General features: G+C 34.4%; 66 protein-coding genes and 1 tRNA gene. 39 read left to right on the top strand and 28 right to left on the bottom strand.

The features are described from left to right. The first annotated feature begins 22 nt into the window (after positions 1 to 22). Positions 23 to 226, top strand: a complete 204-nt coding sequence (locus ACX12B_RS06760; RefSeq protein WP_459353271.1) for a hypothetical protein — start codon at positions 23 to 25, stop codon at positions 224 to 226. Positions 227 to 278: 52 nt separating this feature from the next. Next, a complete protein-coding gene (locus ACX12B_RS06755; protein ID WP_459353270.1) occupies positions 279 to 2,051 on the top strand; it encodes a M3 family oligoendopeptidase in 1,773 nt (590 codons plus the stop codon). A 114-nt stretch (positions 2,052 to 2,165) separates the two neighbouring features. Here ACX12B_RS06755 and ACX12B_RS06750 read toward each other — a convergent pair whose 3' ends face one another. Continuing rightward, positions 2,166 to 2,738, bottom strand: coding sequence for a hypothetical protein (locus ACX12B_RS06750; RefSeq protein WP_459353269.1), 573 nt, complete (start codon positions 2,736 to 2,738; stop codon positions 2,166 to 2,168). 146 nt (positions 2,739 to 2,884) lie between these two features. Between ACX12B_RS06750 and ACX12B_RS06745 the strand changes: the two genes are divergently transcribed. After that, positions 2,885 to 4,030, top strand: coding sequence for a hypothetical protein (locus ACX12B_RS06745; protein ID WP_459353268.1), 1,146 nt, complete (start codon positions 2,885 to 2,887; stop codon positions 4,028 to 4,030). Here ACX12B_RS06745 and ACX12B_RS06740 read toward each other — a convergent pair whose 3' ends face one another. Both ACX12B_RS06740 and ACX12B_RS06735 read right to left on the bottom strand, forming a co-directional pair. Continuing rightward, positions 4,031 to 4,582, bottom strand: a complete 552-nt coding sequence (locus ACX12B_RS06740; RefSeq protein ID WP_459353267.1) for a pyruvoyl-dependent arginine decarboxylase — start codon at positions 4,580 to 4,582, stop codon at positions 4,031 to 4,033. A 94-nt stretch (positions 4,583 to 4,676) separates the two neighbouring features. Next, entirely contained in the window at positions 4,677 to 4,907 is a 231-nt protein-coding gene (locus ACX12B_RS06735) for a hypothetical protein (RefSeq protein WP_459353266.1), read from the bottom strand. Positions 4,908 to 5,024: 117 nt separating this feature from the next. Between ACX12B_RS06735 and ACX12B_RS06730 the strand changes: the two genes are divergently transcribed. From ACX12B_RS06730 to ACX12B_RS06700, 7 genes are all read left to right on the top strand, one after another. Continuing rightward, positions 5,025 to 5,099: transfer RNA gene (locus tag ACX12B_RS06730), tRNA-Thr, on the top strand. Between the two features lie 62 nt (positions 5,100 to 5,161). Continuing rightward, positions 5,162 to 5,959, top strand: a complete 798-nt coding sequence (locus tag ACX12B_RS06725; RefSeq protein ID WP_459353265.1) for a DsbA family protein — start codon at positions 5,162 to 5,164, stop codon at positions 5,957 to 5,959. A gap of 101 nt (positions 5,960 to 6,060) precedes the next feature. Beyond that, the gene (locus ACX12B_RS06720; RefSeq protein ID WP_459353264.1) at positions 6,061 to 7,380 is read left to right on the top strand and encodes a DEAD/DEAH box helicase; all 1,320 of its coding nucleotides are present in this window, start codon (positions 6,061 to 6,063) and stop codon (positions 7,378 to 7,380) included. A 48-nt stretch (positions 7,381 to 7,428) separates the two neighbouring features. Beyond that, the gene (locus tag ACX12B_RS06715) at positions 7,429 to 7,662 is read left to right on the top strand and encodes an Lrp/AsnC ligand binding domain-containing protein (protein WP_048070591.1); all 234 of its coding nucleotides are present in this window, start codon (positions 7,429 to 7,431) and stop codon (positions 7,660 to 7,662) included. Positions 7,663 to 7,695: 33 nt separating this feature from the next. Then, the gene (locus tag ACX12B_RS06710) at positions 7,696 to 7,986 is read left to right on the top strand and encodes a hypothetical protein (RefSeq protein ID WP_459353263.1); all 291 of its coding nucleotides are present in this window, start codon (positions 7,696 to 7,698) and stop codon (positions 7,984 to 7,986) included. Continuing rightward, positions 7,983 to 8,672 carry a hypothetical protein gene (locus ACX12B_RS06705; protein WP_459353262.1) on the top strand — a complete coding sequence of 230 codons (690 nt, stop codon included), beginning with the start codon at positions 7,983 to 7,985 and terminating at the stop codon, positions 8,670 to 8,672. Before ACX12B_RS06710 ends, ACX12B_RS06705 begins: the two co-directional genes overlap by 4 nt. A 52-nt stretch (positions 8,673 to 8,724) precedes the next feature. After that, entirely contained in the window at positions 8,725 to 9,483 is a 759-nt protein-coding gene (locus tag ACX12B_RS06700; RefSeq protein WP_459353261.1) for a DUF3426 domain-containing protein, read from the top strand. On the opposite strand, the gene ACX12B_RS06695 is transcribed toward ACX12B_RS06700, so the two are convergent. After that, the gene (locus ACX12B_RS06695) at positions 9,446 to 9,904 is read right to left on the bottom strand and encodes a hypothetical protein (protein WP_459353260.1); all 459 of its coding nucleotides are present in this window, start codon (positions 9,902 to 9,904) and stop codon (positions 9,446 to 9,448) included. The genes ACX12B_RS06700 and ACX12B_RS06695 overlap by 38 nt on opposite strands. A gap of 71 nt (positions 9,905 to 9,975) precedes the next feature. On the opposite strand from ACX12B_RS06695, the gene ACX12B_RS06690 reads away from it, so the two are divergent. Both ACX12B_RS06690 and ACX12B_RS06685 read left to right on the top strand, forming a co-directional pair. Next, the gene (locus ACX12B_RS06690) at positions 9,976 to 10,317 is read left to right on the top strand and encodes a hypothetical protein (RefSeq protein WP_459353259.1); all 342 of its coding nucleotides are present in this window, start codon (positions 9,976 to 9,978) and stop codon (positions 10,315 to 10,317) included. A 190-nt stretch (positions 10,318 to 10,507) separates the two neighbouring features. After that, positions 10,508 to 10,828 (top strand): hypothetical protein, encoded by a 321-nt coding sequence (locus ACX12B_RS06685; protein ID WP_459353258.1) that lies wholly within the window; start codon positions 10,508 to 10,510, stop codon positions 10,826 to 10,828. Here ACX12B_RS06685 and ACX12B_RS06680 read toward each other — a convergent pair. Both ACX12B_RS06680 and ACX12B_RS06675 read right to left on the bottom strand, forming a co-directional pair. Further along, the gene (locus ACX12B_RS06680; RefSeq protein ID WP_459353257.1) at positions 10,825 to 12,852 is read right to left on the bottom strand and encodes a thioredoxin domain-containing protein; all 2,028 of its coding nucleotides are present in this window, start codon (positions 12,850 to 12,852) and stop codon (positions 10,825 to 10,827) included. The two genes, ACX12B_RS06685 and ACX12B_RS06680, sit on opposite strands and share 4 nt — an antisense overlap. A gap of 38 nt (positions 12,853 to 12,890) precedes the next feature. Then, complete coding sequence (locus tag ACX12B_RS06675; RefSeq protein WP_459353256.1) at positions 12,891 to 13,124, bottom strand: hypothetical protein; 234 nt, start codon at positions 13,122 to 13,124, stop codon at positions 12,891 to 12,893. A gap of 79 nt (positions 13,125 to 13,203) precedes the next feature. On the opposite strand from ACX12B_RS06675, the gene ACX12B_RS06670 reads away from it, so the two are divergent. Genes ACX12B_RS06670 through ACX12B_RS06660 form a run of 3 tightly spaced genes read left to right on the top strand, consistent with a single transcriptional unit; the run spans position 13,204 to position 14,689 of the window. After that, positions 13,204 to 14,238: an alcohol dehydrogenase catalytic domain-containing protein gene (locus ACX12B_RS06670; protein WP_459353255.1), complete on the top strand. Its 1,035-nt coding sequence runs from the start codon at positions 13,204 to 13,206 to the stop codon at positions 14,236 to 14,238. Positions 14,239 to 14,270: 32 nt separating this feature from the next. Next, on the top strand, positions 14,271 to 14,423 hold the full coding sequence (locus tag ACX12B_RS06665; protein ID WP_459353254.1) for a hypothetical protein: 153 nt from the start codon (positions 14,271 to 14,273) through the stop codon (positions 14,421 to 14,423). Positions 14,424 to 14,455: 32 nt separating this feature from the next. Further along, on the top strand, positions 14,456 to 14,689 hold the full coding sequence (locus tag ACX12B_RS06660; RefSeq protein ID WP_459353253.1) for a hypothetical protein: 234 nt from the start codon (positions 14,456 to 14,458) through the stop codon (positions 14,687 to 14,689). On the opposite strand, the gene ACX12B_RS06655 is transcribed toward ACX12B_RS06660, so the two are convergent. Next, a complete protein-coding gene (locus tag ACX12B_RS06655; RefSeq protein WP_459353252.1) occupies positions 14,679 to 15,167 on the bottom strand; it encodes a hypothetical protein in 489 nt (162 codons plus the stop codon). The genes ACX12B_RS06660 and ACX12B_RS06655 overlap by 11 nt on opposite strands. A 120-nt stretch (positions 15,168 to 15,287) precedes the next feature. Between ACX12B_RS06655 and ACX12B_RS06650 the strand changes: the two genes are divergently transcribed. Then, a complete protein-coding gene (locus tag ACX12B_RS06650) occupies positions 15,288 to 15,536 on the top strand; it encodes a hypothetical protein (protein WP_459353251.1) in 249 nt (82 codons plus the stop codon). 3 nt (positions 15,537 to 15,539) lie between these two features. Here ACX12B_RS06650 and ACX12B_RS06645 read toward each other — a convergent pair whose 3' ends face one another. From ACX12B_RS06645 to pth2, 5 genes are all read right to left on the bottom strand, one after another. After that, the gene (locus ACX12B_RS06645) at positions 15,540 to 16,226 is read right to left on the bottom strand and encodes a hypothetical protein (RefSeq protein WP_459353250.1); all 687 of its coding nucleotides are present in this window, start codon (positions 16,224 to 16,226) and stop codon (positions 15,540 to 15,542) included. Positions 16,227 to 16,535: 309 nt separating this feature from the next. Further along, positions 16,536 to 16,766, bottom strand: coding sequence for an Lrp/AsnC ligand binding domain-containing protein (locus ACX12B_RS06640; protein WP_048069680.1), 231 nt, complete (start codon positions 16,764 to 16,766; stop codon positions 16,536 to 16,538). 65 nt (positions 16,767 to 16,831) lie between these two features. Next, complete coding sequence (gene truD / locus ACX12B_RS06635; protein ID WP_459353249.1) at positions 16,832 to 18,028, bottom strand: tRNA pseudouridine(13) synthase TruD; 1,197 nt, start codon at positions 18,026 to 18,028, stop codon at positions 16,832 to 16,834. Next, entirely contained in the window at positions 18,025 to 19,629 is a 1,605-nt protein-coding gene (locus ACX12B_RS06630; protein ID WP_459353248.1) for a Vgb family protein, read from the bottom strand. The genes truD and ACX12B_RS06630 overlap by 4 nt, the downstream gene beginning before the upstream one ends. Before the next feature lie 44 nt (positions 19,630 to 19,673). Further along, positions 19,674 to 20,027, bottom strand: coding sequence for a peptidyl-tRNA hydrolase Pth2 (gene pth2 / locus ACX12B_RS06625; protein WP_459353291.1), 354 nt, complete (start codon positions 20,025 to 20,027; stop codon positions 19,674 to 19,676). 66 nt (positions 20,028 to 20,093) lie between these two features. Between pth2 and ACX12B_RS06620 the strand changes: the two genes are divergently transcribed. From ACX12B_RS06620 to ACX12B_RS06600, 5 genes are read left to right on the top strand one after another with little or no spacing between them, the layout of a single operon-like run. Next, positions 20,094 to 21,230, top strand: a complete 1,137-nt coding sequence (locus ACX12B_RS06620; protein WP_459353247.1) for an NAD(P)/FAD-dependent oxidoreductase — start codon at positions 20,094 to 20,096, stop codon at positions 21,228 to 21,230. A gap of 54 nt (positions 21,231 to 21,284) precedes the next feature. Further along, positions 21,285 to 21,467, top strand: a complete 183-nt coding sequence (locus ACX12B_RS06615) for a zinc finger domain-containing protein (protein ID WP_459353246.1) — start codon at positions 21,285 to 21,287, stop codon at positions 21,465 to 21,467. 3 nt (positions 21,468 to 21,470) lie between these two features. Continuing rightward, a complete protein-coding gene (locus tag ACX12B_RS06610) occupies positions 21,471 to 21,752 on the top strand; it encodes an elongation factor 1-beta (protein WP_459353245.1) in 282 nt (93 codons plus the stop codon). 8 nt (positions 21,753 to 21,760) lie between these two features. Beyond that, positions 21,761 to 23,929, top strand: coding sequence for a CDC48 family AAA ATPase (locus ACX12B_RS06605; RefSeq protein ID WP_459353244.1), 2,169 nt, complete (start codon positions 21,761 to 21,763; stop codon positions 23,927 to 23,929). A gap of 2 nt (positions 23,930 to 23,931) precedes the next feature. Next, positions 23,932 to 24,228: a hypothetical protein gene (locus ACX12B_RS06600; RefSeq protein WP_459353243.1), complete on the top strand. Its 297-nt coding sequence runs from the start codon at positions 23,932 to 23,934 to the stop codon at positions 24,226 to 24,228. A gap of 3 nt (positions 24,229 to 24,231) precedes the next feature. On the opposite strand, the gene ACX12B_RS06595 is transcribed toward ACX12B_RS06600, so the two are convergent. Continuing rightward, positions 24,232 to 25,119: a heme o synthase gene (locus ACX12B_RS06595; RefSeq protein ID WP_459353242.1), complete on the bottom strand. Its 888-nt coding sequence runs from the start codon at positions 25,117 to 25,119 to the stop codon at positions 24,232 to 24,234. A 98-nt stretch (positions 25,120 to 25,217) separates the two neighbouring features. Between ACX12B_RS06595 and ACX12B_RS06590 the strand changes: the two genes are divergently transcribed. Next, a complete protein-coding gene (locus ACX12B_RS06590) occupies positions 25,218 to 26,309 on the top strand; it encodes a cupredoxin domain-containing protein (RefSeq protein ID WP_459353241.1) in 1,092 nt (363 codons plus the stop codon). A 2-nt stretch (positions 26,310 to 26,311) separates the two neighbouring features. Further along, a complete protein-coding gene (locus ACX12B_RS06585; RefSeq protein ID WP_459353240.1) occupies positions 26,312 to 26,704 on the top strand; it encodes a M67 family metallopeptidase in 393 nt (130 codons plus the stop codon). On the opposite strand, the gene ACX12B_RS06580 is transcribed toward ACX12B_RS06585, so the two are convergent. Further along, complete coding sequence (locus tag ACX12B_RS06580) at positions 26,701 to 27,084, bottom strand: cyclophilin-like fold protein (protein ID WP_459353239.1); 384 nt, start codon at positions 27,082 to 27,084, stop codon at positions 26,701 to 26,703. The two genes, ACX12B_RS06585 and ACX12B_RS06580, sit on opposite strands and share 4 nt — an antisense overlap. A 49-nt stretch (positions 27,085 to 27,133) precedes the next feature. On the opposite strand from ACX12B_RS06580, the gene ACX12B_RS06575 reads away from it, so the two are divergent. Beyond that, positions 27,134 to 27,391: a DUF2024 family protein gene (locus tag ACX12B_RS06575; protein ID WP_459353238.1), complete on the top strand. Its 258-nt coding sequence runs from the start codon at positions 27,134 to 27,136 to the stop codon at positions 27,389 to 27,391. 57 nt (positions 27,392 to 27,448) lie between these two features. Beyond that, positions 27,449 to 27,634, top strand: a complete 186-nt coding sequence (locus tag ACX12B_RS06570; RefSeq protein ID WP_459353237.1) for a hypothetical protein — start codon at positions 27,449 to 27,451, stop codon at positions 27,632 to 27,634. Here ACX12B_RS06570 and ACX12B_RS06565 read toward each other — a convergent pair. From ACX12B_RS06565 to ACX12B_RS06550, 4 genes are all read right to left on the bottom strand, one after another. Then, positions 27,631 to 29,670, bottom strand: a complete 2,040-nt coding sequence (locus ACX12B_RS06565; protein ID WP_459353236.1) for a sodium-translocating pyrophosphatase — start codon at positions 29,668 to 29,670, stop codon at positions 27,631 to 27,633. The two genes, ACX12B_RS06570 and ACX12B_RS06565, sit on opposite strands and share 4 nt — an antisense overlap. A gap of 35 nt (positions 29,671 to 29,705) precedes the next feature. Beyond that, positions 29,706 to 30,083, bottom strand: a complete 378-nt coding sequence (locus tag ACX12B_RS06560) for a hypothetical protein (RefSeq protein ID WP_459353235.1) — start codon at positions 30,081 to 30,083, stop codon at positions 29,706 to 29,708. 152 nt (positions 30,084 to 30,235) lie between these two features. Next, a complete protein-coding gene (locus tag ACX12B_RS06555; RefSeq protein ID WP_459353234.1) occupies positions 30,236 to 30,700 on the bottom strand; it encodes a GTP-dependent dephospho-CoA kinase family protein in 465 nt (154 codons plus the stop codon). 41 nt (positions 30,701 to 30,741) lie between these two features. Next, positions 30,742 to 31,854 (bottom strand): Mrp/NBP35 family ATP-binding protein, encoded by a 1,113-nt coding sequence (locus ACX12B_RS06550; protein WP_459353233.1) that lies wholly within the window; start codon positions 31,852 to 31,854, stop codon positions 30,742 to 30,744. Between the two features lie 148 nt (positions 31,855 to 32,002). On the opposite strand from ACX12B_RS06550, the gene ACX12B_RS06545 reads away from it, so the two are divergent. Genes ACX12B_RS06545 through nadC form a run of 3 tightly spaced genes read left to right on the top strand, consistent with a single transcriptional unit; the run spans position 32,003 to position 33,648 of the window. Further along, positions 32,003 to 32,599 carry a DNA-directed RNA polymerase gene (locus tag ACX12B_RS06545; protein ID WP_459353232.1) on the top strand — a complete coding sequence of 199 codons (597 nt, stop codon included), beginning with the start codon at positions 32,003 to 32,005 and terminating at the stop codon, positions 32,597 to 32,599. A 1-nt stretch (position 32,600) separates the two neighbouring features. Beyond that, positions 32,601 to 32,789 carry a transcription elongation factor subunit Spt4 gene (gene spt4 / locus ACX12B_RS06540; protein ID WP_012215619.1) on the top strand — a complete coding sequence of 63 codons (189 nt, stop codon included), beginning with the start codon at positions 32,601 to 32,603 and terminating at the stop codon, positions 32,787 to 32,789. A 40-nt stretch (positions 32,790 to 32,829) separates the two neighbouring features. Next, positions 32,830 to 33,648 (top strand): carboxylating nicotinate-nucleotide diphosphorylase, encoded by an 819-nt coding sequence (nadC, locus tag ACX12B_RS06535; protein WP_459353231.1) that lies wholly within the window; start codon positions 32,830 to 32,832, stop codon positions 33,646 to 33,648. Here nadC and ACX12B_RS06530 read toward each other — a convergent pair. The 3 genes from ACX12B_RS06530 to ACX12B_RS06520 all read right to left on the bottom strand — a co-directional run bounded on the left by ACX12B_RS06530 (position 33,645) and on the right by ACX12B_RS06520 (position 35,919). Continuing rightward, positions 33,645 to 34,046, bottom strand: a complete 402-nt coding sequence (locus ACX12B_RS06530) for a tetratricopeptide repeat protein (RefSeq protein ID WP_459353230.1) — start codon at positions 34,044 to 34,046, stop codon at positions 33,645 to 33,647. The two genes, nadC and ACX12B_RS06530, sit on opposite strands and share 4 nt — an antisense overlap. A 4-nt stretch (positions 34,047 to 34,050) precedes the next feature. Next, positions 34,051 to 35,007 (bottom strand): quinolinate synthase NadA, encoded by a 957-nt coding sequence (gene nadA, locus ACX12B_RS06525; RefSeq protein WP_459353229.1) that lies wholly within the window; start codon positions 35,005 to 35,007, stop codon positions 34,051 to 34,053. Between the two features lie 93 nt (positions 35,008 to 35,100). Beyond that, entirely contained in the window at positions 35,101 to 35,919 is an 819-nt protein-coding gene (locus ACX12B_RS06520) for an aspartate dehydrogenase (RefSeq protein WP_459353228.1), read from the bottom strand. Between the two features lie 221 nt (positions 35,920 to 36,140). Here ACX12B_RS06520 and ACX12B_RS06515 point away from each other — a divergent pair, with 221 nt between their 5' ends. The 5 genes from ACX12B_RS06515 (at position 36,141) to ACX12B_RS06495 (ending at position 42,718) form a co-directional block, all read left to right on the top strand. Then, positions 36,141 to 37,073 carry a hypothetical protein gene (locus ACX12B_RS06515; protein WP_459353227.1) on the top strand — a complete coding sequence of 311 codons (933 nt, stop codon included), beginning with the start codon at positions 36,141 to 36,143 and terminating at the stop codon, positions 37,071 to 37,073. A gap of 110 nt (positions 37,074 to 37,183) precedes the next feature. Then, a complete protein-coding gene (locus ACX12B_RS06510; protein WP_459353290.1) occupies positions 37,184 to 37,975 on the top strand; it encodes a DNA double-strand break repair nuclease NurA in 792 nt (263 codons plus the stop codon). Beyond that, positions 37,972 to 39,504, top strand: coding sequence for a helicase HerA domain-containing protein (locus ACX12B_RS06505; RefSeq protein WP_459353226.1), 1,533 nt, complete (start codon positions 37,972 to 37,974; stop codon positions 39,502 to 39,504). The genes ACX12B_RS06510 and ACX12B_RS06505 overlap by 4 nt, the downstream gene beginning before the upstream one ends. Continuing rightward, complete coding sequence (locus ACX12B_RS06500) at positions 39,504 to 40,646, top strand: metallophosphoesterase (RefSeq protein WP_459353225.1); 1,143 nt, start codon at positions 39,504 to 39,506, stop codon at positions 40,644 to 40,646. The genes ACX12B_RS06505 and ACX12B_RS06500 overlap by 1 nt, the downstream gene beginning before the upstream one ends. Beyond that, positions 40,643 to 42,718 carry an AAA family ATPase gene (locus ACX12B_RS06495; RefSeq protein WP_459353224.1) on the top strand — a complete coding sequence of 692 codons (2,076 nt, stop codon included), beginning with the start codon at positions 40,643 to 40,645 and terminating at the stop codon, positions 42,716 to 42,718. The genes ACX12B_RS06500 and ACX12B_RS06495 overlap by 4 nt, the downstream gene beginning before the upstream one ends. Before the next feature lie 14 nt (positions 42,719 to 42,732). Here the strand turns inward: ACX12B_RS06495 and ACX12B_RS06490 are convergent, their stop codons facing one another. Together ACX12B_RS06490 and ACX12B_RS06485 are read right to left on the bottom strand one after the other, a co-directional pair. Next, positions 42,733 to 43,728 (bottom strand): plastocyanin/azurin family copper-binding protein, encoded by a 996-nt coding sequence (locus ACX12B_RS06490; protein WP_459353223.1) that lies wholly within the window; start codon positions 43,726 to 43,728, stop codon positions 42,733 to 42,735. Position 43,729: 1 nt separating this feature from the next. Continuing rightward, complete coding sequence (locus ACX12B_RS06485) at positions 43,730 to 44,218, bottom strand: HEAT repeat domain-containing protein (RefSeq protein ID WP_459353222.1); 489 nt, start codon at positions 44,216 to 44,218, stop codon at positions 43,730 to 43,732. A 97-nt stretch (positions 44,219 to 44,315) separates the two neighbouring features. Here ACX12B_RS06485 and ACX12B_RS06480 point away from each other — a divergent pair, with 97 nt between their 5' ends. After that, positions 44,316 to 44,981, top strand: coding sequence for a TlpA family protein disulfide reductase (locus ACX12B_RS06480; protein ID WP_459353289.1), 666 nt, complete (start codon positions 44,316 to 44,318; stop codon positions 44,979 to 44,981). Positions 44,982 to 45,231: 250 nt separating this feature from the next. Here ACX12B_RS06480 and ACX12B_RS06475 read toward each other — a convergent pair whose 3' ends face one another. Beyond that, a complete protein-coding gene (locus ACX12B_RS06475; RefSeq protein WP_459353288.1) occupies positions 45,232 to 46,011 on the bottom strand; it encodes a CFI-box-CTERM domain-containing protein in 780 nt (259 codons plus the stop codon). A gap of 37 nt (positions 46,012 to 46,048) precedes the next feature. Continuing rightward, positions 46,049 to 46,504, bottom strand: a complete 456-nt coding sequence (locus ACX12B_RS06470) for a 50S ribosomal protein L15e (RefSeq protein WP_459353287.1) — start codon at positions 46,502 to 46,504, stop codon at positions 46,049 to 46,051. Between the two features lie 215 nt (positions 46,505 to 46,719). On the opposite strand from ACX12B_RS06470, the gene ACX12B_RS06465 reads away from it, so the two are divergent. Further along, a complete protein-coding gene (locus ACX12B_RS06465) occupies positions 46,720 to 47,379 on the top strand; it encodes a hypothetical protein (RefSeq protein ID WP_459353221.1) in 660 nt (219 codons plus the stop codon). Further along, positions 47,376 to 47,891: a thr operon leader peptide gene (locus ACX12B_RS06460; RefSeq protein WP_459353220.1), complete on the top strand. Its 516-nt coding sequence runs from the start codon at positions 47,376 to 47,378 to the stop codon at positions 47,889 to 47,891. The genes ACX12B_RS06465 and ACX12B_RS06460 overlap by 4 nt, the downstream gene beginning before the upstream one ends. On the opposite strand, the gene ACX12B_RS06455 is transcribed toward ACX12B_RS06460, so the two are convergent. From ACX12B_RS06455 to ACX12B_RS06445, 3 genes are all read right to left on the bottom strand, one after another. Continuing rightward, positions 47,888 to 48,874, bottom strand: a complete 987-nt coding sequence (locus tag ACX12B_RS06455; protein ID WP_459353219.1) for a hypothetical protein — start codon at positions 48,872 to 48,874, stop codon at positions 47,888 to 47,890. The genes ACX12B_RS06460 and ACX12B_RS06455 overlap by 4 nt on opposite strands. A gap of 116 nt (positions 48,875 to 48,990) precedes the next feature. Next, complete coding sequence (locus ACX12B_RS06450) at positions 48,991 to 49,923, bottom strand: D-2-hydroxyacid dehydrogenase (protein ID WP_459353218.1); 933 nt, start codon at positions 49,921 to 49,923, stop codon at positions 48,991 to 48,993. Between the two features lie 67 nt (positions 49,924 to 49,990). After that, complete coding sequence (locus ACX12B_RS06445) at positions 49,991 to 51,385, bottom strand: multicopper oxidase domain-containing protein (protein WP_459353286.1); 1,395 nt, start codon at positions 51,383 to 51,385, stop codon at positions 49,991 to 49,993. A 127-nt stretch (positions 51,386 to 51,512) separates the two neighbouring features. Between ACX12B_RS06445 and ACX12B_RS06440 the strand changes: the two genes are divergently transcribed. The 3 genes from ACX12B_RS06440 (at position 51,513) to ACX12B_RS06430 (ending at position 55,170) form a co-directional block, all read left to right on the top strand. Beyond that, a complete protein-coding gene (locus ACX12B_RS06440; RefSeq protein WP_459353217.1) occupies positions 51,513 to 52,874 on the top strand; it encodes an aspartate ammonia-lyase in 1,362 nt (453 codons plus the stop codon). A 3-nt stretch (positions 52,875 to 52,877) separates the two neighbouring features. Further along, positions 52,878 to 54,146 (top strand): tRNA (N(6)-L-threonylcarbamoyladenosine(37)-C(2))-methylthiotransferase, encoded by a 1,269-nt coding sequence (locus ACX12B_RS06435; RefSeq protein ID WP_459353216.1) that lies wholly within the window; start codon positions 52,878 to 52,880, stop codon positions 54,144 to 54,146. 73 nt (positions 54,147 to 54,219) lie between these two features. Next, complete coding sequence (locus ACX12B_RS06430; RefSeq protein ID WP_459353215.1) at positions 54,220 to 55,170, top strand: cell division protein FtsZ; 951 nt, start codon at positions 54,220 to 54,222, stop codon at positions 55,168 to 55,170. Positions 55,171 to 55,237: the final 67 nt, after the last annotated feature.

Raw genomic sequence — 55,237 nt, 5'->3', positions numbered from 1 at the left:
GATGTTAGAAAATTACAGATAATTGAATAAAGAAAAACTTCACTGGACTTTTTGGGCAGGTATAGGGTTTCTTATAGCAGGGGGAATTAGTTGGGGAATTTTGCTTGCAGGAGAAGGTCCACCAAGTTACATTGAAGAGACTAAAACGTATAGTTATGGCTGGATAATTTTTGGAATAGTGTTGATCATATATTCTACAATTAGAAAAATTCTAAAATCTAAATAAAATAAACCGTAGTGTATTCATTTTTTAATAGTTAGAAAATTACGATTAGTAGATGTCTCAATATCAATTAGGAATGTGGGATCTTTCAGAATTGGCAAAAAATCCAAAAAGTTCAGCATTTCAAAAACAAATTCAAGAATTAGAAAATCTAGCTAAGAAATTTGAGAAAATTAAATCAAAACTAGACCCAAAAATGTCATCAAAGAAATTCATGGAGATATTAGCACAAGTAGAAGAGATTTCTGAAAAGATGAGCAAGATTGGAGGATACGCATCTCTTTCATATTCTTCAGATACTCAATCAGATGAAGCAACATCATTAATGACTAGAATGTCAAAATTGGGTTCAGATATTTCAAACAAGATCTTATTTTTTGATTTATGGTGGAAAACTCAAGTTGATGAAAAAAATGCAAAAAGATTGATCAAAGATGCAGGAGAGCTTTCAGAATACTTAGCTCATAAAAGATTAATTGCAAAATATTCACTTAGTGAACCTGAAGAGCGAATTATCAACACATTAGATGTTACAGGAATTTCTGCACTTGTAAAATTGTATGACAAGATAACCAATGCATTTGAGTATCAAATGAAAATTGGAAATAAAACAAAAAAGATGACAAGAGAAGAATTGACAAATTATGTAAGAGATACAAATCCAAAAATTCGCGAAACAGCTTACAAAACAATTCTTGGAAAATATAATGAAAACAAAGGAGTGGTTGGAGAAATTTATCAAAATATTGCACTTAATTGGAAAGATGAAGGAATTGACATTCGAGGCTATAAGACACCAATTTCAATGAGAAATATTGGAAATGATGTAGATGATAAAACTATAGAATCATTGCTTTTAGTTTGTAAAAAAAACGCTCCAGTATTTCAGAAATTCTTTGTGCAAAAAGCAAAGATGCTCAAAATGAAAAAACTTAGAAGATATGATATCTATGCGCCAGCTGCTGCAAACATCAAAGAGAAAAATTATTCATACAACAAATCAGTAAAACTAGTTTTTGAGTCACTGGGTAGATTTAGCAGCACTTTAGAAGATTTTGCAAGAAAAGTATTCGATGAAAACCATATTGATTCATCAGTAAGACAAGGTAAAAGAGATGGAGCATTTTGCAGTACATTAACGCCCAAAATCACGCCATATGTTTTAGTCAATTTTACAGGAAAATCAAGAGATGTGTTCACATTAGCGCACGAACTAGGTCATGCGGTTCACAGTCAAGCAGCACAAAATAGATCAATTCTAGTCCAAGATGCACCATTACCGTTAGCTGAAACAGCATCCACATTTTCAGAATTGTTGCTTTATGACAATATTTCAGATAAAATTTCAGATGATGAAAAGAAAATAATGTTATCTGAAAAAATTGACGACTTGTATGCAACAATTCTAAGGCAATCATTTTTCACAATTTTTGAAATTGATGCCCACAAGCAAATTGGAGATGGAACAACCATAGATGAAATTTCAAAAACATATCTACAAAATTTAAAACAACAATTTGGAAAATCAGTTGATGTTACAGATGACTTTGCAATAGAATGGAGTTGCATTCCACACTTTTACCACACACCATTTTACTGCTATGCATATTCATTTGGAAATTTGCTTGCATTATCATTGTTCCAAAGATACAAAAAAGAAGGTCAAGATTTTGTTCCAGCATACATAGACATTCTTGCAGCAGGAGGTTCAAAAAAACCTGAAAGACTCCTTCAAGAACATGGATTAGATATAAGATCTACCAAGTTTTGGCAAGAGGGTTTTGATTATGTTAATGGGCAAGTAAAAGCACTCTCATCACTAAATTAGATTTTTAATAAATGGGGCTGACAGTCCAACGCAAGGACTGCCAGCTTGTTCCCCGAACGGTTTGAATTCGATGTCAAAACCACATCACAGATTATCTGATTTAAACGTTTGAAATTATTCCAAGTCTAATTTTTTAGGTTTGATTTTTCGTATTGTCCCACCCAATATTCCAATTGTGATTCCTAATTGGTATAGAAAATACAATAAAACCTCAAATGTGCTAGGAGTAAGATCTGTAAATCTACTGATTCCAGTTAATATCAACAATAAAGAGCTAAAGAAGAATACAAATAATTTTACAATTCCATGAAGATCTGTAAATTTCAAAATAACAAAAGTCATTACAGTTACAGAAATTGCCAATACGGTTAGGAATCCAGTATTCATTCCAAAAATTAGAAACAATACAGATGCAAGTTCTGCAGGACCACCAGTAGAAATATTAGATAGTTCAATTTTTTCAGGAGATGCGAATCTAGGTACACTAAGAATTGCATTTGCCAAAAATAAAACAAATAAGGTAATAGATACAGTCTTTAGATGATTTTGCAATCGTGGAAATCGGACAAGAATTGCACGTCCTAAAATGATTCCTTGAAATAATCCAACTCCAAATGCACCAATTACTGCAATAATAGAAAAAATTGGGTCTTGAAAGATATCAACAAGAAAGGGAATTAAGGCCAATATTAGTTATAATTTCAAAAATACAGAATATTAGTTAGAAGATGACTAATTTTCGTAAAAAAAATAAAAAAAATTCATCAAAAACAGATTTAAAAAATAAATCAAATAGAGTAAAGTTAATAATTTCATGACTAGAGAGACAACCAATGCAAAAGATACTTTGGATTTTATTATCAATTACAATTATCGGGATTTCAATAAATTTTGCATATTCACAAGAAATGGGTTTAGCAACATTTCAAGAAACTGCTCAAATAATAGTAGATAGAAGCATATCTCAAAATGTAACTGCCTCAATAACTCTACAAAGTACAAGCATTCAAGAGATCAGAATTCCAGCAGAATTAGAACAAAAGCTCAGAGAAGATGAAATGATTAAAGCAGTGATTGTTACAAATCAAGCACAATGTGTATTGGGCGTAGTTGATGAATCATGTATCATGATCAATGTGGTAAGAGATCCAACAGTAAAAGGAATCATAGCAATTCAAGATACAGCCAAGGAAGCTGCAATGCCATACATTGATGAGATAAACCAAGTCTTTGATACAGATGCAGAACTTCATTCAGTTTTTTTACATAGTGATGATTCATCCAATGAAGCACTTGAGACATCAGGAGTCATTTCAGGTAGAGGTATGATTTCAGTAGTATACACAATGTCACCAGAAGACACCAATACAATGTATGAAAAAATCTCAGCAATTTTAATTCCAAAAATAATTAGAGATGGTGGAGGATTTTATGAAATTGCAAAAAATCTTTCATTTGAAGAGAATGCAAAAATGACATTTTCAATAATACCCTTAGATTCAAAATCTTTGTTACAGTTGAAATTATCAGTAGATTACCCTAATGAGGCATCTACAATTTCTGAAGTTAGTCCACTAGATTTGTTAAAAGTGGATACAATTAACAGATCAGATTATTTTTCTTCAGGATTCTATCCACTTAATTCAATCATCCAAGTAGTGATATTATCACCTGATGATGAAACTATTTCTAACATTAAAGGAGACATTGTTCCAACACAAATAGTAGATAATGAAAAAATTCCAACAGACATATCAAAACAAGGATGGATTTTTGATCCTCAAGAAGGACAAAGAATTCAAGGTAAGTATATTTTTGGAGAAGAAACTTCAATTAACAAAGACAAGTTAAAGTTTTCATTAGGAGATGTTCCACTCACACAGCCAGAATCATCAGATGAATCACTGGTAGCAATAATAATAATTTCAATAGTTGCAATTGCAGCTGCATTATTCTATCTTAAAGGATATAGAAAATAATTACAGTAAAAGTACCGCTGCAGCAAAAACAGTAGTCCATTTTCCATCTTTGTCACCACGTGTTTGTTGAGTAATATTTTGAGTTTTGTAAATTTCTCCAGAAATTTGCCATTGTTGTCTTTTTTCATCCCAGTTCTTATCAACATCAAATGAAATTCCCAATGAGGAAGCCAACATTTGTGCTGCAATATCTTCAGCATAATCACCTGCCTGAGTCTCAGTTTGTCCAAAAGATTCGTATTCAGACAAATAACCATATCTTGTTTTATCCTTTGGTTGTGCAATCCCTACAGATGCAGAACACATTCTATGAGGCTCATTTGTTTGATTTTTTGAATAAATCGTAAATAGAATCTGCCCAGGTTTGATTTGTTGTAGTCCCTCTTTTCTTGAAATTAATTTTGCCTGTGGTGGAAAAATACTAGAAATCAAAACAAGATTTGTTCCAGCAATACCTGCATCTCTTAAAGCATATTCAAAGCTAGTTAATCTATCCTCGTGAACACCTTTTCCTCTTGTTAGAAATAATTTCTTGGCTACCAAATCCAGCATTTCTGAAATTTTAGAAAAAGAGTTATTATTTAACTTTAATCAAAGACCGAATTCCATTTTAAATGATAATCATGTTACGAGTTTTTTTGGAAAACTAATCTCGTTTCTTTTTCTTTTTTCTTTTATCAGGAGCTTTTGCTTCTTGTGTTAGAAGGATGAATGTGAAAAATGCACCCAATCCAACATTGACCACTCCCATGAATGTGATGAACATAGTTTGTTCTTTTCCAGCAATAGGAGACAAACCGATTATGATACCCAAAATACCAGTTGCAAAGAACATCATCATCAGAACTTTGACTCTAGTTGGTTCAATGTACCTCATAACAGGTATCAAAAAATTGGATTATTATAAACTGACGGTTGGAATAATTTCTAGAAAAATCCTGTAAAAAGAACACAGGTAACACTTTAAACCTTCAAAAATTTCATTTTACTTCGTGCCAATGTAGCTCAGCCTGGCTAGAGCATTCGCCTTGTAAGCGAAAGGTCATGGGTTCAGATCCCATCATTGGCTTTAAAATTCTATAAAATATTTGGCAATACGATTAAGTATGTTGAATTTTGGAACAATCTTACATGAGTTTTGAAGAGAATGAAACTAAACAAAATGATTTTTCTCAAGATATTGCAAGGCCAACAGGACTAATAATTGGTTTAATTGTTGCAGTAGGAGTTGCAGCATTTTTTGCAGGAATGTATTTTTCAAACATGAATTCAAATCAGATTTCACAAGAAGATCTAGATGACGCAATTGCAAAAATTGAACTTAAAATGTTACAAAATAGATTGCCTACAAATCAACACTCACCGCCAGTAAAAATTTCAGCAGACAATGACCCAATAATTGGAAACCCAGATGCACCAATCACAATAATAGAATTTTCTGATTTTCAATGTCCATTCTGTGCAAGATTCCATGTTCAGACACTTCCATTACTTTTAGAAGAATACATTGAGCAAGGCAAAGTGAAATTAGTCTTTAGAGACTTTCCAATACAAAGCATTCATCCAAATGCACTTCCTGCATCAGTAGCAGCAGAATGTGCAAATGAGCAAGGACAATTCAAAGCAATGCATGACATGTTGTTTGACAATCAAAATCAATGGAGTAATCAAGAAACAGTTGATGCATTATCTATGTTTAGTCAATATGCAACTCAAATACAACTAGATCAAGAAACATTTGATGCGTGTCTTACTAGTGGAAAATACATTGAGGAGATAAGAAACGATCTTGATGATGGTAGAAGTTATGACGTAACAGGAACTCCAGGATTTTTTATAGGAAATGATGAAATAGGTTACGTAGAACTAAAAGGTGCACAGCCATTTGAAAGTTTTAAAAAAGTTATTGATGCACAGTTAGAGGCATAAAAAATAACAAGCGTTTATTAGACCTAATCTGAAACCTTACGCATCGGAATAATGACGGTTAGCAGTGAGCTTTTCGTCATTGCTAAAGAGAAGAAAACAAAATGACAAAATTTCAAGAATTAGGATTAAAAGAAGACATACTAAAAGGAATAAAAGACCTTGGATTTGAGGAAGCATTTCCAATTCAAGAAGCAGTGATTCCAGTATTACTTACAGGAAGAGATGTTGTAGGACAAGCACATACAGGTTCTGGTAAGACTGCAGCATTTGCATTATCAATGCTACAAGAGATTCAACCAAAAAATGGCATTCAAGGTTTGATCATGGCACCAACAAGAGAGCTTGCAATGCAAATTACAGATGAAATAAAGAAATTTGGAAAATATACTGGAATTAGAGTAGCGACCGTTTACGGCGGACAAGGAATGGGGCTCCAGTTAGATGCTCTAGAAAGAGGTGTAGAGATAGTTGTAGCCACACCAGGTAGATTAATTGATCATCTCAAAAGAGGTTCAATAGAACTTAGAGATGTTACCCATATTGTTCTTGATGAGGCAGATACAATGTTAGATATGGGATTTGTTGACGATATTTCATTTATTTTAGATTTAGCACCAGAAGACAGAGTCATGTCATTGTTTTCAGCAACAATGCCAACAGAGATTCTCAGACTTTCAGAAGAATATTTGAATAATCCAAAACAATTTTTGCTTGATGCAGATGATCTTAGTGGAGAAGGAATTGATCAATCATATCTAGTCATCAAAGACAGAGACAAATTCAAGTATCTAATTGATTTTATCAAACCAGTAAAAGGTCAATCTATCGTATTTTGCTCTACAAAATATAGAACAAGAGATGTCGCAAAATTCCTACACCAAGAGAAATTTGATGCAGTTGCAATTGAAGGTGACATGTCACAACATAGAAGAGAACAATCAATGGGCAAATTCCGTAGTGGTAAAGCAGACATTCTTGTAGCAACAGATGTAGCATCAAGAGGTATTGATGTTCCAAGAGTAGAATTAGTGATTAATTATGATGTTCCAAATCAAGAAATGGCATACTTTCACAGAATTGGAAGAACTGCAAGAGCAGGTGCAAAAGGTAAAGCAGTTACATTTGTTTCATATTCATCAGTTGGAGATTGGAATCTTATCAAACGTCAAATTAAAGTTCCACTTAAAGATTTGAATGAAGAAATGGGAATAGAGATTTCAATTCCAGATCCTCTAAAAAGACAAATGCCATCAAGAAGATATGGTGGTCAATCAAGATCAAATTATTCCAGAGGAGGTCGCTCCGGAGGATATAGTCGAGGAGGCGGAGGACGCGACTCTAGAGATGATAGAGGAGGTAGAAGAAGATACAATGACAAAGGAGGCAACCGAAATAGTTACGGTGGCCGTAGTAGATGGTAACTGTAAAACTTAAAGACTCGAACCACGTAATTGATTCAAGGTAAAGTAATGCACAAAGGATTCATTTTATTAAACTGTGATCTTGGAGCTGAAGAATACATTGTAGATGAATTAAATCAGATGCAAGATGTAAAAAATGCATATCTAACTTTTGGAGCATATGATGTCATTGCAGAAATAGAGACAGAAAATCAAGAAGGGTTTGAAAAAGCAATTGCCGTGATTAGAAAATTATCCAGAGTAGTCAGCACAATGACACTAAATGTTATTCGTCCCGAATAATTGTTATATGAGAAAATTTAGACCTGAATCAAATTGCAAAAAATTGAGTATGAAGCACCAGTATGGGTATTAAATTACAATAACCCCAAACCACTTTTGGATCACGCCATACACATGTTAGAAAGATACGGTGTAAAACGTGAAGATATGGAGATTACCGAGACTCCAATTGCAAAAATAGGCGCAATTGTAGTTGAAATTTGGCCTTATGAGCTTGTAATAGGCAGAGTAAGATCAACAAGAAATGATTCTTTTATTAGCGGTACAGAATTTAAGATTGAATTAAAATTAGACGAAAATGGAAATTACATAGATTATCTTTGAAGAAAAAGAAGATTCAAAATATCATAATTGGAATAATTGCAATTAGTATTATTGGTGCAATTGTAGCATATAATTATTCAGTAGATCAGACTAAACAAAAAGGATTACAATTTGGAATAGAATTAGAACAGATTCAACAAGAAGTAAAAGATTTACAAGTTAAATTTTACTCAGAGAAAACAAAGTGGGAAGAAGGAGACATAACAAAAGAAGAATTGTTAGAGTTTTACAATGAACATCTAAATGAATTTAATGAAATAATTTCTAAATACGACAATCTTGATGCTCCAGAATTATTTGAGAGTTCTGTAGAATTGTTAAAGATTTCATCAGAGACACAACTATCAAGTGATTCAGAATATATCAAATGGATTGAAACTGGAGACGAATCAGCTAAAATAAGATCAGACACACAATTCCAAGAGTCAGTAGAATATGAGTTACAGGGATTGGTCGAATTTTATTCAGCAAAAACAGGTATCAAAAACTATGATGAAGATGCAAAGTTTGAAGCCCCACAAACAGGATTGACACAAAAAGTAATTCAAGTTGCAGAAAACATGGCAAGCAAATGTGATGAAGAATTCAAAAATGACTGGGGAGAATTTAATTCGGATGAGACGGAAGTCAAGTGGTTTAACTGTATAAATGAGGCTAAAAAATGGAAAATAGAACATCTCCCATAAAAAATAATCAAACCCACAAAAACTACTTTAAAGAACTAGTCAAAGAATAATTGTGGAGAAAATTTTCATTATTGGAATTATTTTTGCAAGTATGACACCGCTGGTATTTGCAGATGTCTATATCCAAAATGATCAACAATACATTGGAGATGATGGTTCAGTTCACATTGTAGGTGAGATTGTAAACAGTCTAGACATGCCTCTAAATCAAATTCATGTGCAAATTAATTTGTTTGATGGAAATCAACAATTGATTCAGACAAAAGAAACAGACTCCATGGTAAATACCATAATGCCAGGAATGAAAGGACCATTTAATCTTATTTTAACAAACAATGAAGCAAAAAATACAGAATCATATTCAATGGCATTAAACTATCAAGTTAGTCCTCCAAAAATGCAAGTTATAGACATTACAGAATCATCACTTTCAAGAGATAATCACAATAATTTGATGATTACAGGTACGATAGTAAATAATGGAGAGATAACAGCAAATACAATATCAGTTATTGCCACACTTTATGACAAACAAGGAAATGTTGCAGCAGTATCACAAGTTAATCCCGAACCAGATTATCTAAGAGCAGAAGGCAGTGCATTCTTTTTACTATCAGTTCCAGACAAAATTCAAACTGAGGAAATTGAAGAATACACATTGATTGCAGAATCTGAAGAATATGCAGCAGTACCGGAATTTCCAGTAGGCACAGTTATCTTACTCATACTTACATTATCAGCATATATTGGAATTACACGATATTCTGGAAGAATTATAACAAATCTTTTTTCTGCAACAAATCTAAAGTAGGAAAAAGTTCTTTGATCAATTCTTCTTTTTTTAAAGGAGTTGGTTGTGAAAATAAAATAGGAAAAGTTATTGTCAACATATCTTGGTCAGTATGAGATATTCGTACTGAATGAAATTTTGAATTTATTTCAGATAAAACAATATTCCATTTTTCCAAGTGTGTATTTACTCTAGCAACATTTTGATGAACATCTGAAATACTAGTATCTAAATCCCTATCAAATAATGCAAATTTTACTAAAGGAACCATCATCAGTCCCCCAAAAATCTTATCATGATTTTTTAGCATAGAAGAAATTATTTGTTCAGAATTTTCTTTAGGATAGACATCACCATAATCAGGATCAAAATATCCTGCAATCATTTTTTTTGAATCATATATGCGAAAATATTCTTCATCTAGTTCTAACTTCCACAACATCTAAAAATTAATCCATGAATAAATAAACGATTAACCAATGACAGTTAAATAAACAGAAGTTAAAGAAAAACATGGCAATCTCAAAAGAGAATAAAGATTTCATAGATAGTTTAATTGATTATTACATTAGTGAATCAGAAGCATATACCCAGATTGCAGAAAATTTTGTCCCAGAAGTCGAGTCAGTTCCAGATACAGCATTTGGAATCATCACCGGGTGTGTATATTCAGGATTTTTACAAGCATATCAAAACCAACAACAAACCCCAAGTTTAGAAGATATGAGAGAATTTAATGAGATAATAAAAAGCCGTGCGGCATTGATAAAAAAGGCCATAATTGAGCCTAATAAAATAGAAGAAGTCAAGGTAGATGCAGACGACTCAAAATCAGAAACCAAAGAAGATAATTAGAAAATAATAGTTATTCAAATTTTAAAAAAATCAATACAGTTTAATTCTGAAAAAAAATTGAAAAAACATGAACGTAGACGGCAGTAAAATAATTTTTTGGGGAGGAACAGCTGCAGCAGTAGTCACAGCGATAGTTGCATTATATTTTTCAATTCGTTAAAGATAAATCATAAAGAAAACCTACCAAAGCATGTCAGCGACAAATGAATTCAAAATAACTCAAATTGTAGATAATGGACAAGTTGTACAATTAACATTAATTGAAAACGTATCAACTGAACCAATTTCACAAAAACAGATGATCATTGAGAATGTTTCAAAAAAACTTGATTCAGAAACAAAAGAGCAGGTGATGCCGTTACTTGAAGCAATAATGTCAGCCCAGCCCACAGTAAACATCAAATCATATCAGCAAACTCAGATTACAATTGCGATGCCAAAATCAAGATATGATGGAATGGAAAGACCTCAAGTAGGCAATACAATTGAAATTAACTTAAAGAAAATCTAAAGATTTGAATTTACTTCATCAATTGTATGTAAAGGTAATGAACAAGTAAAGTTCTTGCAAACAAACGCAGATGTTTTTTCTTCAAAAGACTTTCCTGCAAAAAAAGGATATGCAGATAATGCAGATAGTTGTTCAGAATTTTGTATTGTAACAATAATTGCATTTGGTAAATATTCTAAAACAACTGATTCGCACAGTTGAGAATTTTCAGTATTGATAATTGTGATTTCAACAGGTTTTTCTAAATAAATTGAAATCGTATTTAGTAAATATCCAAATCCAAAGGGATTTTCAGCAGCCATTTGTGCCTGAGATTCCATGATTTTCATAGCAATCTCCAGAAATTGTTGCTCTTGAGTAAAATGGAATAGTCTAAGCATAACAAATGCAGAAACAGAGTTTCCCGAAGGCAAGGACAAATCATAGTTGCTTTTGGGTCTAATGATTAATTTTTCATGGTTGTCAGAAGTCATAAAGAAGCTACTATTTTCTGAATCCCAGAAATGATCTACTAAATGATGACCTAGTTTGAGAGATAATTTTAGATATTTTGGATCAGGTTCAATTTCAAATACATCCAATAGACAATTGACAAAATAAGAATAATCTTCCAGATAACCATCAATTTTTGCAGTTTTATTTTTATAAGTTCTCAATAATTTGCCTTCTGAAAATAAATTATTTTCAATAAACGAAATGCAGTTTTTTGCAGCATCAAGATATCGCGAATCATTTGTTACACGGTATCCTTTAGCAAATGCTGTAATCATTAATGAATTCCAGGAAACTAGAATTTTATCATCCAATCCAGGAGCAATTCGTTTGGAACGAGCATCAAGTAGTTTTTGAGAACATGATTGAAGGATTTCTCTAACTTTATCTTCTGTAATTCCAAAATTAAATGCAACTGTAGAGATATTCAGATTGTTACACAGAATGTTATTTCCCTCCCAATTCCCACCATCAGTGACATCATAAAAGAGACAAAAAATATCGGCATCATCACCTAGGATTTCTTTAATTTCACTTTTTTTCCAAACATAGAATTTTCCCTCTACACCTTCAGAGTCTGCATCATATGCAGAGTAAAATCCGCCATCAGGAGAAGTCATTTCACGTAAAACAAAATCTAGTGTTTTCTTCAGGACATCAAGATAGAAAGGATCCTTTGTTATTTGAAATGCCTCAGCATAATTTACAGGAATTAGTGCATTATCATAAAGCATTTTTTCAAAGTGAGGAACAAGCCATTTTGCATCTGTAGAATAACGATGGAATCCACCTCCAATTTGATCAAATATTCCCCCATTTGCCATTTTTTTGAGAGTTTTAAGCCCAAATTCTGTGAATTTTGAGAGTCCAGACAATTTTGCATAACGAAATAAAAATGAGACATTTGCAGCATTAGGAAATTTTGGAGCAGAACCAAATCCACCATATGTAGAATCACCTAATTGGAAGAGATTCATTGCCGCCTCATCAAGAATTGATCTTTCTAATTTTGAAGGAACAGAAACTTTTTCAGTTTTATTTAGAGCATCAAGGAAATTTTCTGCAGATTTTTCAATGTCATTAGGTTTTTCTTTCCAAGCCTGAGAGAGTTGTCTGCAAATACTTCCAAATCCGGGACGTCCATAAGAATCCAATACTGGAAAATAGGTTCCCACATAGAACGGTTTTTGGTCAGGTGTTAAGAAAATGCTTAATGGCCATCCCCCTTGGCCAGTAGCTATCTGACAAACTTTTTGGTAAATATCATCAATGTCAGGTCGTTCTTCTCTGTCAACCTTGATGTTTACAAAATTTTCATTCATGAATTTTGCAACATCTTCATTTTCAAATGATTCATGTGCCATCACATGGCACCAATGACAAGAACTATAACCAATACTAAGGAAGATGGGTTTATTTTCATCTTTTGCTTTTTTTAATGATTCATCATTCCAACCATACCAATCAACAGGATTGTTCGCGTGTTGAAGAAGATAAGGACTGGTTTCATGAATGAGATTATTTTCTGCCACATTTTTTCAGATTTGTTTTGATATTTGTACTTAATTGGTTAACCCCAAATTCCTCTTCCTTCAGTTATTTCATAAATTCTAACATTGATTTTTCCAAGTAGTTTTACTTTGGATTTATGGGCCTTTTTGTCATGACTGTAATCTTTCTTCTCAACTAATTCTTGCAGTCTCCTTAGTTGTTCAAGAGTAAGATTTTTGAATTCATTTTTTGAACTAGATACAAGGCGTAGTAATTCTACTCTTTCTTTATCTTCATCAGTAATTTCAGGCACAAAATAGGATAATTTGTGTCCTTTATTTTTCTAATGGGTCAGAGCGAATCTTAAAATTATTTGAAAAAAGTTGTAGTTTATGGACAAGATGCGTGCAATGGTACTATCTGAATGTGCTGCAATTGAAACAAATCCATTAAAGCTAACAGAGATTGACAGACATAAAATTGAAAGACCAAATGAAATTTTACTGAAAATCGAAGCATGTGGAGTTTGCCATTCACAACTACACGGAATAGAAGGAGATTGGAAAGATCTTGGAATTCCACCACAACTACCAACAGTTCCAGGACACGAGGTTGTAGGAAAAGTAGTCGAAGTTGGAAGTGGAGTTACAAAATTCAAAGTTGGCGACAGGGCAGGAATAACACCATTACTAGAAGCATGCAAAGAGTGTCAATATTGTAAAGAAGGAAAAGAGTACTTGTGTGAATCTTCAATTATTCTTGGTGAAACTCTCAAAGGAGGATATACAGAATACGTTACAGTAACTGAAGACTTTGCAACTAAGGTGCCAGACTCTATGAGACCAGAGTATGCAGCTCCACTGTTTTGTGCAGGAATTACAGCATACAAAGCAGTTAAAGCTGCAGAACCACAAACTCACAAAAAGATTGGAATTTTTGGAATTGGAGGGGTTGGACACATGGCAGTACAATTTGCAAAGGTGCAAGAATGTGATGTTATTGCATTTTCAAGGTCTCAAAGTCACCTAGAGGTTGCAAAGAGATTAGGCGCAATTGATGCTATGCAGTTTTCTGAAAATCAAGAAGAATTTTTAGAAAAGTTAAAAGAAAAACATGGATTACTTGATGCTGCAATTGTTTTTGCACCTGCAGACATTGTAACTGATACTGCAATCAAAGCCATAAAGAAAGGTGGAATGGTGGTGATTGCAACAATTGGGGAGAATCCATCTTTTGTAGCATTTGAAGAAAAGACAATCAGAGGAACTTTGATTGGTTCAACTAAAGACATGGAAGAAGTAATCAAGACATGTGATGAAAAAAATATCGAAGTAGTGTCTGAAGTATTTCCATTAGAGGATGCAAACAAAGTTCTTAAAAAATTAAAAGATTCAGAGATTGAAGCTAGAGCAGTTTTAATCCCATGACTAGTTAAATATCGGAGTGAATGTTTTCCAGTATGAATTGTAAGAGATGTCATCATACTGATGAAGCACATGTTCCAAATGAGCAAAGCAATTCATTAATGAAAATGGGTAATTGTCAGATTCCAACATGTACATGCCAGCAATACTTGGATCCTATACAAGAAATTGATGAAGACCTGTTGTAACAATTCATATATCAAAATCATTTTGAATACTCATGGAAAAACACAAACCATCAGATGAGATGATAAAGGAATTAGACAATTTACTGTCAAAAATTAATGCCATGGAAATTGTTGCATCAGACGACTATCAAAAAAATTCAATTAAAATTATGAGAGCACTAGTAGAAGGACAGATTCATTCAATAAATGAATTTGGTCATTTGAAAAAAGCAATTGATTTGCTAACACTACAGCTCTTTGATGTTCAAAATAAAGTCAAGAATTAAGTTTAGTGTCACTAATTCCACAGCTGCTACATCTATAGAGTGTAGATTTTTCTAGAAATTGTTCTGCCTTCATTTCAGAACCGCAGCAAGGACACAAAAATTTTTCAGGATCAGGAGATTTTCGAACAACATAATCAGGTTTTGGTTCAACAATCTCACCTGAATTACATGGGGGCTTATAACCTACTTTGATTTTGTTTAGAACGTTTTCCCGATGTTCTTTGCTTGCATCAAAAAGAGGCAATATTGCAAGATATAGTGATTTTTCAGATCCTGATTTTTCAACCCAACATTTGAAACCCGAATGTTGAACAAAAAATGATTTATCATCTGTTTTGTCACAATCACCAGCATAAACAATGTTGAATCGATCCTTATCCCTAGACATGATTAGAAATACGAGTTTTTCCATTGGTGGACCCCATTCATCAAGAGGGATAGGTCCCAAGAACTCATATTGTAGAATTTGAATACTCAATAGGAATATTTTGAACAACTAACTTTTCTTCTTTTCCAAGAAAATTACCTAGTACCACAAAATTGATCGCAAAAAATGAACTTGAAAAGATTAAATTCAAGAGTGATTGATTTTTTTTAAATGAAAGAGCCTCACAATCATGCAAAAGTTGGATATGCAATGATTGCAGTAGCTGCATCACTAGCAGTTATTGGGATAATGGGGTTGTTTATGGCAGATGATGTGTTATATGCAGATAATTTACAAAGAGAGAACACAATGCACTTTAACGAATGTAAAGCAAATGATTTCAAGACAGATGGTTGTGAAAAATACTGGGATAGAATCAATAATCAAATCTCAGGAATTTACGTAGATTTAGATGAATAATTTCTAAAATCCGTTTGAAAAGTCTTCTAACATATTTTGATTCTTTGTTAGTCTATTCATTGCAAAAAAGGCCCCACCCACAATTCCTGCTTGATAAAAGGTATACAAAAAGACACCTGAGGAAGTAGGATCAGATTTTGTAAAACTAAGGACCAGCATTGTAACAAATACAAAAGTTCCAACCGAAGTCACCATTCTATTTAGAAATCCAGAATTCATCCCCACGATTCTTTTAGTAGCTGCGGCCATCAATGCAATACTTGTAATAATTAGAAATGTGGCACCACCATTTGCAACAATGAAACTGTTAAGCCATGTTAACAATCCATCTTCAAAGATTGAAACTTCAGGCATGATACTGCCGCCATTTATTGCAAAGTTAACAGAACTAAACATACCACCAATAACAAAGAAGAACAAGAAAATTTTCACAATTGAGCGCTTTAGAGGACTTCTAATTTCAGAGGGTTTAACGGCTTTTTCAGTGATCCTCACACCATATAGAAAACCAACTGCCATAGCTGGAAGAAACATGATATTGATAAGAATTGGAGATTGTTTGTTAATTTCTTCAATTTGAGGATGAAAGATTAGAAATAGAATTACTGCAAGTGATGCAGATACACCAAAAAGTATCAAACCCAAGTACTTGTGTTCATTTGACTCGTAAGAGTTAGTCCAGTTATACACTCTACATAATCAAACCAAAATCATTAAAGACCAAATCCAAAAATCATTTGGTCAAATTATCAATTCTCTTTACCCTTTTTAGGAGAGATTAACTAGTCAGGTTATGAAATTAGGCACATTATTAGTAATAATTGGAGGAATTATTACGATACTAGGAACAATATTTCATTTTCAAGGGCAGTCAATCATAGGTCCGGAATCATCATTCATGTATTCCAATCCTAAGTGGATAACATATGGATTACAAATTATGATCATAGGAATCATCAGCATAATATCAGGAGTGATTTTGAGAGTAGTGAAACGCAATTAGTTCATTGCACGAAGTGTTATAGTACTACGAATTTTCTTTAATTTTCTAATTTTCGTTGTGATTACTTCATTCATTTGGGATTGAGTGTCAGTTTCAAATTCAGCCACTACATCATAACTGCCAAATGTTACCAAGCAGTTTTTCACCTCAGGGATCTCTTTAAGTTGAGAGTAAAGAAATTGTTCTTCACCAATTTCACAACTAATTAACATGTAAGATTTCTCCATATCAAAAATATTTTAAAAAGACATCAACTTAAAGACATCTAAGAAAATATTTTTTAAAATAGATCTCAAAAACCAGCAAAAATAGGATCAGAGGGCTTCATTATTTCTCTGAAAATAATTGTTGCAAATGAACCTCTAGATAAAGTAAATTCCACAACATCATCATGAGAAGAATAATCAGAACAGTCTATTACAGCCTGTCTAAATCCACCCTCACCACTAACTTCCTGCATCTCTTTGATAAAGAAATCTTTTGGAGTTATTTCTTCTTGTTTGAGTATTTTGGAGATTTGATGATCAAATCTTGTTTTTTTGTAATAAGAATAGCCAACAAAAGGTAATGCCAATTTTTGATCTAATCCCTTGATGAATTTTCCAATGATTCCCTTATGATCAAAACAAATGTCATCTGATTCAGATTCAAACAGATTTTCGCCATCAGTAAATGCAGCACTTAGTGATTGATTGAAGATAAATGATTGATATGCCTGAACATAAAATCTCCTCAAAGATAGAGGTATTGCACGTACTGCACGAAATGAATCACTATTCTCAATCATTTCTTTTATGACAATTCTTTCAACATCCATTTGTTTTGGGATTTTTTCAAAATATTGTTTGTAATTCTGTTTGTCAGTAAGTTTTTGTCGAATTTCATTATTTTCTTTTGAATCATATTCAGAAGTAAAAGACAAAATTAGTTCAACTGCATCATCAAAGTTTCTTTGAAGGATTGCTTTACCTATTAGATGAGTTACGGGTCTTTTTGAGCCAAATCGCTGATAACCATAAAAATTTAAAATATTTTCAAATTCTGTAAAAGAAGACAATCCATCAGAACATTCAGAAATTTTAATTTTAAAGTGATTGCCAACCATGTCTTTCTTTGAAAGGGGTTTTTTTACAAAACCAATTTTTTTAAGAGAATATTTTTCTGTAGAGTAATCTTCAACTGCTTTACCTTTATTTCCAGCACAAACAAACTGCTCAGTAATTGCAGATGCATCCTTTAATCCCAGAGACTTTAATCTAATTCCTTTTTTTCTAAAAATATCAAATAAGGCATGATTAGTATCAATTTTTTTCTTTTTTAATTTGTAAACAGCATATCCTTCTTCTTGATTAATTGAATTGTATGTTTTTTCTAAAATTTTTTCAGAAACCTCAAAATCTTCTGGAGTTACACGAATTTTTCCACCAATGCCAGCAAATTTTGTACTATAAACAGAAATTCCAATTTGGGAATCTAAATTGGGAATCACTCTATTGTCACTGTAATGAATTTTCCAATGGCAACATCAGATGTTTGTACACCAACTAGAATCTTATATGTTCCTGAAACTGCATCGTCAGTAGCCATAATATCAACATGAATTGTTTGAGGTTCATTGGAGTCTAATTGGAAAGTTTCACTACTATTATGAGTTAATTTTGTCTTCAAGAAATCATGGGTGGAGGATAAAATTACAGATGCACCAATTGAATTACTCGTTTTAGGATAGACTAAAACAGGTACGTGGTCCATGTCTCCACTAGAAAGGAATAATGTATCAGAACCTAATTGTATTTCAAGAGGTAGTGGAACAGAAGTGTCAACTACGCCAATATTGTTTTCAACCCATTCAGTAAACCAGATTTTTTCTCCATCTACTGCAAAATCAAAAATTTGTGCTAATCCACAATCTGCAACCATCAAACCAGTTCCAGGATCACAGTCACCCCAATAGGGATTCTTAGAAGGTACGTGATATTCAACTAGAGAGTTAGATTTTGGATCAAATATAGATATGTTATTAGCATTTTGTTCATTGAAAATGATTCTACCTTGATCATCTGAATCAATCCAATAAGGTCTGGAAATAGGAGTTTTGATTACACCAGTTTGATTTCCATATGTGCTAAGTAATGGATCAGCTGTCACATATTGAGTAAACTCTTCAGTTATTGGATCAAAACTAAAGAAGGAAGATGATGTAGTATCAGCTAACCAAATTTTTCCATCATTAGAGATAACAGCTCCATTTGGAGTAAGTAATTCCACAGGTAATTGGTAAATTTCAGTAAACATTTCTCCTGCAAAGAATTCTTGTCCAGATTCTTGAACTGCATTTCTATATCCATTTTGATCAAATTTTATCAAAACACCACCTTGTTGGAAGAGCCAATTAGTATACCAAACATTACCATCGCTATCCAATGTAAAGTCAGCAGTTACAGAGTTATCAACAGGTGAAGGAAGACTGATGTATTCAACATCACCTGTGGATTGACCTATATCAAAGAATGTGAGTTTGTTTCCAGTAAAATCATTAATAATTATTTGAGACCCATCAATGTGAAGTCTTTGAGGTAAAGAATCAGTTTCAGATGGATATCCAAGCCTATCATATTTTTCATCTAGTGTTGAGAATTTCCAAACAGAATCAAAGGTTTCATCAGTAAACCATACAGAACCATCAGGAGCATAGTCTATTCCCCACATCATAGAGCGGCCATTTTTTGGCCATGTTGGATTATCATATTCAGTAAATGTTTCAGTAGTAGGATCAAATTTTGCTAGTTTTCCAGTGTTTGTTTGGGCAAACCAAACATTACCATCATAATCAGTAACAATTGCCAAAGGATTTGTACAATCAGTTGGAATCGAATACTCTGTTACAAAGTCAGTAGACTTTGCATTTCCAGAACCACAAAACCTAGGACGATCCTCATCAGGGAAATTATCTGCAGGAGTTCCAGTAATAGTGATTTCAGGAGTTTCTTCATCAGGTGCAAGTCCAGGAATTGCAATAACAACTCCAGAAGTTACCATAATTCCACCTAAAAATGCAAAAGCCAAAATTCCTTTGGTCTGTTTTTTCACAAATAAAAAAGCAAACTTTCCTTGTTATATCTTATTCCAAATATCTATAGTAACTTTAAATCTCCAGTCACTTTGTCAATAAGATTTTCAGGTGCAGGGCCAATTGAAATGCACGTAGTGGTTCCAGGAGCAATTTGAGTATGACCAGCGTCAGTAACTTCAGACCAAGGTAAATTCAAATCAATTGCGTGTTTCTTTACTTCCTGTAAATCCTTGATACCAGAAACTTTGACTACCACTTTTTCTTGTCCACTCCACCATTGTTCATACCATTCAGGATGTGATTTTCGTACATGTTCTGCACCAAGAACACAAGCATGTCCTACCTGTGCAGCGATTTTTCCTTTTCCCATTTCAAGGTCAGTTCTAACAACAATAACCTGTTTGATATCGCCCATACCATTATCAAATACAGGCATAATGAAAAACTTTTGAATTAAATAATTGACAAAGAAACAAAAACTGTGTACTTTGATGTAGTGGTTGCAGGTGGCAGTGTCGCAGGATTACTTTGTGCAAGAGAGATTGCTGTAAAAGGTTTCTCCGTATTAGTAATTGAAGAAGATTATGAAATAGGCACACCAGAACATTGTGGAGGACTAGTCAGTATTTCAGGATTAGAAGAACTAGGAATAATTCCATTTAGAAAAACATTTGATCATATGATAGAATCAGCTGAGATTACTGCTCCCGACGGAAAAAGTTTTTTGCTAAACTCAAAAAAGCAAAAAGTCGTAGAAATTAGCAGAAGAGAATTAGATAAACAAATTGCTTTTCAAGCCCAAAAGAATGGAGCCATAATCAAAGTTAGAACTAGTTTTCAGGAAATGACTGAAACTGGAATTAGAACAAATGAAGAAAGTGCTGATTGCAAGATTTTTGTTGATGCAAGAGGAGTGTCATCTTTAATCCACAAAGATAGAACAGGTATTTTATCATCTGCACAATATGAAATCTATGCAGACTGGATAAAAAAAGGAAAGGTCGAAGTAATTTTTGATCAAGAAAAATATCCAGGATTCTTTGCATGGATAATTCCATCTAATGAAGGAAAAGGAAAAGTTGGAGTTGCAGGAAGAGGAATCAATGTTGCAGAAACAATAGAAAATATTCTTGAAGAAAAGGGAAAATATTCCACAATAAGAAAGATTTTTGCACCAATTTGGATAAAAGGTCCAGTTGAAAAATTTGTAGAAGGAAATACCGTAATAGTAGGCGATGCAGCAGGACAAGCAAAGCCAACTACAGCAGGAGGAATTTTCACTAGTGGTATGGGAGGAGTCTATGCAGGACAAGCAATAGCAGAATTTCTAAAAACAAATGATAAGTCAAAACTAGAAGAGTATCAAATCAAGTGGACAGATAGATTTGGAAAAGAATTTGAAAAACAAATTTTTGCAAGAAAAATTTTAGAGAGACTTGACAACAATACAATCAATAAATTATTTGAATCAATTACACCAGAAATTCTTAAAGACATATCAGAAAAAGATGATTTTGATTTTCATACAAGTTCTATTGTAAAATTATTAGGATTGAAAGGATCAATTAAAACAGCTCAGACTCTAATTGGCGGAGAATTTAAAAAATTACTTCGGTAAAAACACGCCCAAATTCTAAGGAAGGTATAAATGATGTTTGCAGAAAATCGTGGTATGTCATCATCAACAATATCATTACCAACATGTAGTTGTTGTCACAGACATATTATGCCTAATGATAAATGTGTAAAATTCAATTGTCCAGATTGCGGTGCAGATTTAATTTGGAGATGTCAAAGTTGCAGAGAATCAGCAAGAAATTACACTTGTTCATCATGTAATACGCAGGGACCTTAGAAAATGGCACAATTATTATTCATCACAAAAATTCTTCCAGAAGGAACCGATGTAGATCTTGATAAATTAGCAGAGAATCTAAAAAACACATTACCAGAAGGAATTGCAATGAAGAGACATGCAAAAGAACCATTAGCGTTTGGTTTAGAATTTTTGAAAGCAGAATTTGTTTTAGAAGACAAAGAAGGTCAGAGTGACGCATTAGAAAATGCTGTTAAAGGTACAGAGGGTGTAAGTGAATTTGAAGTCCTCAACATGAGCCGCATGTCAGTTGACATGAAATAGGTGATTTTTTGGTACGCAAAGAAGAACCTTTGCAGATGCGAATCGGAGAAGCAAAACAACGAGACGTAGGCAAGAAACGAGCTAGAATTGGTCCTGAAGCTATGGATTTTCTCAAAGTAACTCCAGGAGACATTGTTGAGGTTATGGGTTCAAGAACAAGTTGTGCAGTAATTTGGCCAGTAGATGAGGATGAAAAATTCCCAGACATTATCAGAGTTGATGGACAAACAAGAAAAAATGTGGGAGCATCACTAAATGATATTGTAAAGATTAGAAAAGTAACATCAAAGATTGCAAAATCTGTTTCTTTAACCCCAGTTAATGATTCAGTTACAGTAGACAAAGAATTTACAGATTTTGTAAAAAATCGATTAAAAGGATTGCCAATTACACATGGGGATGAAATTTCAGTAATGATTTTAGGAAATTCAATGGACTTTAAAATTACAAAAACTACACCAAAGGGAGTAGTAAAGATTGACCGTTCTACCACACTAAACATTTCAACAGAGACTGCAGTTGATAGAAAAGTCAGAGTGACATATGAAGAAGTTGGAGGATTAGGTGAAAAAGTAAAAGCAATGAGAGAGATAGTAGAACTTCCACTAAGACACCCAGAATTATTTTCCAGATTAGGAATCGAGCCTCATAGTGGAATTTTACTTTACGGTCCACCAGGATGTGGAAAGACTTTGCTTGCAAAAGTTATGGCAAGTGAATCAGAAGCTAACATGTTCCCAATTAATGGTCCAGAAATTATGAACAAGTATTACGGAGAAACAGAAGCAAAACTAAGAGATATTTTCAAAGAAGCAAAAGACAATTCTCCAAGCATAATTTTCATCGATGAAATTGATGCTATTGCGCCAAAAAGAGAAGAGGCATACGGAGATGTTGAAAAAAGAGTAGTCGCACAACTTTTGGCTTTAATGGATGGTCTAAATGATAGAGGCAACGTAATTGTTCTTGGAGCAACAAATAGACCAGACAGTGTAGATCCAGCACTTAGAAGACCAGGTAGATTTGACAGAGAATTTGAGATTTCAGTTCCAAACGAAGATGGAAGAATAGAGATTCTCCAAATTCATACAAGAGGAATGCCAATTGATGATGATATTGATCTAAAAGATTTAGCATCAGAATTACACGGATACACTGGGGCAGACATAAAATCACTATGCAGAGAAGCTGCAATGAAATCAATCAGAAGATATCTACCAGAAATAGATCTTGAAACAGAAAAGATTCCTTCTGAAGTATTACAATCAATGAAGATCAAGTTAATCGATTTTTACGATGCAATGCATGAGGTTGTACCTACTGCAATGAGAGAGTTTTATGTTGAACGCCCTAAAGTTTGGTGGCAAGATGTAGGAGGATTAGATGAAATCAAAAAAGCACTAACAGATAATCTAATTTTGGCAATGAATGAACCAAGTAAATTTACAAAGATGGGAATAAGACCACCAAAAGGTGCATTAATTTATGGACCACCAGGATGTGGAAAGACTTTGCTTGGAAGAGCACTTGCAACAGAAACAGGTGCAAATATGATTTTAGTTAGAGGTCCTGAAATTCTTTCAAAATGGCTCGGAGAATCAGAAAAAGCTGTTAGAGAAATTTTCAGAAAAGCAAAAGCATCATCCCCATGTGTGGTAATTTTTGATGAATTGGATTCACTAGCACGTAGTAAATCAGGCGAAGGTGGAGCAGGAGAAAATATTCTCAGTCAATTACTAACAGAGATTGAAGAAGGAATTTCTTCACGCGTTGTAGTTATAGGAATAACAAATAGGCCAGATGTGCTAGATAATGCATTGTTAAGAACAGGCAGATTAGATTTAGTTTTGTATGCAGGACCTCCTGATGAGAAAGGACGTTTAGAAATTATCAAAATTTTAACAAAGAAGATGCCATTAACTAGTGATGTGAAATTACAAGAAATTGCAGTTGCAACTCAAAACTATACAGGTGCAGATTTAGCTGCATTATGTAGAGAAGCTGCAGTTCAAGCCATGCAAAATAATGTAACAAAAATATCCAGTCAAGACTTTGCAAACAGTTTGAAACAGATCAGACCTTCAATTACAAAAGAAGTTGATCAATGGTACAGTTCAGTGAAGGAAAGTATATCTAACGTGGTACCAAAGACAGGAGATAAAACATTCTACGGATAAAAATGGCAATTCCAATCAGAAATACAGTATTTGACAAAATTAAAGATGCAGGTTCACTAACAGATGTTGAGCTTTACAAAATTTTAACAAAAGATGGATTTGCCATAGAAGAAGCCAAATTTAACAAAATTTTATTAGATTTAGAAATTCTTGGACTCATCAAAGTATCTTGGATTACAAAAGATGAGCGCAGAATTGAGGTTTTCATAGTTAAAGAAGAAGTCGATGAAATCGATGAGCAAAACAAGGAAATGATGGAAAAAGACTATGAAGCAAGTTTCCCAGGTTTTGAAAAGTAATTCCTAAAACAAAGGAATGTGGAATGCTGCATCTAATGCAACAGCTACAAAAATTATTGTAAGATAAGGAGCAGTAACTTTGTATGCTTTCCAAGCAAATTCAGACGTTGGAGTCTTTGTAAGTTTGTAGTGATATGCCAACATTAATCCACCAGATACAGCTGCAATTACAGTATATACAACTCCCATTCCATCTGGAATAAAGGAAAGTATCAAAGAGTAAGGAATTAAAATTATTGTATTTCCTAAAATATACTTTGAAGTTTTTTGCATTCCAATAACAACAGGCAACATTGGAACTTCAGCTTGTGCATATTCATCTTTAATTTTCATTGCAAGACACCAAAAGTGCGAAGGTGTCCAGACAAAAACAAGGAATCCAACTAAGAATCCTAAGAGATCCATGCTTCCTGTAGCTGCAGACCAACCAGCCCATGCAGCTGCACTACCTGCAATACCGCCAATTACAATATTTGAGGTGTTTAGGCGTTTGAGCCAAGCAGTGTAAATTATAACATAAGAGAAAATTCCTACTGCAATAAAGAATGCAGAAACTGCATTTAATGCAAAAAATCCGTAAATTACAGAGACACAACTAACAGCTAGACCATAAATCAAAACATTAGATGCTGCCATTCGTCCTGAGGGAATAGGCCTCTTGCTTGTTCGCTCCATTTTTGGATCAATGTCTCTGTCATAGTAGTGATTCAGAGCACTAGATCCAGCTGATGCCAATGCACCTGCAATAATGATGTGGAGATATGACCAATAATCTAGTTCAGGAGTACCTGGAACTAGTTTACTTGCAGCATACATAGATGTAACTGCTGTAATTACCAGAAGAACAACTATCCGCGGTTTGGATATCTCCATTATTTCATTAAATCCCAATCTCACTCTATCCTAGTCCAAAGCCATTTAATTTCTTCGTCCACTGATCCGTACCATTTCAAAAGGAATAAGTATCTCAGTCCTACCAGCTACGTTAAATGAGTAATTGGGACCTCATGATGCCAGGAATGGGACTCACAGCCATAGGATTGGCAGGAGTTGTCATATCATATGCTGAGATAGCACACACATTCATTGATGGAATGCATGCATTGACTGGTCTTACTATGTTCATAGGACTAATTTTCTTAGCAACAGGCATCTTAGATGGAGGGGTTTCAACTAGCAATAGAGCAAAGGCAACAGTTTTGGTAATTGCCTCCATTTCCTTAGGATTTGGAATGTATGCATTTACGATGAATACTTCGGCTTATACTGTTACAATAGCTGGAATCTTGTTGGCAATAGCGTTTCCTGCAATCATCATAGCATATCTTGCAATGAAGCACCCACAATATTTGAAACCAGTAGGTTCCATAGTTGGAATGGCATCAGCTGCAGGAATTATTGCATGGGTTGCATTTGGATTTGTTAGTCCAGACCAATATATGATTCCACAAGTAGAAGTAGAAGAACCAAGTGTTGAAGAGATTGCACCAACAGGACCAGTATTTACAATTGAAATTCTTGAGGGCTCAGCTGAAGAAGGAAATCCAGATTATGGACCAGATGCAGCAGTTGTTCAACAAGGGCATGTTGTAGAATGGATAAATGTAGATTCTGTTGCACACACTGCAACTAGTTCTGCAGACTTTGGAGAAACATTTGACACAGGACTATTAGGAGCAGGAGAATCATTTACACTTGATACAACTAATTTGGAAATTGGTGAATACGAATACTTTTGTATTGTACATCCTTGGATGGTTGCAACATTAACAATTGAGGGTGCAAAAGAGCCAATCAAAGTAGTAATGCCAGAAGGAGCAGCACTTCCAGAAGAAGGTCAAATTTATTATGATCCTGAAGTAATCACAGTATCTGTAGGAGATACCATTCTATGGGATAATGCAGATAACACAGTACACACTGTAACATCAGGTATACCACCTGCAGATGCAACAGGAGTATTTGATTCTGAGATGATGATGGCAGGAGATAGTTTTGAATTTACATTTACAGAAGCAGGAACTTTTGATTATTACTGTACATTCCATCCATGGATGGTCGGAACTGTTAACGTAGAATAGATTTGCAGAAAATTATCTTAACAAGTTCAGATAAAAAAATTCTAACAGAGCATGCTGAAAGTGAAAGACCAAATGAATCATGTGCAATATTATTTGGTAAAGCAGGTGTTGTTTCAGAAGTATTTTTGACAAAAAATATTGAAGAATCACCAGTAAACTTTACCATTTCAAATGACCAACTTATTGAAGGATACAAGATTGCAGAAGAGAAAGGAGTAGATGTCATAGGTATTTTTCACTCACATCCAAATTCTGAGGCATATCCATCAAATACAGATAAAAAATTCATGCAAAGTAATCCTGTTGTATGGATAATTTACTCAGGAGTAAACAAGGATTTTAAAGCATACATACTAGAATCAGAAATTAAAGAAATTATAATTGAAGAAAATTAAGCCTTCCGAAATGTGGCCTGTGTTCCATCAGCCATTTCAAGAATTGACTTGTCTGGAGATATCACTTTACCAAGAATGTTTACAGGAGAGGCAGGTGTTATTTCCCCGGGTTTGCCAATTGGAGTAGACCCATAAAATAAACAGATAGCTTTACCTGTTGGCCAGTAAGCAACATCATTTAGTTCTACAGGAGATTTTGCATTTTCTTCAGGTTGATTGATTGGAGACTTTGAAGAATAGATTTCATCACCCCAAACATTAAGATCCACAGTAAAGGGTAGTTTTTCAATAAACTCATTTACAGTTTTTGGAGAATGAGAGTCATCTAATTCTAATATTATTTTTTTAGAATCAACATCAACATGGATTTCATATTTCATGCTCTAGAATATCATTTTGAATTAAATATGCCTTTTTTTGATTAAAATTATGGAAATTCACGTATACGACACTTATGTCAAAGCAGCAGATGGTCATACCATGCACTTTGATGTAATTACTGGTGAAAAAGATCACGATAAAGCCATTGCATATGGTAAAGAGTGGTTAAAATCCATTGGAGAAGAAAATGCAACAATGACTCAAAATGAATGTCAGTTTTGCCACTCCCAAGGAGCACCAGAGCCTGTTGAACAGGCAATTAAGGAAAACGGCTACTTTATCCAAAAAATGGAAGGCTGTCCTTAAACATTTTTTCCTTTTTCTATAAGACACATTTTTTAGATTAACAACATACTTGCTTGTATGGATGAACAAAAATATTCAAAGTGGACAGTAGAAGGAGATAAGAAAACAAGATGGATTTGTGGTTGTTTTCAAACTGCAGATAATTACTTCAAATTCTGTGATGCACACAATAAAACTTTGAAAAAAGCAATTCAAGCTCAGATTGATGAATTAGATATGACTTTGATTGTTGATGAAAATTAAAGTGCAATAATTGCAACAAATGCAGACACGAATACAATTGCAATTGTGTTTAAGAGTTTGATTACAGTGTTAAGTGCAGGACCTGCTGTATCTTTGTAAGGATCACCAATGATGTCACCAACAACTGCTACTTTGTGAACTTCAGAGCCTTTTTCACCTTTCATTTCAACTAATTTCTTTGCATTATCCCATGCACCACCAGTGTTTGCCAAGTGGTATGCAAGTAGGATTCCAGTAACTACAGAACCCATAAGTAATCCAGCTACTGCAGTTGGACCTAGTAAAACACCCAAAATTATTGGAGAAATGATTGCAACGATTGCAGGTTTCCAAAGTTCTCGGATAGAAGCAACAGTTGCAATATCTACACATTTAGCATAATCAGGTTTTGATTCACCAGTAAGAATTCCTGGATCTGATTTGAATTGTCTTCTTACCTCGTCTACCATCTTTCCAGCAGCACGAGATACACCGTTAATTAGTTGGCCAGTAATGATAAATGGAATCAATCCACCAATCAAAAGACCAACAATAATTGCAGGATTTGTTAAACTATAATCTAAATCTAAAACACCCTCAAAGACATGAGCAGCCTCAAATTGGAATGCTTGAATCATAGCCAATGCAGCTAGTGCAGCACTTGCAATTGCAAATCCCTTTGTAACTGCTTTAGTAGTATTACCAACTGCATCAATCTCATCTGTAACTTTACGATTTTCTTCACCCATTCCAGTCATCTCAACAATACCACCGGCATTATCGGCAATTGGACCAAATGCATCAATACTTAGAACAATTCCTGCAAGACTTAGCATTGCCATTGCAGTTAAGGCAGTTCCAAATATTCCATACAATACTGGGTCTGCACCTTCAGGAGCTGCAGCAGCAGCAATACTGTATGAGATGATAATTGCAACAACTAGTGCAATCATGAATGGTCCTGTTGATTGCATTCCTTTGATAATTCCCATTAATGTTAATGATGCATATCCCCACTTTGCAGAATCTGCAATTTCGTTTACTGGTCCATGTTTGTAGCTAGTGTATTGGTCTGTGATTTTTTGAATCACAGGTACTAAAATAACACCAATTACTGTTGTTCCAAACAAAGCAATTCCTGCAGAAGACTGTTCAATGAATTGTGTGATAAATACATAGTTTAATGCAATTGCAATTCCAGCTGAAACATAAAACGAACGATTAAGGGGTTTCATTACATCAGTCACACCTTTAGAGCCAACAATGACAACACCAATAATTGATGCAATCATTCCAGAGGAACCAATAAGGATTGGATAAAGGAAATAGTTTGGTGCGCCAATTAATGCTGCAATTAGTAATGCTGCTAAAATTGTAACAATATAAGATTCATAAACATCAGAACCCATTCCTGCTGCATCTCCAACGTTATCTCCTACGTTGTCTGCAATAGTTGCAGGGTTTCTAGGATCATCTTCAGGGATGTTTGCTTCAACTTTTCCTACCAAGTCTGCACCCATGTCTGCAGCCTTTGTGAATATACCGCCACCAATTCTGATGAATAATGCAATTAGACTTGCACCAATTCCCACACCAGCAATTGTGATTGGGTCAGGAAATATAACATACAGACCAGCGATTGCCATTAATGCCATTGCAGGTACTGCAAGACCAACAGTTGCTCCGCCTCTAAAGGCCATAGCAAATGTCTTTCCAAGTCCATCGCTGCTAAGATGTGCAGCTCTTACTGCTGCTTTTACTGTAATTTTTAATGAAATAATTCCTGCAACAGCTGATAATGCTGCACCAACTGCAAATGCAAGACCATTTGATGGAGTAAGAAATGCTCCAATAATCACAGTTAATGCAATTGCAACAGGAATGATAATTTTCATCTCTCTTTTTAGAAATGCTGCAGCGCCAACTTTGACTGCATTTGAGATATCCATCATCTCTTGTGTTCCAGAAGGTTGCTTTGAAATCCAAGCAACTAATCCGCCGGCAACTAAAAATGATGCAATTCCTGCGATAAATGGCAGAATCTCAGCGATTTCCATGTTATACTCGCTTGCCTATTTCTGGGAAATATAAATCAAATAGCGGAAACTTTGCTTCTTTTCCTATATGGCAAAAAGGATTTGCCACGCAAGCCCTGTCTCACTAGATTGTTGAATCTTTTTCCATGTGCAAGATATGGAAATCGCATATGGATCAATTCATGAACAATTGTATTTTCAAGAGTCTTTTCATCAGGGATTTTTCTTACATTTATGAAAACTAGATTGTGTTGAAGATAGGACACCCCATAATACTTGTAAGCAGATGTACGTCTTCCTTCAGTCATCTCCTTTGGAGCATCTAGAACTTCTTTTGTAGTTAATAGAATTGTGGGTTCAGAAATGGAGAATCTGTTAGAGTAAATTCCAACTTTTTCTAAAATTTGTAATTTGAGTTCAGGATCAAGTTTCACATTATCCAATCATGTAATCTGTGTTTATCTTGGAATGTCAATTGTTGTAAGAAATTTGGTTGATTTTCATTCTTCAAAATTATGAATTAATAGGGTCAGAGGTTTTAGTAGTGTAATCACGAGTCATACAGCCACCGTCTCATCATACCCCGTTATTCCATTAAATCAAGTAGACTTTGTGCTTTATTTCTAATTTCGGAAGTAATTTTGACTATCACTAGTCCTTCATTTGGTTGACCATACAATACAACAGAATTTTCAGGTGCATGAATACAAACGGGCAATACCAAAAGGTCTTCTTCGCCAGTTACAAGAATCCGTATTGGAGATTCCATCAAAAATGCCTTTTTGATTAAATCAATACTTTGAGAGGTGATTTCGGCAGGAGGATTATCAACAGTTATCTCAGTGGCATTTGCAAGTTTTGGCGGTTCTCTTTTTTCTCTTTTTTCTATACCATCTACAATTTGCAATGACGGAATTAAATCAAAACTAATCATCTTTTCAGTGGTTCTATCACCAACTGTAATTATGTAGGAATTTTGTTCAATGTGTTTGAGAATAGTTTCCTTATCAGTCTGACTTTCAGGTAAAAGAACACCTAAAGGAATTTTCATTTGCTCTCTTAGAGAATTAGGTAACTTCACAAAAATCGATTCTAGTTGGTACTTGCCTCTGGAGCAGATTCTTCATTAGAGCCTTCAGACTCCATCTCTTCTTGAAGTTTTGCTGCAAGAATACTACATTGTGCTGCAATATTTTTAGCAGCAATTCTAATTGCATCTGCACTTGGAGAATCAGGATTTGTAATCATGATTGGTTTTCCTAAATCAGAGCCAGACATGATTCCAGAGTTTAATGGAATTTCACCTAAGAAAGGCATGTTAAACTGTTCACTAATTTTCTTTGCACCACCATCACCAAAGATGTAATGTTTTTCATCACAATTAGGACAAATAAAGTGACTCATGTTTTCAACAACACCAATAATTGGAACATTTAGTTTTTCAAACATTCCAATTGCTTTTACTGCAACATTACTTGCAACATCTTGAGGAGTTGTAACAACTAGAATTCCAGTAATTGGAATTGTTTGTGCAAGAGTTAATGGGATATCACCAGTTCCCGGAGGAAGATCTACAATAAGATAATCCAAGTCAGACCAGTTTGTATCAACTAGAAACTGTTTAAGAATACCAGATATGATTGGGCCACGGTAAATTGCTGCTTGATGTGCTTGTTCAGCAAAGAAACCAAATGAAACAACTTTGAGACCGTTTGATTCTGCTGGTTGAAGTTTGTTGTCTTCAACTTCCATAAATCCATCTTTCATTCCAAGCATCAAAGGAATACTTGGTCCGTAGATATCAGCATCCAGTAATCCAACTTTTGCACCTGTTTGTTGTAGTGCTAAAGCTAAATTCAGAGATACGGTTGATTTTCCTACACCACCTTTTCCACTTGCAACACCAATAATGTTTTTGACGGTAGCCATTCCAGTGTCTGCATCAAGTGAACGTCCTTCCATAACTTTTGCAGTTACATTCATGTCAAAGTTTTTCAATTCAGTGAGTTCACCGATTGCTTTTCTTACATCATCTTCAATTTCGACGTTGAAAGGACATGCAGGAGTAGTTAATTCTAAGGTAAATTTCAAATTGCCATCATTAAGTTCCAAGTCTTTGATCATTCCCATTGATACAATGTCTTTTTTCAAGTCAGGATCAATTACAGTACTAAGTTTTTCAAGAACTTGATCTATGCCAACCATTGCGTCAAAAAACCCGTCTACATTATTTAAACATAAGTCGGAGGCAAAAAGAAATTATCATTATTTTGGAAAATTAGCAAAATCTTTGGAAAAATGTGCTCAAATTACCCAAAGATTCATAAATTGAAATTCAAGAAAAACAGCACAGTTGTTTTCTATATCTACCCTAGTTGATGTTGTCAGGATTCCTCCAAGCTTGTTTGGAACCACACTCAAAAAGGCAGCAGTAAACATCCTCAAAGAAAAGTACGAGAGTATGATTAATGCAGATTTAGGTTATATCATTATGATTTTAGATGCCAAAGTAGACGAGATGGGAAAGATGATTGCCGGAGATGGCGGAACATTCCATAGAGTTCAATTTGAAGCATTAACATTTTATCCAAAATTACAAGAAATTGTACAAGGTGAAATTGTAGACATTACAGACTTTGGTGCATTTGTAAGAATTGGTCCTACTGATGCATTACTTCACTTGTCACAAGTAATGGATGATTACCTAAAGAGTGATGTAAAATCTGGAATGATTTTAGCTAATCAAAGTGGAAGAACACTAAAAGTTGGTTCTACACTTCGTGCAAGAATTACCGCAGTATCATTAGGTAAAGCAGCTGCAATGGGAAAAATTGGAATCACATGCAGACAACCATTCCTTGGTGCAGATGAATGGATTGCAGAAGAAATTAAGAAATCTTCTGGTGGTGCAGAAGAACCAGCAAAAGAAGCTAAAGTAGAGGCAAGTTAAGATGGCACGAGAAATGGCATGCAGAAAATGCAAGTATGTAACAGTTGGAAAAGTTTGTCCAGTATGCAAATCATCAGATTTAACACCAGATTGGAGTGGAGTAGTTCTAGTAGTAGATCCAACAAACTCTGAGATTTCAAAAACACTTGGCATTACTCAAAAAGGCAAGTATGCAATCAAAGTAACATAAAATTTCTAAATCTTTAAAATCAAACTCACGTTTTATCATAATGTTGGCATTTAATTCTAAAAAGCAGTTATTACAATTCCTAGCTGAAGATATCGGTAAAGGAGACATTACAAGTGCTTTACTACCAAAAAAAAGAATCACAGTTAGAATAATTTCAAGAGAACCAGCAATCGTGGGAGGAGTTGAATATGCAAAACAAATTTTCAAAATTAAAGGATGTAATGCAAAAATTTTGAGAAAAGATGGCTCAAAAGTGAGGCCAAATCAAGTAGTGATGAGCATATCAGGTGATGCAAGAAAGATTCTAACATGTGAGAGAACAGCACTGAATCTTTTAACAAGAATGAGCGGTATTGCAACTCAAACAAACAAACTTGTAAAGAAAATTCCAAAAAATACAAAACTCTACGCTACAAGAAAAACTGCACCGGGATTACGATACTTTGACAAAGAAGCAGTTGAAATCGGAGGAGGCAAAAAACACAGATTACGACTAGACGAAATGGTTATGATTAAAGACAATCACATTGCAGTAGAAAGTTCACTAGAATCATTAATAAAAAAAGCAAAAAAGAAACACAAAAAATTTGAAGTTGAAGTTGAAAATACTGCAGATGCCGTTCTTGCTGCAAAAGAAGGTGCAACAATAATCATGCTAGATAACTTTACTCCAAATCAGATTAAAAAAACAATTACAGTTCTAAAAAATCAAAAATTACGAAACAAAGTTTTACTTGAAGCATCAGGGGGAATCAATTCCAAAAACATTTCCAAATACGGACAAACAGGAGTAGATATCATATCAGTTGGAAGTATTACAAATTCTGTCAAAGGAATTGACATGAGTTTAGAGGTTTAGGATTCTAATTCTTCTAAGAGTTGTTTTACTGATTTATTTTTTGGATCAACTTCTTTTATTTTAATACAGCATTGAATGGCACGTTTGTTCTCACCTAATTTTTGATGAGCATATGCTTTTAGTAACAATGCATCAACATCATACTCTCCAATTTCAAGGGATTTATCAAGATAGGAGATTGCAGTCTTGTACATGTTTTGCACATAGTAAATACTCCCTACCATAAACAGAGTATCTTGATGGTTTGGAAGCTTTCTAAGCAGATTCAAGCCTACCTTGAGGGCTTCTGCATATTTTTTGTCTTTGAGTAATTTTTTAAATTCCTTGAATTTTTTTTGATTCTCTTTTAGATTAGGATCCTTAGGAGACCTACTGAATAATCCAACCAAAACAGTCACACAATTAGCTTATTGCAAGCATTCTATCAATTGCCAAACGTGCCTTGTCTGCAATTTCTTTTGGAACAGTTACAATGTTTTTCTCATTTACAAGTGCATCATAGACTTTTTCAAGGGTGATCATCTTCATGTATTGACATTCAGCTTTTTCTGAAGCAGGAATGAATTTTTTATCAGGATTTTGTTGTCTCATTCTGTATAAAATTCCAGTCTCAGTTGCAACAACAAAGTTTTTAGCTTTTGACTCTTTTACATGATTTAGCATTCCTTCAGTTGAAAGAATTGAGACCTTTTGATTATCAAAGCTTCCATCAGCAACATCATACATCATTGGAGTAGTACAGCTACATTCGGGATGAATAACAAATTCTGCATCTTTCATCGAATCTAGTTTTTGTGTAACATCTTCAGGAGTGATTCCTGCATGGACATGACATTCACCTGCCCATATGTGCATGTTTTTTCTACCAGTCATTTTTGCAACATAAGATCCTAAGAACATGTCTGGCAAAAACAAAATTTCTTTATCTTCCGGAATTGCTTTAACAACATTTACAGCATTTGATGATGTACAACAATAATCAAGTTCTGCTTTGATTTCTGCAGTTGTGTTAACATATCCAACTGCAATTGCATCTGGGTGTTGTTTCTTCCAATTTCGTAATTCATCAACAGTGATTGAATCAGATAGTGAACATCCTGCTTCCAAATCAGGCAAAAGTACCTTTTTGTGGGGACTGATAATTGCTGCAGTTTCAGCCATAAAGTTCACACCGCAGAAAAGAATTGTCTTTTGAGGAACTTTGGCTGCTTGCCTTGATAATCCTAAAGAGTCACCTGTAAAATCTGCAACGTCTTGAACATCGGGAATTTGATAATTGTGAGCAAGAATGACTACGTCTTTTTCTTTTTTGAGACGTGCAATCTCTTCTTTGAGGTTAGGGGTTTGTTGTACGAGCATAAACCACAGAAAATTTGAGTGGTAGGGATTTAAAGAATGGGATCTCGCCTAGAATTTTCACATATGTGGATAATATTGGCAATTATTGCCATGTTATGTGCCAATTTGAATATCATCTGAACAATATTTTTTCAGAGTTTCAATTGCAGATAAAATTGCCAATCTACTTGTCTTGGGATTATTTGCATCAGGGATATTTTCTATTGTAAACGTCATCTTTCCGAACTTGCCTGCAGCTACAATATGATGGGTGTTCTTGTCAGTGTCAGGATCAGCAATAATTTTGACACCAGTTTTTTCACTACCAATTCCAGCCAACGATAAAAGAGCTGCAACATTGATGTTTGCAGGAAACAGTGTGACAGCTTCTCTTGCAATTCCATCATAAATTACAGTAGAGGAAGTAATTTCATCTAAATTAATTTCTGAAGTTTCAAAAAACTTTGCACCCTTTAGTGAACGTGGGTGTTTTGTTGTTGTAATAGATATAGATTCTAATTCATCTTTGATTGATTTTAGTCCATCTAGTCCTGCAATAGCTCCTGATGGCAGATAAATTGTTTTTTTAAAGTCTTTACATGCATCAGATAAAATATCGTAAATTGACTCATCAAGTAATGCACCAACACTCATGATCATCAAGTCTTTTTTATTTTGTAAGACACTTAGTGCAACATCTTTTACTGCATCTTGAGATGCAGCCTCCACAACAATATCTATTGGTTGAGAAGATAGAAGATGTGAATTTTCAACAATCTCAGGTTTATTTTGTAATTTTTGAACAAGAGTAGAAGAAGCGTCTTTTGATTCATCATATACATGAGTTAGAGTTGCTGGAAAATTTTCAGAGTCTATTGCTAATGCGATTTGTGTTCCAATTGAACCACATCCAAGAAGTGCTATTCGTTTCAAACAGAATATCTAGAAAACATCACTTAATTAATCTAAAATAATGAGGCATTATTTGTCACATTATTATTAGAACATAGCAAAAACATCTACCGTGCAGGCTTAATTTAAAAAAATTCTCAGATATAATCAGGAGTTGTATTTTTGTCATTGATTTTCAATATTGAAATTAAAGAGAATGATTTATCATCAAATTATTTATGCAAATAAACTCAAAAAAAAATATGAAAAAATTTCAAATTTTAATAATTTTTACAATATTTCTTGTAGTTATTATTCAGCCAGCATTTGGGGATTTAGAATCACCAAGAAAACAAATCAAGTTAGGAACAACACCTGAAAAAATTACTTGTGATGAGGGACTAGTTTTAATGTTAAAGATATCAGGTATGCCTGCTTGTGTAAAGCCAACAACTGCTGAAAGATTAGAAGAAAGGGGATGGAAACAAATTATTCATAAATTTGAGAAAGCTGAAAAAGAGATTGAGACTGTACCTGCATCCCAAAATTCAATAGTGAATTTTTACATTTCAGATGACGATTTGAATACTAGTCATAGTGGTATTGACGTAATTAGTACAGAAGGTCTTTTTGAGTTCACAGTTAACGGAGTACCAATTCAAGGACCAAAAACAATGATTGAAACAGGGCCAGACACAGGGAAATTTTATCTAAAATTAGATTTACCAGATACAACCCAGCAAGACGATATTGTGTTGATTAGATATCTAGATCAAACAGATTCTGCTGGAGAAAAAAGAGTTTTAACAAAATCAATTACATTAACCAAAACGTTTGCTAAAGTTGAGACATACGGAGGCGGTTCTAGAATAGGTCATGAGTTTACATTGAGAGTCTATGAACCAGATGCAAACAAAGATTCAAAAGATGAAGACAAGATTCCGCTTAGTTCATTTGAATATAGAGGGGATGGAGGAATTAGAACCACTTTGGCCAATCCAAGATTTGATGCAAACTCTTGGGCATTAATTGAAACTGGGCCAAATACAAGTACATTTGAAGTAAAGATCAAAATTCCAAGAGAATTAGATGGTCAAACAATTCACATTGGAGACAAGTATGAAATTAGATACATTGACAAAAGTACACCTTCAGGAACTGAAGAAAAAGTAATTTTCAAAGGAAGAATTGGATAAATGGATCAGTTTTGTCAAGGTTCAGTATAACCTAAAGATTTTATTCAAACCAACGAACTATTGTTGTGCTCAATACTGTATACAAGGATGCCATCATCAATAGAGACAAGATGTTATCAATTCTAAAGGGCCCAAAATTTGAACAAATAATACAAAAGGCAAGGGAAAATTGGGTGGAATTTACGCCTGTAAAAGAGGAAGTTGTTACTGCAGGTATTGATTCAAGTTTCAACAATACAAAATTCCAGGGAATTGAACTTTGGGCAACTACGGCAGTATCCATCAAAGCAGATGGAGAAGTACTAGTTGATTTACATGATTCAGGATTAGGCTCAGATACTGATCTTTCACGAATTGCAAGTAAGATGGAGATTGATGCTTGTGAGAAAACAGTGGATCAAGTAGATCTGGTATTAATGGACGGTTCCTTGCATTCTCAATTTATGACAAGACAATCAACTCTGGATGCACAAGTAGTAAGAGCAATGAAAAAAAGAGACAATGTAATCTTCATTGCAAAAACATCTAACACAAAAAAACAATTTGAAAAACTAGGCTCTCTTGCAGGAGATATTTTTTACTATAATCACGTTACAAATAATCCAGGATTCAGTAAATTGTTTGTAGAGAAAAAATATGGTTCAGACAAAGTAATATCATCTACATTTGCTAGACTTAGTGACTCTACACCCATAATAAAATTGGAATTTCTAGGAGAACAACATGATGAAAATGATATAAAATCAGTTTTGAATAAATTATACAAAACAAGTATCGGAGGATACCCATATGCACTAAAGCTTGCACACAATAACTGTAAAATATCTGATAAAGAACTTGCAAAAATGGTTAGTTTGTTAGGTCTGAGTAATGAGATTGGTTCACGCGAGGTATTAGGTTGAGTTTAGGATTTGTAATTGGTGAATCAAAACCAACATTTGTAACTGCAATCACATCAAGAGCATTATCTGTTGGAGAATATATCAAAATTGGTTCTGATGAAGGCAAAATTTTAGGACTGGTAGAAAAATCATCAGTGACAAGTGCAGCATTTGCAGATGTTAGAAACTTTGATGAAGCCGCTGAAAGTACAGAGATTGCAGAATTAAACAAAAGAGACAAGACGTTTATTGCACATATTGGAATTTTGGGATTTTTAGATAATCTGAGAAAGGGACAGTCAATCATTCCTGCAATTCCACCAATTCCAGGCACAGAAATCACTCAACCAAGTAAACAAGACCTTGAAGATATATTCAGTCCTAAAAATGAAGGATGGGTAAAAATCGGAAACCTTTTGAGAAACAAGACAATCGATGTCAAAGTAAATTTAGATAAAATTGTCTCAAGACATTTAGGAATTTTAGCAATGACAGGTATGGGGAAAAGTAATCTTGTATCACTAGTTACAAAACAAATTTCAAAACTAAAAGGAACAGTAATAATTTTTGATTATCACAATGACTACACTACACTAAACATTCCAAGAATTAATGTAATTGATGCAAAAATTAATCCAAGACTATTAGATGCAGATCAACTTTCAGAAGTTTTAGAGATTAGAGACGGTGCAAATGTTCAGCAAAGAGTTTTGAGAATGGCATTTACAAAACATGTCAAAGAATCAAAAGAATTTTGGAGTAAGTTAGAAAATGAGGTAGAGTTTATTGTAAATTCAGAGGATAAAAAACTAAAAGAAATCAGGACATCAGCATACAGAGTTCAAGACATCATAGATGAAGCCCAAAGAAGATTTGAAGATATTTTGGATCCTGACATGGGAGACCCAATTAGTTTTATCAAAGAGGGGCGTACTAATATCCTCAATATTTCAGAGCTATCTGAAAAACAAGCAAATGTTGCAGTGGCATTTTACTTGCAACAACTTCTCAAAGATAGAAAAGATGCAAGTATTGCAAGACATGGTAAAAGTAAAAGAGAAAGAAATTATAGATTCAATTCCCCAATTTTTGTAATTATTGAAGAAGCACACGTATTCATTCCAAAAGATCATGATACAAGTGCAAAATATTGGGCAGCAAAAATTGCCAGAGAAGGAAGAAAGTTTGGATTGGGTTTAGGAGTAGTATCTCAGCGACCTCGAAGTGTGGACCTAAATGTTCTCAGCCAAATGGGTTCATTTGCAATTATGAAAATAATTCAAGAAGATGATCAACGCCAAATAGCCTCAGCAACAGAGTCAACTAGCCGTGAATTGATTGCTCAATTGACCTCACTGAATGTAGGTGATGCAGTACTGGTTGGACAATGGACAAACTTGCCATCATTAGTTCATGTAGAAGAGGTAAAAGAGAAGATTATGGGAGCAGACCAAAGTGCAGTTAATGCATGGGCTAATGCAGAAAAAATGAAAGAAGTGGCAGTTGAATCAACGCAAGGACTAGTTCAAAAAGATTTGTTGTTAGACTAATGCAGTTTTCACATATTTCAGATACTCATTTAGGACTAGTACAATATGGTTCAGAAGAACGTGAACAAGATGTTTATGATGTGTTTAATCAATCAATTGACACATCAATTAAAGATCATGTTGATTTTGTAATTTTTGCAGGAGATATTTTTCATGTTCCTAATCCAAACGGTACTGCAATTGTACAAATGGCAAATGGATTAAAAAGATTAAAACAAAATAACATAGATTCATTTTTTATTTTAGGAGAACACGATATTAGTAGGATTAGAACAACTCCAATTCCTTATGTGTATCATAATTTAGAATTCTCAAAATATATTGGTCAAGGAAAACCAATTGAATACAAAGGAGTTCTTCTTGCAGGATTTGACAAGATAAGAAAAACAGAGATTCCACAATATGAAGAAAAATTTGCAGAGGTAGACAAAGTTGCACAAAATTTTTCAGGACACAGGATTTTAGTTTTACATCAAGGAGTAACAGAATTTAACAAATTTGCAGGAGAGTTACAGTCAACTGATCTTCCAAAAAATTTTACATACTATGCAATGGGGCATCTTCACGACACAGATATCAAAAAATTCAATCATCTAAACGGACCAATCGTATATCCGGGTTCAATTGAATTAACAACAAGTGAAGGAATTAAAGAAACAAAGAAAGGATTTTTCCAAGTAGACATTTCAGGACAAGAAGCAAAACCAAACTGGATTGAGCTTGATACAAGACCACAATTCTCATTTAAAACAGATTATCTGAAATTATCAAATACCATTGATGAGATTTCTGAGAAAATTACAGGTTTTTCAAAAAAACCCATAGTTGAAGTTAATATTCAAGGAGAAAACATAGAGACAGACCACATTCAGGCACAAATTGCAAGGCTAAATTCAATGGTCTTGAGATGTTTTTGGAGAATCAGTACAAAGCAAATTTCTGATTCTTCAGTATTTCTTGACAGACCAAATATCATTGATGATGAAATGTATAGACTATCAGTTGACGCACTAGGCTCAGAACAAGCTGCTAATCTTGCAGTCAAAGAACTTCTTCCAGTTTTAGCATCAGGGCAGATTCAAGAAGCATCACAGATAATCATTGAAAATTTTGAGAAATTCAAAAAGGAGAAAAAACAATGATCAGTACAATTGAGATAGGTGATTTTTTAGCGCATTCAGATACAAGATTAGAGTTTGATAATGGTGTAACTGTTTTTGTAGGACACAACGGTGCAGGAAAATCAAGCATTATTGATGCAATTACATTTGCATTGTTTGGACAGCATACAAGAAAGTCTAACAAAGGTCTTATCAAACGAGGCTCAAACCAGGGATATTCCAAAGTCAATTTTTCTGTAAATGGAAAGTCCTTTGAGGCTGTAAGGAAAATTGATAGTAAAGGAACCCTCTCAGCAAAGTTTACTGAAATCATTGGAGATGAAAAAATAGAAATCGCTGCAGGTGAACGAAAGCAATTCGGAGAATCAATGACACATGAAGTTGAAAAAGCAATTGGTCTTGACTTTGAAAAACTAAAAGTGGCATCAATTGTACAACAAGGAGAGTTAAATGCAATAATTAATGCAAAGCCAAAAGAATTCAAAGAATTACTAAATGCAATTATAGGAATTGACAAGTTGGATGTAGCTTCTGAATCAATGAAAATAGTTAACAAAGAATTTCGTGAAAATATCAGAAATAAAGTAGGATATGATGATACACATATTGAAATTTTATCAAGAGAATTAGAAAGATACCAAAGTGAAATCAAAGAATCAGAACCTCAAAAAATACAATTAGAAACTAAACAAAGGCAACTACAAAATGAAGTTGATGAGTTAAGGAAAAAAGTAGAAACAGATGCACCAAAAATTGACAAACTCAGTCAATTGGAATCCAGGAAAAAAGAACTAGTAGCATATGCAAAAGAGGCAATTCATGAAATTCAGCAAGAAATAAGTGAAAATGAGCGTAAAATACGGGATTGTGAGGGATGTTTTGAGCATGCAAGTCTGAAAGATGATTTAGAATCTAAAATTCAAAAAGTAGAGCAGGCAGTAGAAGACACATTAAAGAAGATACAAGAGATGAAAAGTCAGATAGCATCTCTTAGAGAAAAACAACTGCTTGCAGAAAAACTTCAACTAAAAGATAACAAATGCCCTGTTTGTGATTCAGATGTAGAAAAATTAAATCCATTATTCCAAGAAGAACATCTAAAACAAGAACTAAAGTCACTACAAGAACAAATAATTTTAAAAGAAAAAGAACATGAAATGTACAACCAAAAAAGAAAAGAGTTCTCAGAAAAACTGCAATTTGCAAGAGATGCAGAAGCAACGCTCAGAGCACATTCAATTTCTTCAAAAGAACAATTAGACAAAATTCAAGAAGAGGTACAAACAAAAAAAGATAACATACAAAGAATTCCCTCAAGTACTAATCTAGTTGAGATATCGCAAATTGATTCACATGCAAGAACAATTTTTGAAAGTATTTCAAAACTAGAATCAGAAACAAGTGGATTTAATGAACAAGAATTTTTGAATTTAAAAAAGAACGTCAATGAAAAACAGATGGAATTATCAAGAATTGATCAACAGATAGGAGCAATTTTAGAAAAAATCTCAAAAGGGGTTGAACAAATTAAAATTTTTGAAAATGCAATTTCAGAACTAAGTATTGTAAAAGAGTATGTTACAAATCTTGATGATATTCAAAATAATGTGTTTAGTAGAGATGGTCCGGTTGCCACAAGTTTAAGATCATGGGCATTAAATGCAATTTCAGCAAAGGCATCAGAGTATCTTGCGTTGCTCAATACCAAAATTCAGAGAATCCAACTCACTGAAAAAGCCAGAGATATTTCAATAATTTGTAATTCAAAGAGTGAAGAACTAGATTTAGAATCACTTAGTGGTGGAGAAAAGGTCAGTGTGGCATTATCCTTGAGGCTAGGAATGGCAAGTCTTCTAGGGGCCTCAAATCTCAACTTGATGATCCTAGATGAGCCAACAACTCACCTTGATGCAGAAAGAAAAAAGTCATTGGTAGGTGTATTATCCCAATTATCAAACATTTCAAATTCTGAAACACCAATGCAGTTTATCATAATTACACATGATGCAGAAATTTTTGAAGATTCAACAGTAGAGCAGATTTACAAATTTGAATCATCTGAACAAGGTAGTAAAGTCGTATTACTAAACTAAGGAAATTTTTGTAATTATTCTACGTGAATAATTCCAGTCATCCAAGGATGAACCATACAAAAGTAATCAAAAGTTCCTGCTTCTTCAAATGTAAATTCAAAAGTTGCACCAGACATGAATAGTCCTGAATCAAAGACTCCAGTTGGACCAGCATTAACATTTCCACTTGTTACAGTGTGAGCTGCAGTATCATCATTGCTCCAAGTAACTGTGGCGCCAACTGCTACAGTTGCATCATAAGGCAAGTAGCACTCATTAGTGTCTTCACATCCAGGGACACCAGAACCTTCAGGTGAAGAAATAGTTAATGACATTGGTAAATCAGATTGTGGTTCAGGTTCTGGCACAGGTTCTTCAATTACAGTCGTTTCTGAATCATCAGTTACAACAATGACACCAGTCATCCAAGGATGAACCATACAAAAGTAATCAAAAGTTCCTGCTTCTTCAAATGTAAATTCAAAAGTTTCACTGGCCATAAACAAACTAGAATCAAAGACTCCAGTTGGGCCATCTTGCATTGAGCCACTTGTTACAGTGTGAGATGCAGTATCAATATTGTTCCATTGTACAGTATCACCCACTGAAACTGTGATAGAGTAAGGCAAGTAGCACTCATTGGTTTCCTCACATCCTGGTCCTCCAGAACCTACTGCAACATCTACTTGATGAATTCCAGTTGCAACTGGAATAGTCTCTACTGGTTTTGGTTCAGGCTTTGGTTCAGGCTTTGGTTCAGGCTTTGGTTCAGGTTTTGGTTCAGGTTTTGGTTCTGCTACAATGCATTCGCCAACATAATCAAGTTTAACATTAGCAGCATCTAACATACAGGAATTTCCATAAGTTTCACCATCAACACCACACATAGGATCCCACTGCATTGTACAAGCAGTTGGTCTTTCTTCAACGACTCTAGGTTCAATAATCTCATCAGGAGACATTGCAATAAATCCAAGAGATATTGCTACCAAAACTCCAACTACACCTATAATTCCATAAGAAAAATTCATCTCATCCACCTGTTAACTTTGCAAACTTCTCGTTCTTACTTAACTTTTCCATAAATTCGATATTAGATAGTGCTACAACAGCAGATTCTACAACTGGCTTATCAGGATCGTTTAATGCCTTTTCCAAGGCATCTTTTGCATCTTTATTTCCAACAACACCTAATGCAATTGCAGCTTCATGTCTTACAAACATGCTCGGATCATTTAGAGTCGCATCAGTTAGTGGAGGAACTGAGCTAGAATAACACATTTGACCTAAAGAAAAGGCAGCTTCATGTCTTACCAATTCATTATCATCATTTTTCAAAACTTTAGCAATGTAAGGAACCTTGTCTTCTCCACCAAAATCAACTAAAATACAAGTGGCTCTTGTTCTAACAACATAATCAGGATGATCTAAAAGTTTTACAAAGTATTCAGTGTCTTTTTGCTCATATTTTTTTTCCATTTCAGCAAAAAGTGTCAATCGATCATCAGTAACTACTTGCAACGTTTTTTGAGATTTTTGCGTCCTATATTTAGTTAATCAGAAGAAATTTCAAAATTTTAGAGGTATGTATTTAATGGAAAAAGTACGATGGTGTCTCATGAGCGCAGTAATTGGCCAAAAAGCACCAAACTTTGGGGTCTCAGAATGGGTTCAAGGTGCACCAACAAATTTTGACCAAGAAAAAGACCACATTGTTCTAGTTGAGGTATTCCAAGTAAACTGCCCAGGATGTTTTATGCATGCATTGCCTGAAGCAATTGAGATTTACAACAAATACAAAGATGAGGGGGTAAGAGTAATTGGAATTGCGACTGCTTTTGAGGATTTTGATAAAAACACATTAGATAATTTGAAAATGCTGGCAGAGACAGGAGAGGTAATTGGAGAAACTAAAAGTGCATTTCAAATGAGCGGGCAATTACAAGAAGGTAACAAACTACCATACAAAATTCCATTTCCCTTAGCAATGGATAATTTGGTAAAGACAACAGGCGAAATTAGCCAAGAAAAGATCATGCAGTTTATCTATCCACAAATTCCAGAATTTGACTCACAGCCTGAAGAATACAAAAATCAAATCATACAAAGGGTCAAAGATTACATGAAATCAAAGGAATATTCTGCTGAGACATTTGAAAAGTTTGCACTACAAGGAACCCCATCAACTATTCTAGTAGACAGAAAAGGAATCCTAAGAGACGTGTCATTTGGTCAAGTTGGGCAAACAGAGTCAATGATTCAAAAACTACTCAACGAAGACTAGATTATACGATTAAGACAGCAATAATAGACAACAATACAGCTGTGATAAACCCTCCAATAATAGCAATTTTTGAGTTATCCACAAGGTTTGATTTTGAATTCTAAATTTTAAGGATTTGTAAAAAACATTAATTCAAATCAAAACAACATAGAACATGGAAGAAGGACAAATTATTGTTCCATTGTTAATTGTAGCAGCAGTTGGAATTTTGGTAGGAACAAGAATATGGATTATGTTTAAAAAATAGATTTTAGATTCTTTTAATTCCCAAAATTACAATTGCAGGCAATCCAACATACATTCCGATGTTTAGAATAATTAATGACACTCCAATGGATAAGACTTCAGATTCTGTTTGAGCATAATCCATCAAAGATAATGTTGTAATCATAGGGGTAATTCCAGCCTTGATTATTTCATTGAATACTGGATTTTCTCTTTGATAATCTGCTACTTGGGGACTAAATGAATAGTAAAATGTGTTAAATGAGTTCATAAATGACTTTCCAGATTCTGTTTGCAGCAATTTGTTATCTCTTAATTCTCTTAACTGTTGGACTTGAGGTGCAAGTTCAGAACCAAATGTTGCAGTTGCAATCAGACAACCGCCTCCAGGCTCTTTAGAAGTGTCTTTATTATCAGGAATGGGTTCTACAATTTCTTTTATGCCAACAAGGGCATTTGTTCCAATAATATCGATTTTGTTATTTCCAATTCCAGTAAAATTTAGGGTGATAAATGAAATTCTTTTATTTGATTTGAATTCTTGAGCAGATTCAACATCATTAATGTAAAAAGTGAAATTGCCACCAAGCAAATTAATTGGAATTCTTACCTCACCTAGATTATTTTCCAGTCCGCTGTTAATGAAGATGGTCAGACGTTTTTCATTTTTATCAAACTCATGTTCTAAAATATCAAAATTTGAAACAGTAACAACTTCAAATGTATGTCCACTTGTATCAACATCAAGGCGAGTTAATAATCCCGTTTTATCTGATAGTTGGCCAAACACAGGAGATACTATCAAAAGTAAAAGTAGCGGAATGAAGAATATTATTTTCAATTTATGCTGTTTGAGAAATACGTTTAGTTAATTCTTTATCTTGTGCAATTCTTGGATGAACTGGGTCTGCTAAGATTACTTCAAACCAATAATGTTTGCCGTCTTTATAGATAAAGTAAGAACCCAAAAGTTTCATGTTTGGATATCTTTCGCTAACCCTTCGTTCAGCAACAGTTTTCATATTGTCATCTGCCTTGATTCGGGTAACACCAAGATGTTTTGGCCTTCTACCACCAGTTGGTCTTTGTTTTCTCATACCACCAGTACCAACTCTCATTCTAACAACAATAATGCCTTGTTTTGCTTTGTATCCCAATCTTCTAGCTCGCTGAATTCTGCTAGGCTTGTCAATACGGGTAATTGCATTTTGTTTACGCCAGCCAACTATACGTTCACGTAGTTCTGGAGCATTTTCTTTCCAGAGGCTGATCCATACTTGGTCTTGACGACTAGGCATATCGGGCATAGTAAAACTCCCTTTAATAACTGTAAATCGAACGAACCTGAGCAACGCTAAGCAATCAAAATTCTCTTGAGCGGGGCATTACATCCCACACACTCGAAGAGTTGCTTCCGCAGAAAACTCGATAATTTAACCACGCCAAAGTTGTTAAAAAGGATTCCTGAGGATTGATTTGAGATTTTTATTGAACAACTAGAGCAAGAAAAAAGATGAAAGTCATAACTGTAGTCATAGCCACAGTTTTGGCACTTAGTTTGACCATTTTGCCATCGGCATATGCAGAATCTACTGTAGAGATCATCATGGAAAAAACAACATACAGTTACTGTGAGAAATTATTCTATACAATCAAGGTTTCAGAAGTTACAGGAAATCCAGCAATAATTCACATCAGAGATGAAACAGGAAAAGGAAGTAGTGCAATTCCATTTCCAATAACTGAATTAGAAAATCCAGTACCATCAAGGGTTGCTTTTGAAAAGGAGATTTTTCCATTAGGCAAATATTTCGTTGATGTTGAATATAATGGAGTACAAACAACAGCAGAATTTACACTAGTTGATACAGACAAAGTATGCATTCCAGAAGTAGTAAAACCAATTATGGCAAATTGGCTTTCAGGAAACATATCAGATGGATTCTTGATTGATGCATTCCAGAAATTTACAGAAGAACTAGATATTTTCAAAATTCCATTTGATGTGAATGAAACAACTGTTTATGATGTGAGAATTCCCGAGTGGGTAAAAAACGTAGGATATTGGTGGCTTGAAGGTGTAATTAGTGATGATGAATTAGCTAATGCAATAAACAATCTCATTGAAAGAGACATAATATCACTTGAACATGAAACAGGAAATGAGATATGAACAAATATTCTGTGATAACTGCAGTTGCAATTATAGTAATAGTTACTCCATTTGTATTTGCTGCAATGAATATTGTTGGCAGTCAACAATTAGAATACAGATGGCATTCTCCAGGAATCTTTTCATTTTTTACAATGTTAAATCATGGGGAAACAGAGTTTTGCAATACACTGCCATTTTGGATGACGTTTGAAAAGTTTGAAGTTTCAGTATTTCACATGGAAAGATATCTTGGATCATATGTGGTCAAACCATTGACACTTGATCCATTATCATCTGGAGTTCAAGAAGGAATATTTTCATCTCAAGATATTGAAGAGGCACAACATATCTTCATGAATTTTGATTTTTCATTTGATTCAGGGGAGATGAGAATGGATGCCAACAAGTTTGTTGTAAGAGTTCAGACAGACACGCCTATTCTAGGCATAATTCCATATTCATCAACTACACATATTTCAGCATTTGAGTTTGATGAAATGATGAATGCAGAAGATTTGACTTGTGATTAGTTTCCGCTTTTACTAGCCTTTGACATTAATGCCAAGATGATTGCAATAGCACCAGTTATAATAAATGCTGCAACTAATCCATAACCCAATTCTTTACCAAGTCCTTTGGTATTTGTTGGTGCAGATTTTTGAGGTTCAGCAACACACATTCCATCTTTGAGGATTGTTCCAGGACCACATCTTTCATCTAAAACACATGCTCCATTTTTGAGAATTGTTCCAGGACCACATTCTGTTGTTTTAGAGGTTTCTTTTGGAGTTTCTACAGGTGCAGATTCAGAGTTTTCTTTTTCAATGTCTGCAATTAGTTTGTCTAATTCAGATTTTGATATATCTAATGCCTCATAAAATGTATAATCAGAATAATTTTCTTCAAACCAAGCCTTGTAAGAGGATTCAGTTACATAGCGTTCAACGTAAACTTTGGGATCTTTTGAAGGGTCTACAAATGCTGCGGGAATTTGTTTCTCAGAAACAGGTTCTTCAGAAGAGTCTTCAGAAGTTTCCTCAGATTCAGAAGGTGATTCTTCTATAGTTCTACCAAATACAGAACCAATGATTTCTATCTCCTCAGTTCCGTTAGGTAATTCAATGCTCAGAGTCCTACTTTGAGAGGTAGTTTTAGTTTCTGTAAAGTTTGGTTCATCACCATCAGCTAAAACGATAAAATCATCATCTACACCTTCAAAAATAGAATCAAAAAAGGTTCTATCAAATGTAATATCTAATACTCCTTGAGAGCCTGTAACGTCAACTGAAATTATCAGTGAAATAAAATCAGGATCAGATTCAATGTTAGATACTGACATTCCAGTTACAGTATAATCAACATCATAACTAGTTCCATCTACATCAACAGATACTGTTTCTGCATACACAAATGCTGAAGAGATAATTGTAAAGAAGATTAATCCTAAAGAGATTTTTAGCAAAGTATTACCATTAGCCAAGTTTCTTAATCTTTCAGATTGTAGTTGGCTCATACTATGATTGTTCAACGATTGACTTCCTCCAAATCGGTGTTAAAAACAAAGAGACGATAATTAATCACGTAAAAGTCAACTTTTTTGCGTACTTTTTAAGAATCACGCAGGAATGATTAGATAACGCCTCGCAAAATCTGCACAATTTTCTCAGCAATTACATTTGCAGCCAAGGATTGTGCTTCTTTTGTTTGAGCGCCAATATGTGGGGTTAAAATGACATTGTCAAGTTCTGCTAATTTTGTTCCAATAGCAGGTTCTTTTTCAAATACATCCAAAGCAGCACCACCCAAAGTTCCATTTTTGAGTGCATCATAAAGTGCATCTTCATCAACAACTCCACCTCTAGAAGTGTTGATAATTTTTGCAGTCTTTTTCATAGTAGACATTTTCTGTGCATCCAACAAATGATAAGTAGAGTCCAACAGTGGAACGTGAATAGATATGTAATCAGAACTTTGTAACAAAGTATTCAAATCAGCTTTCATTAAACCAACTTCTTTTGAGAATTCTTCATCAATTGGAACAACATCATATCCAATGATATTCATGTTAAGTGCATGTGCAAGTCTTCCCAATCTTTTTCCAATATTTCCCAATCCAATAATTCCGAGGTATTTTCCTCTAAGTTCAGTTCCCTTCAATTCTTTTTTGAGCCATTGTTGATTTCTAATTCCTCTATCACCTCTTGCAGTTTGTCTTGCAAGAGCCAACATCAAACCTAATACTAATTCAGCAACTGCATTCATTGCACCTTCTACAGCATTAATTACTCGAATGTTCTTTGCTTTGGCAGCTTCTTGATCAACATTATCAAGTCCAACTCCAACACGTGCAATAATTTTACAGTTGTCTGCTTTATCGATCATCTCTTTTGTGATGGTAGTTCTACTTCGAACAATTACAATATTGTAATCAGCAATTTTTTCTACAATTTGCTCAGGAGTAATTTCTGGTTCATAAGATACTTTCAAGCCATTATCTTGTAAAATTTTATTCAAAATTGGATCTACTTCATCACAGATCAGTACAGAATCATCAAATCCCATGAAATAGAAAATAGAGCTACGGAATATAATTCATTCAAAATAATAAAAAGAAAAAGATGTTAAGTGATCAAGAAGTTAGGATTTCTGCTACTACAGGAATTACTTCCCATAATGCGACATAATCGCCACTTGCTTGCATTTCAGAAGCTACTTCATCAGTGTACAAACCATGAATGTTAATTGCTGGGTGAGCAATACTGTTCTTTCCCATTGGTGGGACAGCATCACTTGGGTTACCCAAAGCATATGCATAAGATGCTACTGGTGCTGGGATAACTCCTTTTTCAACTAGAACTGGGTTCAAGCCGAATGGGTCACCTGCTACAAAGACTGTAGCTGCGCCAGTGTAAATTGCTGCATAGTCATGGTTAACTGCTGCGTATGCACCTGGTTCATCAAATACCAAGTCAACAATCATTCCTTGTGAGCCACCGAGTAACCATGTTTCAGTTGCTGCGGATTGTACTCTGTTACCTTGTGTAACTCTGTCCAAGATTTCTCCTACAATGTGGAAGAAGACTGGTTCGTTACCTTGGTTTTCAACGAATAATCTTACGTGTTGATCATTTTCAACAAATAAGAGTTGTGATTGGTATTGCTTGTGTTCAAGTCCGTTCCATGGTTGTGCAACAAAGATGTTCTTCTTTACATCGCCATTGACGAGTAAGTTATGAGCCATGTTTGGTACATAACCAAATTGCATTCCGTTAACAACTGTTGCAGTGTTATGATGTTGGAACATTGCTCCTGCATCATAATTGCCTTCAGGTGTAAGGTACATTTGGTTGTATTGGAGTTGGAACTCTAATGCATCTGCATCATAGAATTTTCTGTCAAGTTCACCACTTCCACTTGTTTTCTCTACCATTAGTTTCTTGTAACCTTTTGCAGGATCAACAATTGTAATTCCGTACATGCCGGAAAGTACGTGTTGGTCCATACCAATTAGTTTAACACCAGAACAATGGTATTTGAAAATACCAGCAGATTCAGCGATGTAACAGTACTGACTTGTTTCACCAGGATTAACTGATTCAAAGTTTCCTGCTGACATTTGTGATGCGTGCATGTCGTTACCGTGTCCAGTAACTTCATCGTCTGGAATTGTTAATGTCATTTTGACAACATCACCTTGTGTAACTCTTAGTGTTGGTCCTGGGACCATTCCACTAAAGGTCATGGCGTTGAAAGTTTTTCCTCCCATGATTGGAAGTTCGACACTTTCACCTGTCAAATTAAACTCAACGACAGTACGTCCAGAGCTTTCTAGAACACCACAGTCAGTTTCTGCGAATGCTTTAGGCATTACAAGCTGTAAACCGCCCATATTTCTGATCTTATCCATGACATCGATATCCATTTGGTCCATGTCAAGGGATTGACCAGTAATTTGGGTTTGTGTGTATGTGCTTCCGAATAAGGTTGCGCCCATTACAGCTACTGCTGCAATTGTAAAGAGCATACTAACACGCTTATTCATTAAGTGCCGTGGTTCCTAATTCCTATATAATAATTCCCATTATTGATATGTGAAGGTATGAAAATATCTGAAAAAGAATGAATAATGGGTCAAAATAATCGAGTTTAGAATGAAATTTCGATTAGATCAAGATTCATTAGGCAAAGTCAAAATTCCATCTGACGCATATTACGGAGCATTTACGGGAAGAGCAATCAAACAATATCATGTTACTGGAAACAAATCTCATGAGAATTTGATAAAGGCGTTTGTCATGATTAAACGATCAGCTGCTGTGGCAAATATGAAAACAAAGGCAATTGATACTAAACGAGGAAAGGCAATTGTTGCTGCTTGTGACAAAATTTTGGCAGGAAAGCATGTTGACCAATTTGTTGTAGACATGATAAACTCTGGTGCAGGAACTGCATTTAACATGAATTCAAATGAAGTTATCTCAAATGTGGCATTAGAAGTACTGCACAAAAAGAAAGGACAATATGAATTCCTACATCCAAATGATCATGTCAACATGTCACAGTCAAGTAACGATACATACCCAACTGCAATGCATGTTGCAATTTTGATGAATCTCAAAGAAACAATTCCAGCTATTGATGTTTTAATAAAATCATTATCTAAAAAGGCAAAACAATTTTCTTCATTTAAGAAAATTGGAAGAACTCACCTCATGGATGCATTACCAGTAACATTAGGCAGTGAATTTGCAGCATATGTTACATCCATTACTAAAGCAAGAAATGAAATTGTTGCATCACAAAAAGAACTACAAAATGTTGCACTTGGCGGAACAGCTGTTGGTTCTGGTGCTAATACACCAAAAGGATATAGAAAAATTGCAATTTCAGAACTTGCAAAGATTTCCAAGCTAAAACTTAGACCAGAAAAAGACATGCAGCATGCATTACAAAGCAAATATGCTGTTGCAAATTGCTCAAGTGCATTACGTAATCTAGCATTAGAAATTGGAAAACTAGCAAATGATATCAGATTGATGGCATCAGGTCCAATTGCAGGTTTGGCAGAGCTCGGAATTCCTGCAGTTCATGCAGGCTCATCAATTATGCCAGGTAAAGTAAACCCATCACTTGCAGAATGCATGAATATGATTTGCTTTAATGTAATTGGAAATGACACCGCAGTATCATATGCAGCACAAAGTGGTCAGTTTGAGCTTAATGTCATGTTACCTGGAATGCTAAAGTGTATGCTAGAGTCAACAGACATGCTAAAGAACTTCTTGCCAATATTTGCTGCAAATCTGATTGATGGACTTACTGCAAACAAGGACAAATTACGGGCAGATATTGAAAACAGTCCAGTAATTGTAACATTGTTAACTCCAAAAATTGGTTATCTAAAATCTGCAGAGCTTTTCAAAGAGTCATTAAAGACTGGAAAAACTATCAGAGAACTAGTCGTTTCAAAGAAATTAATGACTAACAAAGAGATTGATTCTCTGTTTGGATAAAGTATGGCAAAAATATTTGTAGAATCTTACGGATGTTCTGCGAGTTTTGCAGACTCTGAAATGATTTCAGGATTAATTCTAAATGGAGGTCACACTCTAGTTGAAGATTCTTCAGAGTCTGATCTCAATATTGTTGTAACGTGTTCTGTAAAAGATGCAACAGCAAACAAGATGATTCACAGAATAAAATCATTAAAGACAAAGCCCCTAGTCGTAGCTGGTTGTCTACCAAAAGCTGAAAAAGAAACTGTGGAAAAGTTTTCTGAAGGTGCCAGTCTACTTGGCCCTAATTCCTTAGGAAAGACTCTCCAAGTTATTGATTCTACGCTCAAAGGAAGAAAAGAGATTGCACTAGAAGACTCTGATTTATCAAAAGTAGGGTTACCAAAAGTCAGATTAAATCCAGCAGTAGGAATAGTCGAGATTGCAAGCGGATGTATGAGTGAATGTACATTTTGTCAAACAAAAATTTCAAAAGGTGATCTTCAAAGTTACAGATTAGGAGATATTGTAAGACAAGTAAAAACAGAGATCAATGAAGGATGTAAAGAAATTTGGTTAACATCAACAGATAATGGATGTTATGGATTTGATATTGGAACTGATTTGCCTTCTTTAGTTAATGCAGTTTCAGAAATTCCAGAAGAGTTTATGATCAGAGTAGGAATGATGAACCCAATGTACATGCCACGAATCAAGGAAAAATTAATTGAATCATATGATAATGACAAAGTCTTCAAGTTTCTCCATATACCCGTACAAAGTGGAAGTGACAAAGTTCTGCACGATATGAAAAGAGGTCATACTGCTGGAACATTCAAAGAGATAGTAAAAAAGGCAAGAGAAAAATTCCCAAACTTTACCATTTCAACAGATATCATAGTAGGATTTCCATCAGAGACCAAAGAAGACTTTGAGAAAACAGTAGAATTGCTTGATGAGACAAGACCAGATGTGGTAAATCTTTCAAAATACAGTGCCAGACCAGGAACTGAAGCTGCTGAGTGGGAGCAAATTGATGTTGCAGAAGTAAAATCAAGAAGTAAGAAAATTTTTGAACAGATCAACAAAATATCATTAGAGAACAACAAAAAGTGGATCGGCTGGAAAGGTGATGTTCTCTTTGATGAAAAGACAGACGAGGGAATCAAAGGTAGGAACTTTGCTTACAAGCCAGTCTTTGTCCCTGAACAAGTAGATATTGGACAATTGCAAGCAGTTGAGATTATTGATGCAACACAAAATAGCCTTCTTGGAAAGATCGCAAGCTAAATTTTTTAGATCTAAAATTTGATTAAAAAAACGTAAGAAGGTTTTTTATGGAATTCAGAGAATAAGATCTGAAATGAGTTTTCAAGTAAAAGAACCAGTTTTAGTAATAGGTTTGGGCGGCGCAGGCTCAAAATTAGCACTCAAAGCCAAAGATTCACTAAATTCAGATTGTCTCTTAATTAGTAATGATTCAAAAGACTTCATAGAAGAAGTACCATCTGTACATGTTTCAACTGATTCAGTAGTAAATCCATCAATGCAATTAATCAGAGGCTCAACTTACAACGTTTCAGAAGAAATCAAATCAAAGATTTCAGGTTATTCCACTATTATTATGATGAGCAATTTAGCAGGAAAAGCAGGCTCAGCCATGGCACCAGTAGTATCAGAGATGTGCAAAGAGGCAGACACAGGATTAATTTCATTTGCAATTATGCCTTTCAAATATGAAAAAGACAGAATTTTCAATTCAGGCGTATCATTAAAGAGAGTTAGAGAAAACTCTGAATGCACAGTAGTGCTTGATAATGATTCATTATTAGAGAGCAACCCAGACTTGACTCCTAAAGCATGCTATGACATTGCAAACTCTGCAATTATGCATGTTGTAGAATCACTTGGAACATCAGAAATATCTCCTGAGACAAACATTCTCACTACAAGCAAAGAAGGACAAGATATTGAAGATTCACTTAGAGATTCACTCAAAATGCTATACGAAAATGCTCCACCTAATGCTGTAAAACGCTCAATGCTATATGTCGTAGGAGGAAGTAACATTCCAGTAGGAGTAATAAACTCAATAACTAATCTCACAAGCGGAATTCTCAATGAAAGCAATTCACAAATTGACATGACTTCAGAATCTGAAGAATCCAAAGTAGTAATGCTATCATCCATTCAAGGAATGACTAAATTTGATAACTATGATCCACTTGGAATGATTCCACAAGAAGATACACTTGATTGGTCTACACCAGATTGTAGTATTGATTGTAAATTAGACTTGTATCAATTAGAATAAAATAATTTTTTAAAATTATAATTTTTTGAAAGAGATTATTATTTTTCTTCTTTCTTTGGTGCTTCTT

The organism is Nitrosopumilus sp. S6, assembly GCF_054515815.1.
Note: the sequence above shows the minus strand (reverse complement) of the source record. Positions and strands in the feature narration are given on the sequence as shown.

What these genes read in the sequence shown, in the direction of transcription:
- ACX12B_RS06725 (WP_459353265.1), top strand. Translation starts at nt 5,162, where the DNA reads ATGAGTTTTGAAGAGAATGAAACTAAACAAAATGATTTTTCTCAAGAT.
- ACX12B_RS06580 (WP_459353239.1), bottom strand. Translation starts at nt 27,084, where the DNA reads ATGAAATATGAAATCCATGTTGATGTTGATTCTAAAAAAATAATATTA.
- ACX12B_RS06470 (WP_459353287.1), bottom strand. Translation starts at nt 46,504, where the DNA reads ATGCCTAGTCGTCAAGACCAAGTATGGATCAGCCTCTGGAAAGAAAAT.
- ACX12B_RS06740 (WP_459353267.1), bottom strand. Translation starts at nt 4,582, where the DNA reads ATGCTGGATTTGGTAGCCAAGAAATTATTTCTAACAAGAGGAAAAGGT.
- ACX12B_RS06455 (WP_459353219.1), bottom strand. Translation starts at nt 48,874, where the DNA reads ATGAGCCAACTACAATCTGAAAGATTAAGAAACTTGGCTAATGGTAAT.
- ACX12B_RS06735 (WP_459353266.1), bottom strand. Translation starts at nt 4,907, where the DNA reads ATGAGGTACATTGAACCAACTAGAGTCAAAGTTCTGATGATGATGTTC.
- ACX12B_RS06450 (WP_459353218.1), bottom strand. Translation starts at nt 49,923, where the DNA reads ATGGGATTTGATGATTCTGTACTGATCTGTGATGAAGTAGATCCAATT.
- ACX12B_RS06460 (WP_459353220.1), top strand. Translation starts at nt 47,376, where the DNA reads ATGAACAAATATTCTGTGATAACTGCAGTTGCAATTATAGTAATAGTT.
- ACX12B_RS06515 (WP_459353227.1), top strand. Translation starts at nt 36,141, where the DNA reads ATGAAAAAATTTCAAATTTTAATAATTTTTACAATATTTCTTGTAGTT.
- ACX12B_RS06615 (WP_459353246.1), top strand. Translation starts at nt 21,285, where the DNA reads ATGTCATCATCAACAATATCATTACCAACATGTAGTTGTTGTCACAGA.
- ACX12B_RS06600 (WP_459353243.1), top strand. Translation starts at nt 23,932, where the DNA reads ATGGCAATTCCAATCAGAAATACAGTATTTGACAAAATTAAAGATGCA.
- ACX12B_RS06715 (WP_048070591.1), top strand. Translation starts at nt 7,429, where the DNA reads ATGCACAAAGGATTCATTTTATTAAACTGTGATCTTGGAGCTGAAGAA.
- ACX12B_RS06665 (WP_459353254.1), top strand. Translation starts at nt 14,271, where the DNA reads ATGAATTGTAAGAGATGTCATCATACTGATGAAGCACATGTTCCAAAT.
- ACX12B_RS06510 (WP_459353290.1), top strand. Translation starts at nt 37,184, where the DNA reads ATGTTATCAATTCTAAAGGGCCCAAAATTTGAACAAATAATACAAAAG.
- ACX12B_RS06590 (WP_459353241.1), top strand. Translation starts at nt 25,218, where the DNA reads ATGAGTAATTGGGACCTCATGATGCCAGGAATGGGACTCACAGCCATA.
- ACX12B_RS06660 (WP_459353253.1), top strand. Translation starts at nt 14,456, where the DNA reads ATGGAAAAACACAAACCATCAGATGAGATGATAAAGGAATTAGACAAT.
- ACX12B_RS06685 (WP_459353258.1), top strand. Translation starts at nt 10,508, where the DNA reads ATGTCAGCGACAAATGAATTCAAAATAACTCAAATTGTAGATAATGGA.
- ACX12B_RS06695 (WP_459353260.1), bottom strand. Translation starts at nt 9,904, where the DNA reads ATGTTGTGGAAGTTAGAACTAGATGAAGAATATTTTCGCATATATGAT.
- ACX12B_RS06500 (WP_459353225.1), top strand. Translation starts at nt 39,504, where the DNA reads ATGCAGTTTTCACATATTTCAGATACTCATTTAGGACTAGTACAATAT.
- pth2 (WP_459353291.1), bottom strand. Translation starts at nt 20,027, where the DNA reads ATGGGCGATATCAAACAGGTTATTGTTGTTAGAACTGACCTTGAAATG.
- ACX12B_RS06550 (WP_459353233.1), bottom strand. Translation starts at nt 31,854, where the DNA reads ATGGTTGGCATAGATCAAGTTCTTGAAAAACTTAGTACTGTAATTGAT.
- ACX12B_RS06745 (WP_459353268.1), top strand. Translation starts at nt 2,885, where the DNA reads ATGCAAAAGATACTTTGGATTTTATTATCAATTACAATTATCGGGATT.
- ACX12B_RS06650 (WP_459353251.1), top strand. Translation starts at nt 15,288, where the DNA reads ATGAAAGAGCCTCACAATCATGCAAAAGTTGGATATGCAATGATTGCA.
- ACX12B_RS06640 (WP_048069680.1), bottom strand. Translation starts at nt 16,766, where the DNA reads ATGGAGAAATCTTACATGTTAATTAGTTGTGAAATTGGTGAAGAACAA.
- ACX12B_RS06720 (WP_459353264.1), top strand. Translation starts at nt 6,061, where the DNA reads ATGACAAAATTTCAAGAATTAGGATTAAAAGAAGACATACTAAAAGGA.
- spt4 (WP_012215619.1), top strand. Translation starts at nt 32,601, where the DNA reads ATGGCACGAGAAATGGCATGCAGAAAATGCAAGTATGTAACAGTTGGA.
- ACX12B_RS06575 (WP_459353238.1), top strand. Translation starts at nt 27,134, where the DNA reads ATGGAAATTCACGTATACGACACTTATGTCAAAGCAGCAGATGGTCAT.
- ACX12B_RS06480 (WP_459353289.1), top strand. Translation starts at nt 44,316, where the DNA reads ATGAGCGCAGTAATTGGCCAAAAAGCACCAAACTTTGGGGTCTCAGAA.
- ACX12B_RS06610 (WP_459353245.1), top strand. Translation starts at nt 21,471, where the DNA reads ATGGCACAATTATTATTCATCACAAAAATTCTTCCAGAAGGAACCGAT.
- nadC (WP_459353231.1), top strand. Translation starts at nt 32,830, where the DNA reads ATGTTGGCATTTAATTCTAAAAAGCAGTTATTACAATTCCTAGCTGAA.
- ACX12B_RS06495 (WP_459353224.1), top strand. Translation starts at nt 40,643, where the DNA reads ATGATCAGTACAATTGAGATAGGTGATTTTTTAGCGCATTCAGATACA.
- ACX12B_RS06570 (WP_459353237.1), top strand. Translation starts at nt 27,449, where the DNA reads ATGGATGAACAAAAATATTCAAAGTGGACAGTAGAAGGAGATAAGAAA.
- ACX12B_RS06465 (WP_459353221.1), top strand. Translation starts at nt 46,720, where the DNA reads ATGAAAGTCATAACTGTAGTCATAGCCACAGTTTTGGCACTTAGTTTG.
- ACX12B_RS06490 (WP_459353223.1), bottom strand. Translation starts at nt 43,728, where the DNA reads ATGAATTTTTCTTATGGAATTATAGGTGTAGTTGGAGTTTTGGTAGCA.
- ACX12B_RS06690 (WP_459353259.1), top strand. Translation starts at nt 9,976, where the DNA reads ATGGCAATCTCAAAAGAGAATAAAGATTTCATAGATAGTTTAATTGAT.
- ACX12B_RS06565 (WP_459353236.1), bottom strand. Translation starts at nt 29,670, where the DNA reads ATGGAAATCGCTGAGATTCTGCCATTTATCGCAGGAATTGCATCATTT.
- ACX12B_RS06430 (WP_459353215.1), top strand. Translation starts at nt 54,220, where the DNA reads ATGAGTTTTCAAGTAAAAGAACCAGTTTTAGTAATAGGTTTGGGCGGC.
- nadA (WP_459353229.1), bottom strand. Translation starts at nt 35,007, where the DNA reads ATGCTCGTACAACAAACCCCTAACCTCAAAGAAGAGATTGCACGTCTC.
- ACX12B_RS06555 (WP_459353234.1), bottom strand. Translation starts at nt 30,700, where the DNA reads ATGAAAATTCCTTTAGGTGTTCTTTTACCTGAAAGTCAGACTGATAAG.
- ACX12B_RS06445 (WP_459353286.1), bottom strand. Translation starts at nt 51,385, where the DNA reads ATGCTCTTTACAATTGCAGCAGTAGCTGTAATGGGCGCAACCTTATTC.
- ACX12B_RS06440 (WP_459353217.1), top strand. Translation starts at nt 51,513, where the DNA reads ATGAAATTTCGATTAGATCAAGATTCATTAGGCAAAGTCAAAATTCCA.
- ACX12B_RS06435 (WP_459353216.1), top strand. Translation starts at nt 52,878, where the DNA reads ATGGCAAAAATATTTGTAGAATCTTACGGATGTTCTGCGAGTTTTGCA.
- ACX12B_RS06670 (WP_459353255.1), top strand. Translation starts at nt 13,204, where the DNA reads ATGGACAAGATGCGTGCAATGGTACTATCTGAATGTGCTGCAATTGAA.
- ACX12B_RS06755 (WP_459353270.1), top strand. Translation starts at nt 279, where the DNA reads ATGTCTCAATATCAATTAGGAATGTGGGATCTTTCAGAATTGGCAAAA.